Here is a 57,407-nt window from a genome sequence, read left to right on the forward strand (position 1 = left end):
GCCTTCCTCGTGCCCGCCGGCCGGCCCGGCCTCACCGGCTCCGCCCTGGAGATGCTCTCCCCGCACCCCATCGGCAGCCTCGACTTCGACGCCGTCCCGGTGACCGAGTTCGACGTGCTCGGGGAGGTCGACCGCGGTTTCCGGGTCGCGATGGGCACGCTCAACCTGTTCCGGCCGAGCGTCGGCGCCTTCGCCGTCGGCATGGCCCAGGCGGCGCTCGATGCGACGCTTGCCCACACCGCCCGACGGGACGCCTTCGGCGGCAAGCTGATGGACCTTCAGTCCGTCGCCCACCAGGTCGCCGAGATGGCCCTGCGCACGGACGCGGCCCGCCTGATGGTGTACGCGGCGGCGACGGCGTACGACGAGAACGCCCCGGACGTGCCCAAGCGGGCCGCGATGGCGAAGCTGCTGGCCACCGAGACCGCGCAGTACGTCGTCGACGCGGCCGTCCAACTGCACGGAGCACGGGCGCTGGAGCGGGGCCATCTGCTCGAACACCTCTACCGCGAGGTGCGCGCCCCGCGGATCTACGAGGGCGCGAGCGAGGTCCAACGGGGCATCATCGCCAAGGAGTTGTATGCCACCGCCACCCGGGAGGAGCACCCGTGACGACCGAGCGCGTCAACCCGCCCGAGCTGTCCCCGCCCACGGGCTTCTCCCACGCCGTCGTCGCCGGCGGCTCCCGCGTGGTGTTCCTGGCCGGCCAGACCGCCCTCGACACCGCCGGCAAGGTCACCGGAGCCACACTCCCCGAGCAGTTCGAGAAGGCACTCACCAACCTCCTCACCGCCCTCGACGCGGCCGGCGGCACCCCCGCCGACCTCGCCCGCGTCACCGTCTACGCCACGGACGTCGCCGCCTACCGTGCCCACGCCCGTCAACTGGGCCGCATCTGGCAGCAGTTGGCGGGCCGGGAGTATCCGGCGATGGCGGTCGTGGAGGTCGTACGGCTGTGGGACGAGCAGGCGCTCGTGGAGCTGGACGGGTTCGCGGTGCTGTCGTAGGGGGTGTCTTCTGGATCAGGCCGCCACGGCGAGCCGGTCGGCGGGGACCCGGTGGGGCGGGACCACGCTGCCGTCCGGGAGCAGCTCCCCGCTGTCGTCGAAGCGGATCGAGCCGTCGCAGAGCAGGGCCCAGCCCTGTTCCGGATGGGCGGACACGGTGTGCGGGGTGCCGGTGCCGGACGCGGCGCACGAGATTTCACAGGAGCACATGGCGCACCTCCACATCGGATGTGAGGGGCGGGCCGGTTCGGCCTTCGCCCGCCATGCATAGACCATGCTCCCGCCGTGAACGCACCGGAACCGGCCGCAGTGAAGCGTGACAACATGCGGACAACTCCCGGACGCTTCCATGACGCGCCACCGAGACGCGCCACCGATGGGGTGACGATCACGCCCGGCGGCACGGCCACCCGGTACCAGTGGAAGCCCCCACCCCCATGGAACCGGGAGGTATCCCATGCCCGTACGCCCCGCCCTGGCCGCCGTCCTCGGCGCAGCCGCGCTGCTGTGCTCCGCCGTCGGCCCGGCCACCGCCGACGCGGGAGAGAGTGTCACCGTCGCCCTCACCGGCCGGATCGCCGCCGACGGCACCGTCACCCTCTCCGGCACCTACCGCTGCACCGGCAACACCGGACCGGTCTTCGTCAGCTCCTCGGTCAGCCAGGGCGACTTGCGGCTCAAGCACGGCATCGGCGGCAGCAGCGCCCAGTGCGACGGCGCCGAGCACCCCTGGCAGAACTACGGCAAGGTCTCGGCCGGCTCGCTCGTCCCCGGCACGGCCCATGTGGAGGCCACCGTCATGGAGCTGCGGCCCTCGGGCATTGTGCCGCTGCCCCACTTCCACGCGGTCCAGGAGCAGGACGTCACCCTCGTCCAGGACTGATGCCCACGCCGAGCGGCCCGGCACACGTACCTGGCGTGTGCCGGGCCGCTCGGCGTGGCGGCGCTCGTCAGGAGCGCTGCCAGCTGTGGGGGGCGTGGAAGGCGTGCGGGCGCCAGGACGTGGTGCCCGGGGAGGAGGGCTCGGCGCCGGACCCGGCCAGCGCGGTGCGGCTGAGCAGCAGCACCGCGAGGGCGGCCAGCTCCTCCTGCGTGGCCTCGCCCTTCTCGACGCGGATGGGGGCTGTGGGGGATACGGACATGGGGACCTCCGTCACTGAGGGGGGTTGCCGTGCTTGCGGGCGGGGCGCTCGGCGTGCTTGGTGCGCAGCATCGCCAGCGCGCCGATGAGGACGCGGCGGGTGTCGGCCGGGTCGATGACGTCGTCCACCAGGCCGCGCTCGGCCGCGTAGTACGGGTGCATCAGCTCGGCCTTGTACTCCTTGACCAGCTCGGCACGCTTGGCCTCGGGGTCGTCGGCCTCGGCGATCTGGCGGCGGAAGATGACGTTCGCGGCACCCTCCGCGCCCATCACCGCGATCTCGTTGGTGGGCCAGGCGTAGGTGAGGTCGGCGCCGATCGACTGGGAGTCCATGACGATGTAGGCACCTCCGTACGCCTTGCGCAGGATGAGCGAAATCCTCGGCACGGTCGCGTCGCAGTAGGCGTAGAGCAGCTTGGCGCCGTGGCGGATGATGCCGCCGTGCTCCTGGCCGACGCCCGGCAGGAAGCCGGGCACGTCGAGCAGGGTGACGATCGGGATGCTGAACGCGTCGCAGAGCTGCACGAAGCGCGCCGCCTTCTCGGACGCCTCGATGTCCAGGACGCCGGCCAGGCTCTGCGGCTGGTTGGCGACGATCCCGACGACCTGGCCGTCCAGCCGGGCCAGCGCGCAGATGATGTTCCGCGCCCAGCGCTGGTGGACCTCCAGGTACTCGCCGTCGTCGACGATCTCCTCGATGACCCTGGCCATGTCGTACGGCCGGTTGCCGTCGACCGGCACCAGGTCGGTGAGTGTCTCGCAGCGCCGTTCGGCCGGGTCGTCGCAGGGCACGGCGGGCGGGTTCTCGCGGTTGTTGCGGGGGAGGAGGGTCAGCAGATAGCGGACCTCCTCCAGGCAGCTCTCCTCGTCGTCGTAGGCGAAGTGGCACACCCCGCTGGTCTCCGCGTGGACGTCGGCGCCGCCGAGGCCGTTCTGGGTGATCTCCTCGCCGGTGACCGCCTTGACGACGTCCGGTCCGGTGATGAACATCTGGGACGTCTCGCGGACCATGAACACGAAGTCGGTGAGCGCGGGACTGTAGGCGGCACCTCCGGCGCACGGGCCGAGCATCACGCTGATCTGCGGGATGACACCGGACGCCGCCGTGTTGCGCCGGAAGATGCCGCCGTAGCCCGCGAGGGCGGTGACGCCCTCCTGGATGCGGGCGCCCGCGCCGTCGTTCAGGGAGACCAGGGGCGCGCCCGCCGCGATGGCCATGTCCATGATCTTGTGGATCTTGGCGGCGTGGGCCTCGCCCAGCGCACCGCCGAAGATCCGGAAGTCATGGGCGTAGACGAAGACGGTCCGGCCCTCGACCGTGCCCCAGCCGGTGACGACACCGTCGGTGTACGGCTTCTTCGCCTCCAGGCCGAACCCGGTCGCCCGGTGCCGGCGCAGCGGTTCGACCTCCTGGAAGGAGCCCTCGTCGAGGAGCAGGCCGATCCGTTCGCGCACGGTGAGCTTGCCCTTGGCCTTCTGGGCGGCGGTCGCCTTCTCACCGGGGCCGGCGAGGACGCTCTCGCGTATGCCGGCCAGTTCCTCGACGTGGGACCTCATGTCTCCCCCTGCTTCACTGAAGTGACGGAACGTCAGTTGCCGAGCCGGCGCAGCCCGCTCGACTGGAGCGCGGCGAACGCCCCCACGACCGCTGCCTGCAGCACGGTCCACACCGTGCCGACGGTGTTCGGGCCGAACCATCCGAACAGCGCGGTGGCGACGGACGCGACCGCCCACAGCGCGTTGGCCTCGATGACCGCCTTGGTGGCGGCCGTGCTCGGCACCGGACGGCTCGCCAGCAGCGCCACGAGGCCGCCGTACACCGTGAGGAACACGCCGATGCCCCGCAGGAACCCGGCGTCGAGGCCGAGCAGATCGCCCACCGGGCCCGCGGCGAGCAGGTAGATCAGGCCGTTGGCGGCGGTCACGGCGGCGTCCAGCGCGAGGAAGGTCCGTAACGGGCGCGCCGCGGCGGCACGGGTCGGCGTATGCGTCGCCGCGTGTGCCGGGGTCTGGCTCGTGGTCATGGGGCCTCCAAAGGTAGGGGGTCTGATTCCACTTGCCCGTCGAGCGTGCCAAGGCGGACTGACCGGTGACTGACGGACCGCTTACGCGGTCCGGCTCGCGCCTCCCTCAAGTCCACCGATCCTCAGGCCGGTTGCAGGCGCAGGTCGCCGGTCAGCGCGGGGTCGTGGGAGAGGATCGCGCTCTCCACCCGGCGCAGGGCGGGGGAGGGCTGGATGCCCAGCTCGTCGTCGAGGTGGCGGCGCATCCGGCGGTAGACGTCGAGGGCGTCGGCCTGCCGTCCCGAGCCGTAGAGGGCGATCATCAGCTGCTCGCAGAAGCGTTCCCGCAAGGGGTGGTTGGTGTGCGCCTCGGTCAGCTCGGCGAGGACCGCCGCGTGCCGGCCGAGCCGCAGCTCGGCGTCGAAGCGCAGCTCCATGGCCCGCATCCGGTACTCCTCGTAGCGGGCACCGGCCAGCTGGCACAGCGTCCCGCCGGTGAACCCGCCGAAGACGGGGCCGCGCCACATCCCGAGCGCGTCGCCCAGCAGCCGTGCGGTGCGGGCCGCGTCGTCCGGCGCCGCGGACTCGGCCAGCCGCACCGCCCGGATGAACTCGGCCGCGTCCAGTTCGCCCTCCCCGATGCCGAGCCGGTAGCCGGAGGGGTGCATGGTCACCCGGGAGGCCGGCCGGTCCGGTTCCAGATCGCGGAGCCTGCGGCGTAACCGGCTGACATGGGCCTGGAGGGCGTTGGCCTGGTTGTCGGGGACGGCGTCGCCCCACATCTCCTCGGCCAGGCTCTCCCCGGACACCGGCTGGCCCTCGCTGACCAGCAGCGTCTGCACGAGGGTGCGCTGCAGATCGCCGGAGATGTCCGCCGGTCCGAATGCGGTGAGTATCTGCAGTGCGCCGAGAATGGAGAACCTCAGCATGTCTTCCCCCCTTGGTGAAAATTCCTGGCGAAGGTGTTTCTGTACGGGGTCGTGCTGCGGTGAAAGACAGGGTGGCCGAACGCGCCACGCCCCGGCGGGCGTCTGCTTCCTGGACGGCCCGCCGGGGCGGTTGCTCCGCCGGGACGGGGGGCGGCCGGCGGTCCTGGGGGACCGGTGCCGAGCCGCCATTGGCGCAGCACCGGGTGGGAAAAGTTCGTTCCGCGCGTCGACTGGTGAATTCGTGGTCACCGCGTACGGAATTCCGGTCTGGAGCCACAGTGGCACCGCTCGCTGACGGAATGCTGACACGCTTCTGACACCGGTAATGAATTCCTTGTGGCCCTTTTCCCCGGCATCCTCTCGGTGCTGTACTCCCTTCGATGGAAAACGCTCCCGAAAGGGGTACGGGAATGACCGCGACCACCACCGAAACCAGCACGGACAACCCGATTCTCGAGGCGATACGCGCCCACACGGCAAGCGAGAACCCGAGTTCGTTCCTGGCGCTCAACAGCGGAAACAGTGTCTTCACCGTCCCGGACGCGGACGGTGTCGTCGTCTACCGCCGCACCGGCCGCCACGCCGTGCAGTTCGGCGGCCCCTTCGCCGCCGAGCAGGACTACGGCACCCTCCTGGAGGCCTTCCGGAAGTACGTCCGCGACGAGGGCCTCACCCTCGTCGGCGTCCAGCTCCAGCGCACCGACGCCGAGCGCTACGCCGCGCTCGGCTTCACCGTCAACCAGGTCGGCGCCTCCTGGGCGGTGAGCCTGGCCGAGTTCACCCTGCGCGGCACCAAGTTCATGCAGCTGCGCAACAAGATCTCCCGCGCCCACCGCAACGGCCTGCAGATCCAGGAGGTCGACGCGGCCGACGTGCAGGACGCCATCGCCGCGATCGACCAGGCCTGGCTCGGCTCCAAGGGCGGCGCCCAGCAACTGGAGTTCCTCGTCGGCCAGATCGGCGGCGCGGCCCAGGCGCACCGCCGGCTCTTCACCGGCACCATCGACGGCGCCCCGGTCGCCTACATCTCGTACTCGCCGGTCTACGGCAGCCGGGCCGGCTGGATGCACGACCTCAGCCGCCGTGTCCCCGAGGGCTCCCCGGGCCTGATGGAGGCCATCAACGCGCACGCCATCGAGGTGTTCCGGGCCGAGGGCGTCGAGTGGCTGCACTTCGGGTTCACGCCGTTCACCGGCCTGGACGCGGGCCACGAACTCGACGGCCACAGCCCCGCGTTCCAGTGGCTGATGCACGCCCTGTGGGCCGAGGGCGCGGCGCTGTACCCGGCGCAGACGCAGCTGTCGTACAAGCAGAAGTGGGCCCCGGACGTGCTGATTCCCGAGTACGTCGCCTTCGACGGGCCGCAGGCCTCGCTGCCCGGATTCGCGCACATCTTCCGTGCCTGCAAAGCCTTCTGACCCACCCTCACCCGAAGGAGACGACGACATGAGCCAGTCCACCGAAGAACTCCAGCACGCCATGGTCGAGCAGCTGATGGCCGTCATCGGGGCCCCCGACGACCAGGCGGTGGCCGAGGCCGCCGACGCGGTCGTCCGCGCCCTGGACGAGCGGATGAGCACCGGGGCGGCTGCCTGAACCGGCACGGCACGTCCGATCAGAGGGACATCAGTGCCACATCAGCGCTCCACGGAACGCTGGACACACGTTCGCCCGGCGGTCCGGGCCCGGGAGCACCGCACTGTGCCCCCGTCTCCTCGGTCCGCCGGGCGGATCTCAGGTCCTGTCGTCGGACTCCCGCCTGTCGTGCGACGCCTGGCACGCACGCTCGCCGCGTTGCCGGACCGCCCACGTGGCTCCGCCACGAGGACGCCCCGGCGCCTTGCGATCGCCCGCACCAGGCGCCGCACGACCCGCCCTCCGGGCGGACGACGGGAGTCCGACGACAGGACCTGACCCGCGACGGTGACCGCACGCGGGAGCCTTGTCGACTCGCGGCGCCCGCAGGTCCGCGGGGCAGCGGCGCCGCCGCCCGATCCGGGCACTTCTCCCAAGGAGAGCTACGCATGCAGCGTCCGCACATACAAGAAGCCGGGGCACTCGCCACCGGTGGAGGCGCCGGCGCCGGGCAGCGCACCGGCGCCTCGGCGACCTTCGCCGAGCTGCTCAAACGGGTCAAGGCCGAGGGCCTCCTCGACCTCGACCCCCGGTACTACGTGGGCAAGCTGGCCCTCAACACCACTCTGCTGCTGATCGGGTTCGCCGCCTTCTTCGAGCTGGGCGACTCCTGGTGGCAGCTGGTCACGGCCCTGTGGATGGGCCTGTGCGGCGGCCAGTCGGCGTTCATGTGGCACGACGCCGGCCACAAGGCGATGTTCCGCAGCAAGAAGGCCGCCTCCGCGGTCGGCTACGTCCACGCCAACCTGGTCAACGGGGTCAGCTACGGCTGGTGGGTCAACCACCACAACCGGCACCACAGCAACCCCAACCACCTGGACATGGACCCGGACATCGGCCGGCGCACCGCCATCTTCGACATCAAGCAGTACCCGAGCCGCAAGGGCACGCAGAAGTTCGTCGTGCGCTACCAGAGCGTGCTGTTCTTCGTGCTGCTGGTGCTAGAAGGCTTCAAGATGCTGAAGACCGCGGTCCTGTCGATCGTCCAGGGCAAGACCAAGCGGCCCGCCCTGGAGACCTTCCTGATCCTGCTGCGCGCCGCCGTCTACCTCGGTCTCGTCTTCACCGTCCTGTCCCCGGGCCTCGCGGTCGCCTTCATCGTGGTCCAGCACGCAGCGCTCGGCGTCTACTTCGGGATGATCTTCGCCCCGAACCACAAGGGCATGGACGTCCGCGACGGCGCGGAGGAGACCCTCGACTGGCTGGAGCGCCAGGTCCTCACCTCCCGCAACATCCGCCCCAACCGGCTGGTCGACTTCCTCTACGGCGGCCTCAACTACCAGGTCGAGCACCACCTGTTCCCGGCCATGCCGCAGAAGAACCTCGGCCGCGCCCGGGAACTGACCATGGAGTACTGCGCCGAGCGCGGGGTGCCGTACCACGAGGTCGGGTTCTGGGCCTCGTACCGCGAGGTCGCCTCCTATCTGCACGAGGTCAGCGCGCCCGTGCGGCGCGGCGACGTGGAGGAGCAGCTCCGGCGCCGCGCCATGGAAGAAGCGGCCTGACATCCCCGTCTCCCTTACTCACACCGCCACTTCCTCCACACCCCACACCCCCCACACCCCGGCCCCCGGGCCGCACGCCCGGGCCCGCCGGTGGCCCGGGCGGTTCCTTCCCAGGAGCGACGGGGGCGTTCGCAAGGAGTCCCCAAAGGAGCCAGTCCCATGTCCCAGACCACCGCCGCGGCGGGCGGTGTCACCGCTCCCGCCCCGATCGGGGTCCGCCTGGACCGCATGCCGATCACTCCCCTGCACCGCAGACTCACCGCGGTCATCGGCGTCGGCCTGTTCTTCGACACCTTCGAGAACAACCTGTCGGGCACCATCGGCAAGGTGCTGCAGAGCGACTTCGCCTTCGGCGCCACCTCGCTCAAGCTCGTCCTGGCCTCCGTGTTCGTCGGCCAGTTCATCGGCTCGCTGACGCTCGGCCGGATCGCCGACCGGTTCGGCCGGCGCCGGGCCTTCCTCGTCAACCTCGCCATCTACTCGGTGTTCTCGCTGCTCGGCGCCTTCTCCCCGAACGCCACATGGCTGATCGTCACCCGCTTCCTCGCGGGGATCGGCATCGGCGCCGAACAGGCCCTGTCCGACTGCTACCTGGCCGACGTGCTGCCCGCGAAGAAACGCGGCCGGTTCATCGCCGGGGCCTACACCCTCGCCTTCTGCGGAGTGCCCGCGGTGGGCTTCGCCGCGCTGTGGCTGGTGCCGCTGACCCCGCTGGGCGTGGCCGGCTGGCGCTGGCTGTTCGTGCTCGGCGCGCTGGGCTCGGCCGTGGTGTGGGTGCTGCGCCGGCAGCTGATCGAGTCCCCGCGCTGGCTGGCCGCGACCGGCCGGACCGCGGAGGCCGAGCGGCTGGTGGCCCGCATGGAGGCGGAGGCGGCGGGCCGCGGTCTGCCGCTGGAGACGCCCGGGCCGCAGACCGAGGAGGCTGTGGACCACTCCCGGCTGCGGGACGTCCTGCGCCCCGGCATGCTGCGCCGCACCCTCGTCCTCTGGCTGTTCTGTGTGCTGTCGGTCGTCGGTTACTACGGCTTCGGCACGCTCGCCCCGCAGATCGTCGCCGCCAAGGGCTACGGCGTCGTCGCCGGCCTCGGCTTCACGGCGCTGTCCTTCCTCGGCTACCCGGTGGGCTCCGCGCTCGCCCTGCCCGTCGTGGACCGCGTCGAGCGGCGCACCCTGATCGCGCTGTCGGCGGCCGCGATGGTCCTGGCCGGACTCGGGTTCGCCTACGCCGACTCGGCCGCACTGATCGTCACCTGCGGCTTCGCCTACACCCTGTGCAGCAACGTCTTCTCCAGCGTCTCGCACGTATACCTGTCCGAGCAGTACCCCACCGCGATCCGGGCCACCGCCTCCGGAGCCGCCTACTCGCTGTCCAAACTCAGCGCCGCCGCACTGCCGTTCGCGCTGCTGCCGGTCCTGGAGGCGCACGGCCCGGGTGCCCTGTTCGGCGTCATCGCCGCCGCCATGGCCGTGCTCGCCGGCACCGTACTGACCCTCGGCGAGCGCACCACCGGCCGCCCCGTCCGGTGAACTCATCGACCCTCGGAAGGAGTTGAGCATGGCCTACGTCATCGGACTGCCCTGCGTCGACGTCAAGGACCGCTCCTGCATCGACGAATGCCCCGTGGACTGCATCTACGAGGGGCAGCGCGCCCTGTACATCCATCCGGACGAATGCGTGGACTGCGGCGCCTGCGAACCGGTGTGCCCGGTCGACGCCATCTACTTCCAGGACGACCTTCCCGAGGAGTGGGGCGACGACCACGCGGCCTCCAACGCCGCGTTCTTCGACGGCCTCGGTGAACCCGGCGGCGGCAGCGCCCTCGGCCCCCAGGACCATGACTCCCCGCTGGTCAGCGCCCTGCCGAAGGGGGTGTCGGTGGCATGAGCGGCATCCTCGCCGGCAAGCGGATCCTGGTGACCGGGGTGGTCACGGACGCCTCCATCGCCTTCCACGTGGCCCGGATCGCCCAGGAGGAGGGCGCCGAGGTCCTGCTGACCGGCTTCGGCCGGCTGACCCTCATCGAGCGCTTCGCCTCGCGCCTGCCCAAGCCCGCCCCCGTCATCGAGCTGGACGTCACCGACCAGGGCCACCTGGACACCCTCGCCGACCGCGTCGGCGAGCACGTCGACTCCCTCGACGGCATCGTCCACTCCATCGCCTACGGCCCCCAGGGCGCCTTCTCCTTCCTGGACGGCACCTGGGACGACGTGTCGACGGCCGTGCACGTGTCGGCGTACTCCCTGAAGTCCCTCACCACGGCCTGCCTGCCGCTCCTGGAACGGCGCGGCGGCTCGGTCGTGGGTCTCACCTTCGACGCGACGGTCGCCTGGCCGCACTACGACTGGATGGGCGTGGCCAAGGCCGCCCTGGAGTCCACCAGCCGCTACCTCGCCCGCGACCTCGGCCCCCGCGGCATCCGCAGCAACCTCGTCGCGGCCGGTCCGCTGCGCTCCATGGCCGCCAAGTCCATCCCCGGCTTCTCGCAGCTGGCCGACGTCTGGGAGACCGAGCGGGCCCCGGCCGGCTGGAACCTCACCGACCCGGACCCGGCCGCCCGCGCGGTCGTGGCCCTGCTGTCGGACTTCTTCCCGCGCACCACGGGCGAGGTCGTCCATGTGGACGGCGGGGTGCACATGATGGGCGCGTGAACGACGGACCGGTGTGGACCGGCAGATGACCGGACGCCCCGGGACCCGGGGCGTCCGGTTCCGCAACCGGTCTCGGGGATGCTGCGTCTCCTGAGTGCGAGGACACCCAGGGTGTCGTGGTCGGCCACACGCGGGACGACTCTTCCGACGGCTTCAACCCGGTGCCGGTCATCGCCTTTACCGACCAGCAGGGACACCGCGTGGAGTTCTCGCCCGAGATGCGCGGGACCGGGATGAACCTGGCGGCCGGGCTCGAGGTTTCAGGTGGTGTACGAGCGCGGGAACCCCCGGACGGCACGGGTGGTCAGGTGGAAGCACATGAGGGGACCGGCGGTGTACATGCTGCTGAGCGCAGTGGCCTTCGCCGGGGCCGGCGTACTGATCGCCCTGAAGAACTGAGTTTCCGGGGACGTCTTGAGCTAGCGCGCCACGCGATAGCGGAGGTAGACGAATTTCGAGCTGAAGGTGCGGGTCTCGACGAGTTCGAGATCCACCCGGCGCTCGCGCCGGGGAAAGAACGGAATGCCACCGCCGACCAGCACCGGGTGGACCACGGTCCGGTACTCGTCGATCAGACCCGACGCGGCCGCCTCGGCGGCGAGAGTCGCGCCGCCGATCGCGATGTCGCCCTCCCCCGGCTCGGCCCGCAACCGCTCGATCTCCTCCGCCAGGCCGCCGGAGGCCAGGCGGGCATTGCCCTGCACCGCCGACAGCGTGGTGGAGAACACCACCTTCGGGAGCGGCTTCCAGAGCGCGGCCCACTCCCGCTCTGAGTCGTCGAGCGATGGATCCTGGTCGGCGGTCTCCCAGTACAGCATCGTCTCGTACAGCCGTCGTCCCAACAGGTGAACGCCGACCTCGCGGATCTCGTCGATCCAGAAGCGAAAGACCTCCTCGTCGGGTGCCGTCCAGTCGAAGTTGCCGTCCGGCCCGACGATGTAGCCGTCAAGCGAGACGTTCATGGAATAGGTCACGCTGCGCATCAGAAGTCCTCCTCGGTAGCGGCTTCGACAGTACGACCGCCGGACGCCGCAGGACTCATCGCGGCTCGCGGGTCAGGATCGCAACCCAGAACGCCCCTCCCGTCCCGGCCCGGAAGCCGCGATGGGAGGGGCCCAGACTGCTGTTCCGGCCTTCCCAACCCTGGACAGGGTTACTCGGTGACCCCGTCCGGCAGGATGCGCCGGAAGCCCGTGTACGGGACCAGCGCCTCGGGCAGGGCCACCGACCCGTCCTCCTGGACGCCCTGCTCCAGCAGCGCGGCGACCGTGCGGCCGATCGGGAGGGCCGAGCCGTTCAGGGTGGCCGCCGGGGTCTTGCGGCCGTCGGCGCGCTTGACCCGGATGTCGGCGCGGCGGGCCTGGAAGGTGCCGCAGTCGGAGACCGAGGAGATCTCCCGGTAGGAGCCGCCGCCCGGCAGCCAGACCTCGATGTCGTACGTCATCCGGGCGGAGAAGCCCATGTCGCCCGCGGGCAACAGGACCGTACGGAAGGAGAGTTCGAGGCGGCGCAGGCACTCCTCGGCCTGCGAGACCATCAGCTCCAGCTGCTCCTGGGCCTCCTCCGGGGCACAGACGCGCACCAGCTCCACCTTCTCGAACTGGTGCAGACGCAGGACGCCCCGGGTGTCACGGCCGTACGCGCCCGCCTCGGCGCGGAAGCAGGGGGTGCGGGCGGTGAACGCGTACGGCAGCGTCCGGGCGTCCAGGAGCTGTCCGGCCACCAGGTTGGTCAGCGGGACCTCGGCGGTCGGGATCAGGAACAGTTCGCGGTCGCCGACCTGGGTGCGGAACAGGTCCTCCTCGAACTTGGGCAGTTGCCCGGTGCCGGTCATCGTGTCGCGGCTGACCAGGAACGGCACCGACTGCTCGGTGTAGCCGTGCTCGCGGGTGTGCAGGTCGAGGAAGAAGTCGCCGAGGGCCCGCTCCAGCCGGGCTCCGGCGCCGTGCGAGACGCTGAAGCGGGCACCGGAGAGCTTGGCAGCCGCGGGGGAGTCGAGGATGCCGAGGGCCTCGCCGATCTCCGCGTGGTGGCGGGCACCGGCCGAGGGACGCGGGTCCGGACCCCCGCGCCGTATCTCCACGGCCTCCTTCTCCGAGTCGCCGTCCGGGACCGTGTCCAGCGGGAGGTTGGGGATGCCCAGCAGCAGCTCCGTCAGTTCGCCGGCGGCCGCGCGGGCGGCGCCCTCGGCCTGCTGCACCTCGGTGCGCAGCGCCCGCGCGGCCTCCTTCTCCGCCTCGGTGGGCGGGCCGGAGCGGCGGGCCTTGGCGGTGCGGTTCAGCTCCGTGCGCAGCCGGGTCACCTCGGCCTGCGTGGCCGAGCGGGCGTGCAGCGCGGTGCCCAGGGCGTCCAGGTCGAGCTCGTAGCGGCGGCGGGCCAGGCGCCGTACGGCGTCCGGACCGGCCTCGATCAGCTCGTGGGGATCATGCATGGCGGTCTCCTGACAGGGCGGGGGAGGACGCGGGGGACTGCTCCGCAGCGGCGGTCGCGGTGTGCCGGGTGCCGAGGAGGCGATAGCGGAGCGGGTGGGCCGAGCGCAGGCGGGCCGCGTACAGCAGGCCGCCCAGGGCGACCAGCGGCAGCAGCCAGGGCAGCGCGGCGATGACCTTGGACGGGGAGCCGGTGAGCATGTCGAAGTTGCCGACCACCAGCCACACCGAGGCGGCGAGGCCGGCGAAGCCCAGCAGCGGGGCGAGCAGCTCCCGCCACCAGTGCCCGCCGCCGCCCCGCAGCCGCAGCCCCAGCACGGACAGCGCGGCCAGCGCTTGGAGGGCGACGATGCCCAGGGTGCCGAGGCCCAGCATGCTGGTGGTCAGGTCTGCGTACGGGTCGAGGCCGGCGACGGCGAAGCCGGCCACGACCAGCGTGGTCAGCGCGCTCTGGGCGAGGCTGGCCCGGTGCGGGGAGCGGTGCCGCGGGTGCTCGGCGGCCAGGCCTCGCGGCAGCAGACCGTCCTCGGCGAGCACCTGGGCGTAGCGATTGGCGGCGCTGTGCAGAGCCAGCGTCGCCGCGAACAGGCTGGTGCAGAGCAGGACCTGGAGCCCGGTGCTGCCCGCCTTGCCGAGGAAGTCGTCGCCGAGGACGAAGAACAGGTCGCCCATCTGCTTGCCCGCGACCTCGCGCACCTTGTCGCTGCCGACCGCGCCCACCGCCAGCCAGCTGGTGAGGGCGTAGAAGCCGGCGATCAGGACGACGGCCGCGTAGGTGGCCCGGGGCACGCTGCGCCGCGGGTCCTTCGCCTCCTTGCCGTACAGGGCGGCCGACTCGAAGCCGATGAAGGAGACGAACGCGAACATCAGGGAGACACCGACGCCGTGCCCGGCCGCGACGTGCGGGGAGAACGAGGCGGTGGGCAGCGCGTGCAGTCCGTGCCGGGCCAGGATCGCCACGTCCAGGGCGGCCAGCACACCGATCTCGCCGAGCATCAGCAGGGCCAGCACCCGGGCGCTGAGCGCGATCTCCCGGTAGCCGAGCACGGCCGTCAGCACCAGCCCGACGGCCGCGCACCACTCCCAGGACACCGTCATCCCGTGGGCGGCGAACACCAGGTGGGTGAAGTAGCCGAGCGCGCCGGCGAGGCCGATGGTCGCGCAGTTGTAGGAGAGCAGGGCGACATAGCCCGCGGCGACCGCGGGCGGCCGGCCGAGCCCGTCGGCCACGGAGGCGTAGAAGCCACCGGAGCCTCCGGTGCGGCGGGCGCTCACCGCGTAGCCGACCGAGAAGCACAGCAGGGTGACCCCGGCGAAGAGGAACGCCGCGGGCACACCGGCTCCGTCACCGAAGGCGAACGCGAGCGGAACGGTGCCGACCATGGCGGAGAGCGGGGCCGCGGCGGCGACGATGAGGAAGAGGATGTGACCGGTACCGAGCCGACCGGCCTGGGGTGGGGAACCGCTGGTGGACATGGAGAACTCCTGGGCTGCTCAAAGAGGTTGGGGAGGAGGACGTGCAACAGCCGCCCGCGGAGGACCGACGGACGGCTGTCTGGCGCTGGCGTCGTACCGCGTCAGGCGGGAGCGATCGCCAGTGCCGTGTTCTGCCCACCGAATCCGAGCGAGTTGCTCAGTGCCAGGTCGATCGGCATCTCGGTAGCGGTCTGGGCCAACTTGACCTCGATCCGGGGATCGGGCATGACCAGGTTGGCGGTCGGTGGAATCAACTCGTGCTCCACGCTGAGCACGGCGAACGCGGCCTCGACCGCGCCGGCGGCACCCAGCAGATGACCGGTGACTCCCTTCGTGGAGGTGACCAACGGATCCCCACGCAGGGTCCGCCGGATCATCCGGGCCTCGGACAGATCGTTGAGCGGCGTCGACGTACCGTGCGCGTTGACGTGCTGAACCTCGTCCGGATCGGCACCCGCATCGGCGAGAGCCGCCCGCACCGCGGCCTCGATCCCCGCACCGTCAGGATGCGGCGACGTCATGTGGTGCGCGTCGGCCGTCGCGCCGTACCCGACGATCCGGCCGTGGATGTGCGCACCGCGGGCGCGGGCGTCCGCGACACGCTCCATCACGAGGATCCCCGCGCCCTCACCGGCGACGAAGCCGTCGCGGTCCACGTCGAACGGGCGGGACGCGGCCGCCGGATCGTCGTGCCGCTTGGACAGCGCGCCCATCTGGGCGAACCCGGCCATGACCAGTGGGGTGATCATGGCCTCGCTGCCGCCCGCCAGCACGATGTCGCACCGGCCGAGCGCCAGCAGGTCCCGGGCGGTCCCGATGGCGGTCGCGCCCGAGGCGCAGGCGGTGGCCACCACCAGATTGGGTCCGGTCGCCCCGAACTCGATGGCCGTCTGACCGGCCAGCATGTTCGGCAGCTGCATGGGCAGCAGGAGCGGTGACACCCGGTCGGCGCCGTGCTCGCGCAGCACATGGTGCTGTTCCTCGACCGTGCCCGGCCCGCCGTCGGCGCAGCCCAGCACGACGCCCACGCGTGCGCCGTCCCAGGTCTGCGGGTCGAGGCCCGCGTCGGCCACCGCCTCGTGCGCGGCGACCAGCGCGAACTGCACGAACCGGTCCAGGCGGTGGGCCCGCCGGGCGCTCAGCAGGGTCTCGGGGTCGAAGTCGGGTACTCGGCAGGAAATCTGTACGGGGTTGTCCGCCAGCACCGGATCGAGGGCGGCGGCCGGCCTGCCGTCGCAGACCGCCGCCCAGCTCGGCCCGACCCCGATACCGCCCGGGGTGACCAGGCCGAGCCCGGTGACGGCGATGTCCATCCCGGCCATCAGACCTTCGCGCTCCGCTCCTCCATGAGCCGGACCATGTCGCCCACGGTCTCGGCCTCCAGGAGGTCGTCGTCGCTGATGTCCAGGTCCAGCTCGGACTTCAGCAGCAGCGACAGCTCCACCACGGCCAGCGAGTCCAGCTCGATGTCCTCCCGGGTGGCCTCCGGAGTGATCGACTCGGGCGACACCTTGAGCTTGTTGGACAGGATTTCCTTGAGCTGCTCCAGCATGTCGGTTCCTTTCGAAGGTGTACGCACCCCGCGTACCGCTGAATCGATATGAATGACTGACGATCGGTCAGATGGTTTGCAGCTCCGGCCAGATGACGGTGCCGGCACCCCAGGACAGGCCCCCGCCGAACGCGGTGAGCAGCACCCGGTGGCCCGCGGCGAGCCGGCCCTCGGCGGTGGCCTCGGCGAGCAGCAGCGGAATCGAGGCGGCGCCGGTGTTGCCGACCCGCGCGATGTTGCTCAGCTGCCGCTCGGCGGGGATGCCGAGCCGGTCCGAAACCGCCTCCAGGATCCGGGCGTTGGCCTGGTGCGCCACGAACCGGTCGACGTCGTCCAGCCGCCAGCCGGCCCGCTCGGCCGCCTCCGTGGACGCGGCGGTCATGTGCTCCACCGCGTGCCGGTAGGTGTCCCGGCCGAGCATCTGGAAGTAGTGGTCCTCCGGGGCGACCGGCCGGTCGGTGGACCGCTGCCGGGAACCCCCCGCCGGGACCTCGATCAGATGGCTCAGCTCGCCGTCGCTGCCGAGCACCAGCGGGCCGATCGCACCGGGTTCACCGGCCGAGCCCGCGCGCAGCACCACCGCGCCCGCGCCGTCCGCGAAGATCACCGCGGTGGTGCGGTCCTCGGGGTTGATGATCGTGGTGAAGGCGTCCGCCGCGATCATGAGCACCCGGTCCGCGATCCCGGCCGCGATGAGCCCCGCGGCCGAGGCCAGGCCGTACAGGAACCCGGAGCAGACGGCCGCCACGTCGAAGGCTGGCACCTGCCCGAGCCCCAGCCGCGCGGCCACCTGCGGTGCGGTGGCCGGGCAGGGCTGGTCCGGGGTGGTGGTGGCCAGCACCACCGCCCCCACCTCCTCGTCACCCGCCGACTTCAGCGCCCTCAGACCGGCCTCCACCGCCAGATCGCCGGTGGAGGTGCCAGGGGAGATGAAGTTCCGCTCGGCGATCCCGGTGCGCGACCGGATCCAGGCGTCGGAGGTGTCGAGGCGGGCGGCCAGGTCGTCGTTGGTCACCACGTTGGGCGGGACGTACGCCCCGATGCCGGTGACGACCGCGGCCCGCCCGGTGCTCATGCGCCGGCCTCCGAGGCGAGGACGCCGACGGGCAGGCCCATGTAGGCCATACGGACCTCGGCCATCTCGTCGGTCCACTGCTCGGCCATGTCGTAGCGCTGTTCGGCGGTGGTGTCGAGCAGCCGGACGCCCGGCCAGATCTCGTAGTCCCCGATCTTGTCGGCGTGCTGGAACATGCCCTCCTGGAACAGTTCCTCGCGGTGGATGACGAACTCCCGGTCCGGGATCTCGTCCCACAGCTTCACGCCCGCGCGCAGGATCTCCAGCAGCCGCGGCTTGTACTCCGGGTGCTCGATCACATGGTCGCGCAGGATGGTGCTGGCCACGGTGAGGTGGCGGATCTCGTCGATGGCGGTGCCGCGCGAGATCTCGCCGGTCGCCGGGGACAGCGGGGTCCACTTGCGCTCGCTCAGCTCGGCCGCCGGGGCGAGCACACCCTCGATGATGATGGCGAACACGGCGACCCCGCCGGGGAAGTCGGCCTGGTCGCGGACGATGTCCAGGGTGAAGTCCACCACCGGGTCCAGGACCCGCCCCCGGTAGTCCCGGGCCATCTCGTCGATGTCCTTGAGCAGCGTGGTCGCCGGGATGCCCAGCTCCACCAGGTGCTGGCGGAAGACCCGGGCGTGCCGGGCCTCGTCGATCAGCTGGGTGGCGTAGAACTCCATCTGCGGGATGCCGGGCGCGACGCAGACGTAGTGGCCGAGCAGCCGGGTGGCCAGCTCCTCCGCCAGTGCCCGGAAGCCGAACTCCAGGATCAGCGCCTCGCGTAACGGGCCGGGCGCCTTGAGGAAGTCCGGGGTGATCGCGTTCTCGTGGTGGCCGGTCACCCCGCGCTCGCGCAGCGTGCCCTGGGCCACCGAGGTGATCCAGTAGGCGAGGTCGCACTCCTCGGGGCCGAGGGTGAGTTCCTTCGCGCCGTCCAGCAGACCGGGTGCCTTCTCCCAGTCGGCTTCGGGGGCTACGAGTACCGGATATTCAGTCATGATGCGGCGGCCTCCTTCGCCGGGCGCAGGGAGCCGGCGAACAGCCCGCCGGCGTAACTGAACAGGGGGAGCCGCCCGTTGTCGGCGGTGGCGCGGACGACGTACCCGAGCAGCAGCTCGCTGTCGCCCGCCTCGTGGGCGGAGTGGAACCGGCAGACGTAGTGGGCGAGCGCGCCCGCGATCAGCGGGGCGTGCGCGTACCGGTCCGCCGTCCAGGCCAGGCCCGCGAAGGCCGCGTCGCCGTCGGGCCGGCCGCTGTCGGCGAACCGCCGGGCCACGTCGGCCTGGTCGCCGCCGAGCACGTTGACCGCGAACCGGCCCTCGGCGGCGGCCAGCCGGGCGAAGGACGAGCCCGCCCGCAGCACCACACCGACCAGCAGGGGGGAGCGCGAGACCAGGGTGACCGTGCTCGCGGTGGTGCCGTGCATCCGGTCCTCGGGCCCGGTGGTCAGCACCGACACCGGGGACGCCAGGTGGTACAGGGCCCGGCGACGCTCGGCCGGGTCCTGCCGGACCGTGCGCCGGACGCCGGTCGCGGTGGTCATCGCACGGCCTCCGTCTCCCGTACGACCGGCCGCGCCGGGACGTGCCCGACCGGTACCGGGTCCATGGCGTGCCCGACCGGCTTCGGGTGGGGCAGGCCCAGGTCGTCCAGCAGCCGCAGATAGCCCTCCTGGCGCACCGGCTCGAAGGGCAGCGCGAAGGACTTCATGAAGTTGCCGAACAGACCGCGGTCGCCGAACAGATGGAACGGCAGCACCAGCAGCGCCCACTCGGGCTTGACCAGCCAGCACCACAGCGCGGCCACCGCGCCCTGCGTGATGAGGCTGTGCATGACGTTGTACAGGACGTAGTACGCCTTGTGGATCGGCCGGCCGCCGCTCTTCTTGAACGCGATGGCGCCGGGGATGTAGCCGATCAGGTCGATGTAGAGGAACAGTCCGAGCGCCGGCAGCCAGCGGATGTCGCCGAAGTGGTAGACGATCAGGCCGGTGGTGACGGCGAGGCCCACCAGGTACTCGGCGCGGTGCAGCGAGTACGTGCGTGGTGTCTCGAAGGGGTTCGCCTGGTCCATGTCAGCTCCTCGGCACTTCCTAGGCGCCGACCGCGGCGGGCTCGGTGAGTTGGATGCCGCCCTGGATCCGCACGGCCGGGTACAGCCCGGTCAGCGCCCAGGCGACGGTCTCCTTGATGACCCGCTCGGCGATCGGGTCGAGGATGCCCTCCAGGCTCGGGATGCCGAAGTCGAAGTCGGCGTCGAAGCGCACGGTGACGTCGGCGCCGTCCTGCTGCACCGACCAGGTCCCGGAGAAGGAGTCGAAGTCGCCGTCGGACTGCTCGAAGCGGATCTCGCCGCACTCCGGCAGCACGGTGTCGTCCTCGGTCCAGCGCAGCAGGCCGCTGCGGAAGTGCAGCTCCCAGCTGGAGGAGGCCTTCGGGTCGGGGTAGGAGGCGTGCACGGTGGTCGCGTTGACGTGGGGCGCGAGATCCGGGTACTTCTCCCAGCGCCGTACGGCGTGCAGGACCGTTTCGGCCTGCTCCGCGGGTATCAGGGCATCGAGTTCGACGTGCCGCACGATCAGTTACCGCCTTCCGGCATCTTGGCCGCGCCCCGGATGAGGTCGCGGGTGGCCAGGTCGAAGGAGTTGACGAGGAAGTCCACGTCGGTGTCGTCCAGCACGGCGGGCGGCGTGAACCGCACCACCGAGCTGCCGTTCATGGAGTGGTTGGCGACCACGCCGTGGTTGAACAGCTCGATCAGCAGCTCGCCGGCCAGACCGGCCTCCACGAGCTCCACGCCGATGAGCAGACCCCGGCCGCGCACGTCCACCACCAGCTCGGGGATGTTGCGGTGGGCGACCTCCGCGATCCGCGGCAGCAGCCGGGCACCGAGGTCCATGGCCCGGGTGACCAGGCGCTCCTCCTTGACGGCCCGGATCGCGCCCTGCACCGCGGCCATCAGCACCGGCTGGCCGGAGAAGGTGGCGGTGTGGACGTAGGGGTCCTTGTCGAAGGGGCGGAACGCCTTGCGGGTGGCGACGGCCGCCGACACCGGCATCACCCCGCCGCCGAGCGCCTTGCCGGTGAGCAGGACATCCGGGACGACGCCCTCGATGTCGGCGCCCCACCACTCGCCGAGCCGCCCGAAGCCGGACTGCACCTCGTCGAGGATGAGGAAGCCCTCGTACTCGCGGACCAGCTCCTCGACCCGCTTGAGGTAGCCCTTCGGCGGGATGATGACCCCGCCCTCGCCCTGCACCGGCTCCAGGATCACGCACACCTCGCCCGGGTGCGCCCGCAGTTCCGCCTCCAGGGCGTCGGCGTCACCGAACGGCAGGTGCTGGAAGTCGGGCACGAGCGGGCGGAACGGCGCCTGGTAGACGTCCTTCGCGGTCGCCGACAGGGCGCCCAGCGTCTTGCCGTGGTAGCCGCCGCGCATCGAGATGGTGCGCTTGAAGCCGTTCGCGCGGGCCAGCTTCAGACCGGTCTCCACCGCCTCCGCGCCGGACAGCGCGAAGTGCACGCGGTCGAGTCCGGGCGGCAGCACCGAGACCAGGGCCTCGGCGGCGCGGGCCACCGTCGGCTCCAGCAGGATGCGGGTCGCGGTGGGGTGGGTGCGCAGCTGGCGCTCCACCTCCTCCATGACGATCGGGTGCCGGGCGCCCATGATGAACACGCCGTAGCCGCCCGCGTTCAGGAAGCGCTCACCGTCGCTGGTGGTGAGCCAGGCGCCCTCCGACGCCACCTCCATGTGACTGCCGAACAACTCGGCAAGCGTGGCCCGGCCCTTGCTGAGGTGGGCCCGGTACAGATTGAGGATCTCCGCCTCGTCGACGGCGGTCGCCGGCGCCGGTGATTCCTGGATGACGGTCACGTGTCGCTCACTCCAAAAGGTTGGGTGGGGGGAGCGCCCCAAAGGGGCGCGGGGCCGTATCGATATGCGGCTCCGCCGCGCGGGCGCGACCAGCCACATACGGCCCGCAGTCGCCCACGAAGCTCTGCCTGCCGAGCTCTACGCCAGGACCAGCGGCCCCCCGCCGAAGTACGCGAGCAACGGCTCCGACGCGGCGATACGGGACGGCGGATGAAACGCCAGCGCCCGAGTAGCGGCAGCGACCTGCGCACTGGCAGCGCTGCTGATGAAGTCCAGCCCCCCGAGCAGCTCCAGCGCACGGGCCACGACGCCCGGCAGCGCGTTCTGCACGGCGTAACGGGCAACAAGCACCCGCGCCACCGACTCCTCGTCACCGGGCTCGGGACCGGTCCCGCGGGCCACGCCCTCCAACAGAGCGAGGGCGGCCTCCATGTCGACGGCGAGAGCCGCTCGCTCCTCGGCGCTGCCCCGCTGCCGCTCCAGCACCTGCTCCACCAGCGCGGCGGCGGAGCCTGCGTACCCGGCGGAGATCAGCATCTCGAACCAGACGAATCCGGCCGACTGCAGGTCGTCGAGGCGGGTGGGGTCGTCGGCGCCGGCCCGGACGACCATCTCGGCCGGGACGAACACGTCCTCCAGGCGCACCTCGTCGCTCTCCGCGCCGGCCAGCAGGTCGTTGCCCCAGAACGGGTGCACGGACATGCCGGGCGCGTCGGCCGGCACCAGCGCGAGCGCCAGCTCCGGCTCGCCGCCCTCCTCGCCGTGGATGGCGGTGGACGCGGTGAGCAGGCTCATCGAACGGGACAGGCTGCACGGCTTCTTCGAACCGGACAGCAGGAACCCGCCCTCGACCGGGCGCGCGGTCACGGCCGGCTTCAGGATGTTCTGCGCGGTACGGCCCTCGGACCAGCCGGAGGCCAGCACCTGCTGGTCCGGCACGATCCGGTGCAGCAGCTCGGTCTGCGCGGCGGTGAGCCGGCCCGACTTGACCGCCAGCGAGTACAGCATGGCGGCGGTGAAGTGGTGCATGGACACGGCCGCGACCAGCGACGGGGAGACCGCGCCGAGGGCGAGCTGGACCCGCAGCGCCTCCAGCGGGGCGGCGCCGTGGCCGCCGTAGGCCTCGGGTATCAGCAGACCGACCCCGCCGTGGATGCGGAACAGGTCGATCACCGGGCTGCCGGGCCGCTCCCGCTCGGCATACGGAATCTGCTCCAGCTCCTTGAGCAGACCGGGGTGGAACCGCTCGCAGACGGTCCGGGCAGCATCGAGGGAACGCACGGGAAACCTCCGCAGGACTGGGTGTGGTCAGGCGCCGAAGACCGCGTCGTACGGGCTCACGTCGCGGGCGATGCTGACTCCCTGGACGTGGGAGGTCTTGAGCATCGGGTAGTTGGCCTCGCCGAAGGCGCCGCCGGTGCGGCCGGTGCCGCCGTGGCTCGGCAGGTACGGCAGGAAGCCGATGTGGGAGTCGTTGACCTTGAGCAGGCCGCCGTTGACCACGCGGCGCACGAAGGTCTCGATGACGTGGTCCGAGCGCGACCACAGGGAGTTGCGCAGCCCGTAGGCGTTGCTGTTGACGAACTGCAGGAAAGCCTCGAGCAGGGCGTCGTCGTTGTCGCGTTCGGCGACCACGATCGGGATCAGCGGGAAGAACGTCTCCTCGCGGACCACGTCGTAGGTCCGGGCCCGGTCCAGGCCGTCCACCCGCACCACCGTCGGCTGCAGGAAGACACCCGTGTCGGAGACCGTGCCGTCGACCTCGGTGCGGTGGCCGCCGGTGACCAGCTCGGCGCCGTTGTCCATCGCCTGCCGCAGCAGCCGGAAGAAGCGCTCGCTGCGCCGCACCGGCGACAGCAGCACGTCCTCCTCCTCGGGCAGGCCCGGCCTGATGCCCTTGACCTGCTCCTTGACCTCCGCGATCAGCGCCTCGGCGATCTCGGGGTGGACCAGCACGTAGTTGGGCACCATGCAGATCTGCCCGGAGCCGTAGAACGACTCGGTGATGGCCTCGGCCGCCCACTTCACGTCGGCGTCCTTCCACACCACGATGCCGTCGTTGCCGGCGAGTTCGAGGATCGGCTTCTTGCCGTGGGCCACGCAACTCTGCTCGAAGCGCAGGCCCTCCTGGCTGCCGCCGATGTAGAAGATGTCGTTGATCAGCGGGTCGGCGATCCAGCGGTCCATGGTCTGCTTCGGGTTGGAGCACACCGCGTTGAGCACACCGGCCGGCGCGTCGATCTCCTCCAGCAGCGGGGCGACGATGTCGCGCAGCAGCCACATGGTGGACAGCGCGATGCTGCGGGGCGCCCGCACCACCACGGCGTTGCCGGCCATGAGCGCCAGTACGCACAGGGCGGTGCTCGGCAGCGGGGCGTTCTGCGGCGGGTTGAAGGCGACCACGCCGTCCGGCTGGCGGTGCAGGATCAGCTTGCGGCCGTTGTACTCCTTCTCGACCCGCATCTGCTTCAGGTACCAGCGCAGGGAGCCCGGGGCGTAGATCTGCAGCAGGCAGCTCAGCTCCCAGCGGGCCAGCTTCACGGGGTGGGACTCGGCGACCAGCATGCGCAGGAACTCGTCCTGGTGCTTGATCAGTTCCTCGCGGAAGCGGGTGCCCAGCTGCATCCGCCGCTCCAGTGGTACGGCCGCCCAGTCGGGGGCGGCCGCGGCGGCCGCCTGGGTGGCCAGGTCGATGGCGGAGTCGTCCGCGATCGCGCAGCGCCCGACGACATAGGGGTGCTTGGCCGCGTCGGATTCGGGGTCCTGTTCGAGCGAGCGCTTCAGGCTGACGCTCGTGAAAACGTCTTCCAGCAGGGAGCGCCCGCTGACGGTGTAGACCCACCCGTCCCCGGCGACGTCCTTGCCCGCGATGTAGAGGTCGTAACTCTTCAATCCGGAAGGTGCCTCAGCACTCTCCTCCTGCGCGGCTTCGCGAAGCATCTTCAGCCTTTCGGATATGGCGTGTGGATTTCTTGAAGCAATGCGAGCCTGACAGCGGAATCTGACCCCGCGCTGACACGTGACTGACCGCGCCGATCAAGCCACGGGGAGCGCTCTCCGGGCTGTCAGCGGGGCGTCAGCCGGCCTTGCTTGCATGGCCGCATGCCACCTGTCGACAGCACGATCCAGCGGTTGCGCGATCTGCCGCGCAGTGAACTCGCCGAAGAAATCGAGTCAATCGTCCTGGTGAAATTCAAGGCAGTACTTCTCATGGACGATTCCGAGGATCTCCCCCTCGACGTCAGCTATTTCGATCTCGGCCTCACCTCGCTGCGGCTGACCGAGATACGACAGAGCCTGGAGCAGCTCCTGGACCTGTCGATCAACGTCAACGTGCTCTTCAACGAGCCGACGATCGCCCACCTCGTGGACCACCTGACCCAGGCCATCCAGGAAGCTTGAGGAGTCGCTCCATGCCGCGTACGGAATCAGAGCAGGCGCCCGAGCCGGTCGCGATCGTCGGAATCGGTCTGCGGTTCCCCGGCGGCAGCGGCTCGCCCGACGAGTTCGACGCCTTCCTGCGGGAGGGCCGCAGCGGAATCGGCCCGATCCCCCGGGACCGCTGGGACGTCGACGCGTTCACGCCCGAGGGCCCCGACGACAAGGGCAAGATCCGCGCCTCGGCCGGCGGGTTCCTGGACCGCATCGACCTGTTCGACGCCGGCTTCTTCAACATCTCCCCGAAGGAGGCCCGGTACATGGACCCCCAGCAGCGGCTGCTGCTGGAGACCGCCTGGCAGGCCCTGGAGCACGCGGGCATCGACCCGGCGCCGCTGCGCCGCGGCAACGGCGGCGTGTACATCGGGGCCAGCTCCATCGACTACGCACTCGAACTGGACTCGCTGCCCTACGAGGAGCTGGACGGCCATCTGGCGTCCGGCATCACCATGTTCCCGCTGTCCGGCCGCCTCTCCTACTTCCTCGGCTGGCGCGGCCCGAGCATGAGCGTCGACACCGCCTGCTCGTCCTCCCTGGTCGCGCTGCACCTCGCGGTGCAGGCACTGCGCGCCGGCGAGAGCGACATCGCGCTGTGCGGCGGCGTCAACGCCCTGCACCACCCGCGCATCCCGGTGATGTTCTCCAACGCGCAGATGCTCTCCCCGGACGGGCAGTGCAAGACTTTCGACGAGGCCGCCGACGGCTACGCGCGCGCCGAGGGCTGCGGCATCGTCGTCCTCAAGCGGCTGGCCGACGCCGAGCGTGACGGCGACCGGATCCTCGCCCTGGTGCGCGGCACCGCCGTCGGCCAGGACGGCGACAGCGCCGGTCTGACCGTGCCCAACGGCCCCGCCCAGGAGAAGGTCATCCGCAGCGCGCTGGCCGCCGCCCACCTCGCGCCCGAGGACATCCAGTACGTCGAGGCGCACGGCACCGGCACCCCGCTCGGCGACCCCATCGAGTTCGGCGCCATCGGCGACGTGTTCGTCGACTCCCACACCAAGGACCGGCCGGTGCTGGTCGGTTCGGTGAAGACCAACTTCGGTCACATGGAGCCCGCCTCCGGCATCGTCGGCGTCATCAAGACCGTCCTGCAGCTGCGCGCGGGCACGATCTACCCGCACATCAACCTCAACACCCCCTCGGGACGCATCCCCTGGGACCTCTACCCGGTCCGCGTCCCGACGGCCTGCGAGCCCTGGGAAGCCGAGGTCCGGCGCGCGGTCGTCAACAGCTTCGGCTTCGCCGGGACCATCGGCGCGGTCGTGCTGGAGCAGGCCCCCGAGCCGACCGAGCAGCTGTGCGAGGGCGGGGCCGCACCGGTGTTCACCCTGTCCGCGAAGAACGCCGGCGCCCTGCGCGAACTCGCCGCTGAATACCGGAAGTTGGTCGAGGAGCAGCCCCTGTCGGCGCTCTGCCACAGCGCCAACACCACCCGTACCCACCACCCCTACCGCGTCGCCGCCCCCGTCGCCGACCGCGCCGCGCTCGCCCGGCTCCTGGACGAGGCCGCCGAGGCCGAGCACGAGGGGCCCTCCGGCATCCGCAAGACCGCGTTCATGTTCACCGGCCAGGGCTCCCAGTACGCCGGCATGGGCGCCGCCCTCTACGCGGCCCTCCCCGTCTTCCGCGCCCAGGTCGACGCGTGCGACCGGCTGTTCGCCGAGCACCTCGGCCGCTCGGTGCGCGAGCTGCTGCTCGGCACCGCCGCCGACCCCGAGGCGATCGACCGCACCGAGTACACCCAGCCCGCCCTGTTCACCCTGGAGTACGCCCTCGCCCAGCAGTGGATGGCCTGGGGCGTGCGCCCGAACGTACTCATCGGGCACAGTATCGGCGAGGTCGTCGCCGCCGCCGTGGCCGGCCTGTTCAGCCTGGCCGACGCGGTCACGCTGGTCGCCGCCCGGGCCCGGCTGATGCAGGCCGTGCGCACCGAGGGCGGCATGGCCGCCGTCGCCGCCCCCGTCGAGGAGGTCGCCCCCCTGCTGGAGGGCCGCGCCGACCTGGCCCTGGCCGGGGTCAACGCCCCCGACCAGACGGTGATCTCCGGTGCCACCGCCGCGCTGGACGAGGTCGTGGGCATCCTGAAGGACAGGGGCGTCCGCGTCGACCGCCTCAAGGTCTCGCACGCCTTCCACTCCCCGCTGATGGCCGAGGTCTACGACGACTTCCGCGCCGCCCTCGACGGCATCACCTTCCACGAGCCGAAGATCAGCCTCATCTCCAACGTCACCGGACGCCTCGCCCGGTTCCGCGAGATCGGCGACCCCGACTACTGGGTGCGGCACATCGGCGAACCCGTTCGCTTCCTCGACGGCATCCGGGCCGTCGCCAAGCGCGGCCGGCACGCCCTGATCGAGGTCGGCCCGCAGGCCGGGCTCACCGCGCTCGCCCGGCGCGGGATCACCGTCGAGGACCACCTGTGGCTGGCCAGCCTGCGCCGCCGCGACACCACCACCACGACCACCCTCACCGCACTCGCCGACTACTACGCGGCAGGCCTCGGCGTCTCCTGGACCGACTACCACGCCGGTCACCCCGCGCCCGCACGCGTGGACCTGCCGACGTACGCCTTCCAGCGCAAGCGCTACTGGCTGCCCACCGCCACGCCCCGCAGGGCGGCCGCGAACGGCACCGCCCGGCACCTGCTGCTCGGCGTCGAGGAGCGGTTCGCCAGCGGAGTGCGGGAGTTCAACGCGGAGTTCACCACCGAGGAACTCGGCGCACTCGCCGACCTCGCCGACGGCGGCCGTACCGTTCTGCCCGCCGGCGCCTACGTCGACCTGCTGCTCGCCGTGCAGGACGCGGTCCAGGGCCACGCCCGCTCCGCCGTCCGCGACCTGAGGCTGCTCGCGCCGCTGGAGCTGCCCGCCGAGACCGTGACCGCGCTGACCACCCGCTGGCGGCCGCGCCCGGACGGCGGCGCCGAGGTCGAGGTGTTCACGGTCGTCGGCGGCGAGGAGAACCTGCACGCCACCGCCGTCGTCGCCGCCGAACGCGAACCCCTGGTCCCCGTCTCCGAGCTGGCCGAGCTGGACGCCACGCTGGCCCCGGCCGGACAGCAGATCGACGACGAGGACATCTACACCGACCTCGCCTCCGTCGGCCGCCCGCAGGGCCCGAGGATGCGCCTGCTGCTGCGCGCCGCCCGGCACGGCGACGGCCTGGTCACCGGCGAGCTCACGGGCCGCGACGCCACCGCCGTCGAGCACGTCCCGGCGGAACTGCTGGAGGCCGCCGTACAGGCCCTGGTCGTCCTCGACCCCGAGGGCCCGGTGTTCGTGCCGCGCGAGATCGCCTCCGTACGGCACTTCCGCAAGCCGCGCGGCGAGAACCTGCGCGTCCTCGCCCGGGTCCGCGGTGAGCAGGACCGGCGCCTGGCCGACGTGCTGCTGCTGGAGAACGGCGATCCGGTCGCCGAACTGCTCGGCGTCCGCATGGCCCGGCCCGAGGGCCGCGGTGGCCGCCGTCAGTTCCTGCACCGCCCCGACTGGGTGCGCCGGGCGCTGCCCGCCAAGGAGCACGCACCGGCCCGGCACGTCGTCCTGCTCGACCCGTCCGCGGTCCGCGCCGCCGAACTCGCCGCCGAGCCCGGTCTGAAGGTCACCTGGCTGCCCGACCTCACCGACCTCAAGGCTGCCCTGGAGGACCCCACCGTCACCGACGTCTGCCGGCTCTGGCGGCAGCGCCCGGCGCCGATGTCCGACGGCCGGCTGCGCGTGGAGTGCGAGGACAACTACCGCGAACTCCTCACCCTCGTCGGCGCGTTGGACGCCTCCGGCGCCGCGCGGCCGCCCCGGCTGTGGCTGGTCACCGAGGGCGCCCAGTGGCTGCCCGGAGACCCGGCCGGCGACGGCGGGCACCTCGGCGCCGCAACTCTGTGGGGCTTCGGCCGGGTGCTGCTGACCGAATACCCGCAGTACCGGACGACCCTGGTGGACCTCGCACCGGGCAGCGGCCTCGCCCCCCTCGCGGACGAGTGGCGCAGCGAGCCGCCCGGCGAGTACCAGATCGCCCACCGCCCCGGCCGCCGCTATGTGCGCCGGCTGCTCGCCGGTGACTCGACCCTCACCTGGACCGGAGGCTTCGAACTGCGCGCCCCCGACTCCGGTGACCTGTCCGACCTGGCCCTGGCCTCGGTCACCGAGCGGGCGCCCGAGGCCGAGGAGGTCCAGGTCCGCGTGCACGCCGTCGGCCTGACCGCCGAGGACGCCCGCACCGCCCTGGACACCGGACGCGCCGAACGCGCGGAGGAAGACGCAGGCGTGGAGGAACCGCCGCCGCTGCTCGGCCAGTTGGCCCGCGGCACGGTCCTCGCCGCCGCCGACGGCACCGGCTTCGCGGCCGGCGACGAGGTCCTCGTGCGGCACGACGGCACCTTCCGCTCCACGCTCACCGTGCCCGCGTCGGCCGTCGTCCACGCCACCGGCTCCGACGACAGCGCGCCCCGCTTCCGGCTGGACGAGACCGGCGAGGCCCTGCGCACCGCCCTGTCCGACCCTGCCGGACGCGCCTGGGTGACGCTCCCCGAGGACCCGGCCGAGGAGCAGACCGACCAGGTCGACGAGGGCCCGGCCGGACTCCGCGCCGACCGCACCTACCTGGTCACCGGCGGCCTCGGCGGCCTCGGCCTGGTCACCGCCCGCAAGCTGGTCGCGCTCGGCGCCCGGCACCTGACCCTGGTCAGCCGCAGCGGCCGGGCCACCGAGGAGGCCTCACCGGTCCTCGCGGACCTGGCCGCCGACGCCGAGATCGATGTCGTACGCGCCGACATCTCCCGCTCGGAGGACGTCCAGCGCCTGGTGCGGCACCTCGCGGCGGGCCCGTACCCGCTCGGCGGGATCGTGCACGCGGCCGGCTCCTACGACAAGAAGCTGATCTCCGAGCTGACCTGGGAGTCGATCGACGCCCAGCTGGCGGCGAAGGCGTACGGCGGCTGGCTGCTGCACGAGGCGGCCGAGGAGTCCTTCCCCGAGCTGGAGTTCTTCGTCACCTACTCCTCCATCGCCTCCGTCCTCGGAGGCGCGACCCAGGGCCACTACGCCGCCGCCAGCGCCGGGCTCGACGCACTCGCCGAGTGGCGCAGCCGGCGCGGGGTGCCGGGGCTCTCGGTCAACTGGGGCGCCTGGGCCCGGGTCGGCATGTCGGCCCGCCTGGAGGAGCACCTCAGCCAGGAGATCGAACGCAGCGGCGTCCGCTTCTTCTCCCCGACCCGGGCCCTGGACACCCTGGCCCGGCTGTGGGGGCGGCCGCGCACCCAGCGGATCGTCGGCGAGTTCGACTGGGACCGCTATGTGGCGGGCAGCGTCACCGGCGACCTGTTCTACGACCGGCTCGCCCGGCAGACCTCCGACGACGACGGCACCGGCCTCGACCTCACGGCACTGACCGCGCTGCCCGGGGCCGAACGCCTGGCCGCCGTCACCGGCGTGGTCCGCGAGAAGGTCGGCGCCGCCTTGCACCTGGAGGAGGGCGACGAGCTGGACGTGTCCACCGAGTTCGTGTCGCTGGGCCTGGACTCCCTGATGGCCCAGCAGGTCAAGGCCGCACTGGAGCAGACGTTCCGGCTGCCCCTGCCGGCCTCCCTCACCCACGACCACCCCACGGTCCGTGCGCTGGCCCAGTTCGTCGACGGTCAGCTCGCTCCGGTACCGGCAGCGTGACAGAGCTGGGGGGCGTCCTCGACAGGGACGCCCCCCAGGGACGGGAACCCACCATGACTGACATACCGAGGGAGCGCTGGACGCTCCACCACTCCTCCCGGGCCCACGCCGGAAGCCGCCCGGACCACCCGGCCATCATCTGCGAGGGCCGCGTCACCACCTACGACAAGCTCCACCGCGACAGCAACCGCGCCGCGCACGCCCTGCACACCAGCGGGGTCAGGCGCGGCGACCGGGTCGCCTACCTGGGGCGCGAGTCGGCCAACTACTACCTGGTGATGATCGCCTGCGCCAAGGCCGGCGCGGTCCTGGTGCCGGTCAACTGGCGGCTCACCCCGCACGAGGTCGACCACATCCTGCGTGACTCCGGCGCGGCCCTGATCTTCGTCGACGACGAGTTCTGGGACACCGTCGCCACCGTCCGCCACCAGCTGCGCGGACTGCGCAGGGTGATCCGGGTCGACGGCACCGACGCCGACGGCGAACCCGCCCGCGGCGCGGGCCTGCCGGCCTGGGCCGCCGACCAGCCCGACACCGACCTCGCGCCCGGCACCGGCCCGGACGACGCGGTCATCCAGATCTACACCAGCGGCACCACCGGCCTGCCCAAGGGCGCGGTCCTCGCCCACCGCAGCTTCTTCACGCTGCCGCACGCGAGCCGCGAGCGGGGCGTGGACTGGATCGACTGGCTGCCCGAGGACGTCGCCCTGATCTCCCTGCCGGGCTTCGGTGTGGCCGGCATCGGCTGGTTCCTGCACACGTTCAACGCCGGCGGCACGAACGTGATCATGCCGCAGTTCGACCCGCAGGAAGCGGTACGGCTCATCCGCGCGCACGGGGTCACCACCACCTTCGCCGCCCCGGCCATGCTCCAGGCGATGGCGGCCGAACGCGGCGCGGACCCCGAGGCGTTCGCCTCCCTGCGCAAGATCGCCTACGGTGCCGCCCCCATGTCCGAGACACTGCTCAAGCAGTGCCTGGAGACCTACCGCTGCGAGTTCGCGCAGATCTACGCCAGCACCGAGACCGGCAGCGTCGCGGTCTGTCTCCCGCCCGAGGCGCACCACCCCGGCAGCACGGTCCTCACCTCGGTCGGCAGGCCCTGCCCCGGCAACGAGGTCAAGGTGATCGGCCCCGACGGCGAGACCCTCCCCGTCGGCGCCATCGGCCAGATCTGCGTCCGCGCACCCTCCCGGATGCTCGGCTACTGGAACCTGCCCGAGGCCACCGCCCGCACCCTGGTGGGGGAGTGGCTGCACATGGGCGACGCCGGCTACCTCGACGCGGACGGCTATCTCCACCTGTGCGACCGCATCAACGACACGATCATCGTCGCCGGGCAGAACATCTACCCGGCCGAGGTCGAGAAGGCGCTCGCCGCGCACCCGGCCGTCGCCGACGCGGCCGTCGTCGGCCTCCCCGACGACCGCTGGGGCGAGAGCGTGCACGCGGTGGTCGTACTCCGCCCCGGCTCGACAGCCACCCCACGCGAACTCCTGCTGTCCCTACGGGGCCGCATAGCCGACTACAAGATCCCGGGCACGTACCACTTCGCCGAGTCCCTCCCGCGTAACCCGTCGGGCAAGATCCTGCGCCGCGCGGTGAGGGAGAAGCTGACAGCGTCGGCCAGGGACGCACTGAAGGCAACGGTCGTCTGACAACACCCACAGCGGAGAAAGGAAATCGACGTATGCCTTCCAACGCCGGAGAGAGCAACTCCCAAGGGGCGCGGGGCTCTGCTGATTTGCGGCTCCGCCGCGGGGCGCGACCAGCCCCCACCGGCCCGCAGACCGCAGACGACGGCCGGCCCCCTCTCCAGATCGGCATCCTGCTCCCCACCCGTGAGCAAGCCATCAACGGCACCTACGCAGCAGCCCCGTTGCTCGACTTCGCCAAAACCGCGGAAGCGCTCGGCTTCGACTCCCTGTGGGCCGGAGACTCCCTCACCGCGCGCCCCCGCCTGGACCCCCTCGTCGTACTCTCGGCCGCAGCGGCAGCGACTACGCGCATCGCGGTCGGCACCGCGGCCCTCACCCCGGCCCTGCGCCACCCCCTCATCGGCGCCAACATGATCGCGAGCCTCAGCCATGTCGCCGCCGACCGGCTGATCCTCGGCCTCGGTTCGGGCTTCCCCATGCCGGAGACCGAGGAGGAGTTCGCCTCGGTCGGCGCCTCCTTCCAGGGCCGCGTCGGCCGCCTGGACGAGATCACCGCCCTGTGGCGGACGGCGTGGCGGTCGGGCGAGGAGGGCGAACCGGCCGAGTTCCAGGGGAAGTTCTGGCAGGCGGAGAACCTGGACCGGCTCCCCTCGCCCGCGGTCCCGGGCGGCCCGCCGCTCTGGCTGGCCGGCAGCGACACCCCCAAGGTCCTGGCCCGCGTGGCGACCCGCTACGACGGCTGGCTGCCCTTCCTCCCGGACGTCGACGCCTACGCACGCGCCCGCCGTCGTATCGCCGAACTCGCCGAGGAGGCGGGCCGGGGAGCCGACGCGGTCGTCCCCGCGCTGTACGCCACCGTCACGGTCAACGCCAGCGAGAGCGCGGCCAAGGCCGAACTGGAGCACTACATCAGCCACTACTACGGCCGCTCCCTGGAGCAGATGAGCAGCATCCAGGCCTACGCCTGGGGCAGCGCCGAGAAGTGCGCCGAGTGGCTCGGCGGCTACGTCCGCGCCGGTGCCCGGCACCTGGTCGTACGGATCGGATCCCTGGACCCCGAGCCGCAGTTGAAGGAGATCGCCGAGGTGCTGCTGCCCGCAGTACGCGCCCTCGGCCCGTCCACCACCGTTGGGAGTACGCAGTCGTGACCACCGCCATCGGCACCGTCGGCAGCCAGATGTCCACCGAGGGGCACTGGTTCCACCCCGTGGAGCCCTCGCCCGACGCCTCCATCCGGCTGTTCCTGCTGCCCCACGCGGGCAGCGGCGCCATCATCTACCGCGACTGGGAGAGCCTGCTGCCCCCGGACATCGCGCCGCAGGCGGTGACCCTGCCCGGCCGCCACAACCGCCGGGAGGAGACGACCTACGAGAACTTCTGGCCGCTGCTCGACGCCCTGCACGAGGCGGTCCTGAACGACCTGGACGAGCGGCCGTTCGCCTTCTTCGGCCACTGCCTCGGCGCGCAGCTGGCGTTCCGGCTGGCGATCAAGATGGAGGCGGAGGGCGGGCCGGCTCCGGTGATGGTCGGCATGTCCGGCTGGTCGCCCGTCGGCTTCTTCCAGCCGACTCAGGAGCAGAGCCGGATGCCGGAGCCCGAACTGGTCGAGTGGATCAAGAAGTTGGGCTCGTTCCCGGCCGAGATCTACGACAACCCCGAGATGCTCGCGCTCGTCGTGCCCGCCCTCCGCGCCGACCTCAGGGTCGCCGGGGACTACGAGGACGACGGCGCCGGCGTCACCTGCCCGCTCGCCTCCTACGGCGGCCGCAGCGACCCGCTGCAGGAGGCCCCGGACGCCATGACCCACTGGGCCGGACGCACCCCCGCCTACCTCGGCCACAACGAGTACGAGGGCGGCCACTTCTACATCGACACGCACGCCCAGGCCGTCACCGCGCACTTCGCGCACCGACTGCAGCGGACCGTGGCCAAGGCCGCGGGCTAGTACCGGCCCTGAGCCCGGACACCGCGTCAGCGCCGTGTCAGCGGGGCGCGGGACAGTGACCCGATGACTGTGTTCCGGGTGCTGTCCCGCGCCCCGCAGTGCGTCGCGGACCTGCGCGGCCCGCAATCGACCAGCACTAAACGACCTAGGGAGGGTCGTCCATGACCACCGAAGCGGAACTGACCGGCAGCGCGGCCTCGGCCGCACCGCCACCGGACATCGAGGAGGCCGCCGGAGCACCCGCCTGGGGCGCGCTTCTGGTCGTGCTGGCCGGCCTGTTCATCACCAACCTCGACTTCTTCATCGTCAACGTGGCCATCCCCTCGCTGCAACAGGGGATGCACGCCACCTCGGCCGAGATCCAGCTGGTCGCCGCCACGTTCAACATCGGTCTGTCGGCCATGCTGATCACCGGCGGCCGGCTCGGCGACCTCTACGGCCGCCGGCGGATCTTCTCCATCGGCCTGGCCCTGTTCACGCTGGCCTCACTGGCCTGCGGCATCGCGCCGAACATGGGCGAGCTGATCGCGGCGCGCGCGGTGCAGGGCGCCGCGGCGGCGCTGGTGATCCCGCAGGTCCTCGGCATCCTGACCACGACGTACACGGGCAAGGCCCGGGTCGCCGCGTTCAACGCCTACGGCCTCACCCTCGGCGCCTCGGCCGTCTTCGGGCAGCTGATCGGCGGCCTGCTGATCAAGGCGGACGTGTTCGGCTGGGACTGGCGGACCATCTTCCTGATCAACGTGCCGATCGGCGCCGTCGTCCTGCTGCTGACCCCGAAGCTGGTGCCCGAGTCCCGCGCCGACGGCCACACGGGCCTCGACCTGACCGGTGTGGTCCTGGTGACCGCCGGGCTCACCGCCGTCGTGCTGCCGCTGGTCGAGGGCCGCGAGCAGGGCTGGCCCACCTGGACCTGGGAGTGCCTGGTGGCCGCCGTACCGCTGCTGGCCGCCTTCTGGTACACCCAGCGCCGCAAGGCGGCCCGTGGCAGGTCGCCGCTGGTCAACCCGAGCCTCTTCGAGGACCGCGCGTTCGGTGTGGGCGTGGTCTCCCTGCTGGTGTTCTTCGCCGCGATGGCCTCCTTCTTCCTGGTCCTCGCGCTGTATCTGCAGGAGGGCCGCGGCCAGTCCGCGCTGCGGTCCGGGCTGCTGTTCATCCCGCTCGGCCTCGGCTTCTTCGTCGGCTCGGTGCAGGCGCCGAAGGCCGCGGCCAAGCTGGGCAAGCAGGTGCTGGCCCTGGGCGCCCTGCTGCTGGCGGCGGGTGACCTGGCGCTGGCCGAGACGGTGTGGCACCTGGACAGCAGCGGTTCCGTGGCCTGGTGCATCCCGGCCATGGTGCTCGGCGGGTTCGGCATGGGCTTCGTCGTCGCCCCGCTCACCTCGCTGGTCCTGGAAGGGGTGGCCCCGCACCACGCGGCCGCCGCGTCGGGTGTCTTCTCCACCGCCCAGGAGATGGGCAACGCCATCGGCATCGCGGTGATCGGCGTGGTCTTCTTCAGCGCGGCCGGGCACCGGATCGACGCCCACTCCTACGCCCACGCCTTCGGCACCAGCCTGCTGGTCCAGGCCGGGTTCTGCGTCCTGGTGGCGGCACTGGTGCAGCTGCTGCCGCGGGCGCGGCAGGCGGGTGCCGCCAGCGCCCCCGAGGCCGCCTGACCGACGGCTCAATACAGTCCCCCGACGGGGGCCGGCGAGTTCTCGCCGGCCCCCGTTTCCGTGTTCCCGGAAGGCTCTCAGCTGCGAATGTTCAGAACGCAACCTTCCCTTTTTGCCAATAGAAAACCAGTCATTTACTGGCTGAAAACACGTCAGTAATCCATCAGATCCCTGTCAGGGCCGCTCATCAGGATGTCTCCAACGCTGGACACCTAATGGAAACCAGCCAACGGAGGGAACCCCCATGTCCGAATGCGAGCAGCAGCTCCCCGAGTGGCCGATGGCCCGTTCCTGCCCCTACGCGCCACCGGACGCCTACGCGGGCCTGCGCAAGGAGCCACCTGTGCGCGTGCGCATACGCGGCGGCGAGGCCTGGCTGGTCACCCGGCACGCGGACGTCCGCCAGGTGCTCAACGACAACCGCTTCAGCGCCGACGACCAGCAGCCCGGCTTTCCGATCCGGATCCAGCTGCCGCCGGAGCCCGGTGTGATGTCGTTCAACCGCATGGACGACCCCGAGCACGGCCGGCTGCGCCGGATGGCGATGACCGAGTTCACCGCCCGCCGCACCCGCGCCCTGCGCCCCGAGGTCGAACTCCTCGTCGGGCAGCTGCTGGACGAGCTGGAGCAGGGTCCGAACCCGGTCGACCTGGTGGAGAACTTCGCCGTCCGGCTGCCGTCGCTGGTGATCGCCCGCATGCTCGGCGTCCCGGAGGAGGACGAGGCGACGTTCACCGAGCAGAGCCGGGTCATCCTCTCCCAGGACGCGACGCCCGAGGAGACGTACGGCGCGTTCGTGGAGATGACCCGGTTCCTGGACCGGCTGGCCGTCCAGCGCACCACGGAGCCGCAGGACGACCTGATCAGCCGGCTGGCCACCCGCTATGTGGCGACCGGCGAGCTGAGCCACCAGGAACTCGTCGCCATGGCCCGGTTCTTCCTGGTCGCCGGGCACGAGACCTCGGCCCACCAGATCAGCCTGAGCATCCTCAGCCTGCTGCGCGACCCGGGCCAGCTGGCCGAACTCCGCGCCGATCCCGTCCTGTTCAAGCCGGCGGTCGAGGAACTCCTGCGCTACTGGTCCATCTCGCAGGACAACCAGGTGCGGGCCGCGGTGGCCGACGTCGAGCTGGGCGGGGCGCGGATCCACAAGGGCGAGGGCGTGATCGTGGCGATCCCCGGCGCCAACCACGACGAATCGGTCTACCCCGACCCGGGCCGCCTCGACATCCACCGCAACGCCGCCGGCCACCTCGCCTTCGGCTTCGGCGCGCACCTGTGCCCCGGCGCCTCGCTGGCCCGCATGGAGCTGGAGGTCTGCCTGAGCCTCCTCTTCGCCCGCTTCCCCGGGCTCCGCCTGGCCGTCCCCGTCGACGACGTGCGCTTCCGCGAGAACACCCTCGTGTACGGCCTGGAGGAACTCCCCGTCACCTGGTGACGGCCGCTCACCCCCCGGGTGACAGGAGGGCCGTGCCCCACCACGGCCCCGCCCCCCACGCTGCCGGCCGCTCGCCCGCGGCCCACCCCCGTCAGCTCCTGATCAGCTTCGGGTCAGTCCTCCTTGGCAAAGTCATTACTCACCACCGACTCACACGGGCCCTTGCGGGGACCCGTGTCAGCGCTGTGTCAGCGCCGCGTCAGGGCACTGCGCGAAGGTGGCGTTCGGCGTCCGCGCACAACTCGGAGGTAAAGATTCCTCTTCCGTGCGCCGCCCGGGCCCCCTTCACCGTGCCCCCGCGCAGAAAGAGAGTCGGTGCCGAGGATCACCTTTGCCCCCCGATCACGGAGGACGAACATGTCACTCGCGGACCACACCGACATCCTGGACTGGCCCTTCGCCCGCACCGAGGACGGCAACCCGCCACCCGTGCTGGCCGAGTTGCGCCAGGCACCCCCTTGCGTGGTGCGCATCCCGGCGGGAGCAGCTCAGTCACGACTGGCCTGGCTGGTGACCAGGTACCACGATGTGCGCCAGGCCCTGTCCGACCCGCGGCTGAGCGCCGACGAGACGTTACCCGGCGCCCCTGTGCGCATCCAGGTGCCGCCCGGGGGCAATCCCAGCTCGTTCCTTCGCCTGGACGACCCCGAGCACGCGCGGCTGCGCGGCATGATCCAGACCGAGTTCACCTACCGCCGCGTCAAGCGGCTGCGCGAGCCGGTCCAGCGGCTGGTGGACGAGCTGCTGGACGAACTGGCCGCCCAGCCCCAGCCGGCCGATCTGCACGCCGTCTTCTCCCGGGCGCTGCCGACCCTCGTCATCGCGCGATTACTGGGCGTCCCGGAGGAGGACTCCCCGTTCTTCATCGAGAAGACCCGCGAAGTCATCTCCCAGGAGGACCCGGCCGTCTCCGAGGCCGCGTTCGTCGAGATGTCCGAGTACCTCGCCAAGCTGGCGCTGCGCAAGCTCACCGACCCCGGGGACGACCTGATCAGCAGGCTCGCCGTCAACCACCACGCGACCGGCGCCCTCACCCTGGACGAACTCGTCGGCATCGCCCGCCTCGTACTGGTCGCGGGCCACGAGACCACCACCAACCAGATCGCCCTGAACGTCCTCGCCCTGCTGCGCGACGACGAGCTGCGGGCTCAGGTCGCCGCCGACGACGGCGCGCTGATCGGCAATTTCATCGAGGAATCTCTTCGCTACTGGTCGATCTCCCAGGACGCCATGGTCCGCCTGGCGATCGAGGACATGGAGCTGGGCGGCGTGGCGGTCGAGAAGGGCGACGCCGTCGTCATCTCGGTGCCCGCCGGCAACCACGACGAGTCCGTCTTCGCCTGCCCGCACCGTATCGACCCGCACCGCGACACCAGCGGCCATCTGCAGTGGGGCTTCGGACCGCACTACTGCCAGGGCGCCCCGCTGGCCCGGCTGGAGATGGAGCTGGCCCTGCGCTCCCTGCTGCGCCGCTTCCCGAACCTCCGCCTCGCGGCCGACCCGCGCACGCTGTTCCGCCGCGGCACCGTCTTCCACGGGGTGACCCATCTGCCCGTGACCTGGTGACCGGAGACATCCCCCGGTGCACCGCAGAACCCACAACGCACGATCAAGGAAACGGAGTCGTCATGACTTCTGATTTAACCCCCGACATCGCGGTGGAGGGGCGCGAGCGCACGACCCCCGTGGGCGCACCGGCCGCCGCCCCCTCCGCCGGAGCCCTCCTGGTGGTCCTCGTCGGCACGTTCATCACCGTGCTGGACTTCTTCATCGCCAACGTGGCCGTCCCCGCCATCAAGGCCGACCTCGACGCCACCGCCGCACAGGCCCAGATGATCGTCGTCGGCTACGGCGTGGCCTTCACCTCGGGCCTGATCACCGGCGGCCGGCTCGGCGACCTCTACGGCCGCCGGCGGATGTTCGCCCTCGGCATGGTGCTGTTCATGGTGGCCTCGGCCGCGTGCAGCTTCGCGCCCTCGGTGACCGTGCTCGTGGTGGCCCGGATCGCCCAGGGCGCGTCCGCCGCGCTGATGGTGCCGCAGGTGCTGGGGATCATCGGCACGGTGTACACGGGCGAGGCCCGCGACCGCGCCTTCAACGTCTACGGCCTGGTCATCGGACTCGCCGGAGTCTTCGGCCAGTTCATCGGCGGCGCGCTGATCTCGGTCGACGTGGCCGGTCTGAGCTGGCGCACGATCTTCCTGATCAACGTCCCGCTGTGCCTGCTCTCCCTCGCCTTCGTCCGCCGTACGATCCCCGAGTCCCGCGGCCAGGGCGGCACCCGGCTCGACCTGGCCGGCGCCCTGCTGGTCACGGTCACCCTGGGCCTGCTGGTGTTCGCGCTGCTCGAAGGGCAGGAGCGGGACTGGCCGGTGTGGGTGTGGGAGTCGCTCGCCGGGGCGGCCGTGCTGCTGGCCGTGACCGTCTGGCACCTGCGCCGCAGGTCCGCCGCCGGGCGCGGTCCGCTGATCGAGCCGGGGATGTTCCGCTCCCGGCTGTTCTCGGTCGGCCTGGTCGCGACGGTCGTCTACTTCCTTGCCATGGGCTCCTTCTTCTTCACCCTCGCCCTCTACCTGCAACTGGGCCGCGGCCTGACCCCGTTGCAGTCCGGGCTGATGTTCCTGGCACTGGGCGCGGGCTACTTCGGCGCCTCCATCGTCTCGGCCCGGTTCGCCGCCTCGGTGACCGCCCGCCGGGTCGCCGTCGGCCCGCTCGTACTGGCCGTCGGCTACACCGCGATCGCGCTGACGGCACGCGGCCTGGACCTGAGCGGCCATGTGCTGTGGCTGCTGCCCGTCCTGCTGGTCGCCGGCCTCGGCATGGGCCTGACCACCGGCCCGCTGACCAACCTGGTGCTGGGCGGCGCGGTTCCCGAGCACGCGGCCGCCGCCTCGGGGCTGCTCAACACCGCTCAGGAGGGCGGGGCCGCCGTCGGCGTGGCGATCGCCGGCACGGTCTTCTTCCCCGCGCTCGCGGACGCCGGCGGCAAGGCCGACGCCTACCCGCACGCGTTCGCCGTCACCCTGATCCCGCTCGTCTGCCTGGGCGTCCTCGCCTCCCTGCTGGTGCTCGCGGCCCCGGGCCGCGCCGCCCGGAAGTGATCGCCCGGCACCGCGACCGTACGAAGGAAGGAGGCAAGAAGGGATGCCGTACCTCACCACCCGGGACGGGACCCGGCTGCACTACAGCGACTGGGGCGACGGACGGCCCGTCGTCCTGCTCGGCGCGGCCATGGCGGACTCGCGCATGTGGGAGTTCCAGGCGCCGTTCCTGGCCGGGAACGGACTGCGCTGCATCACCTACGACCGGCGCGGCAGCGGCCGTTCGGACATCCCCTGGACCGGATACGACTACGACACCCTGGCCGGCGACCTCGCCGACCTGCTCGACCACCTCGACCTGAAGGACGCCGTGCTGGTCGGCTACGCGGTGGGCGGCGGGGAATGCGTGCGCTACCTGTCCCGGTACGGCACCGCCCGGGTGGCCGGGCTCGCTCTGGTCGCCTCGACGACGCCGTTCCTGCTGCGCGCCCCGGACAACCCCGACGGACTGGAACCCGCTCTCTTCGACCAGGTGGAACAGGCCATCCGGACCGACCGGGCCGCCTGGCTGGACGCGCTCACCTGGCCGTTCTTCGCGGGCCCGGAGCCGGACCCGGACAACCTGCCGCTCTCCGGGCAGCTCGCCCGCTGGCTGATCGGCATGTGTCTGAACACCTCGCCGAGAGCCGGGATCGAGATCTACCGCACGCTGTTCACCACCGACCAGCGCGCGGAGACGGCCGCGGTCCCGGTGCCCACCCTGGTGATCCACGGAACCGCCGACCTGGCGGCGCCGTACCCGCTGTGCGGCCCGCGGACCGCCGAGCTGATACCCGGCAGCAGGCTGATCACCTACGAGGGCGCGGCGCACGGCATGTTCGCGACCCACGCGGACCGGCTCAACGCCGACCTGCTGGCGTTCGTCAAGGAGTGACACCCGTCGCGCCCACCACGTCCGGCCCCTGTGACCGACAGGACCCAGGGGCCGGACGTTCGCGTTCCCGCCGCTGCGTGCCGTGTCAGCGTCGTGTCAGCCCCGTGACAGCGCCCCTCGGCAGAGTGGAGATCGCCGCGACGCCGGGCGCACAGTCGGCCCGGTCCGCGGGTGCCGTCCGACGAAGGAGTACGCCCCTCATGGCAGACACCGCAGCCCCGGCTCCCACCCGGGCCCTCGTCCTGGGCAACCCCGCTTCCGGCAGCCACTCGCCCGAACTGGTCGAGGAGGTACGCCAGTTGTGTGCGTCCTGCCTGGAGCGCGCCGAGGTGCACCTCACCACCGGACCGGGCGACGCCACCGTCGCCGTGCGCCGGGCACTGCAGCGGCCCACCGGGGCGCCCGACCTGATCGTCGTCATCGGCGGCGACGGCACCGTCCGAGAGGCCGTACAGGGCCTTGTGCCCGTCACCGGCAACGCCACCCTCGCGGTGGTGCCCGGCGGCACCGGCAACTCCGGCTACAAGATGCTCTGGGGCGAGCGGCCCTGGAGCGAGTCCCTGAAGGCGGTCCTGACCGACAACGGCATCGGCGGCAGCGCCCGGCTTCGCCGGCTGGACCTGGCCCGCCTCGCCCAGACCCGCAACTACGTCTATCTGGGCGCCTGTTCGGGCGTGATCGCCGATGCGCTGATCACCGCCCGGGAGCTGCCCCTGACCGGACGGGAGCGCTACGCCCGCGCCTTCGCGGACACGGCCGACGGCTACCCGCCGTACCCGGGCCGGGTCACTGTCGACGGCCGGGTCGTGCACGAGGGCCCCACGGTCCTCGCCAACGTCGGCGGCGGCCGGTACCGCGGCGGCCGGTTCCAGGTGCTGCCGGGCTCGCTGCTCGACGACGGACTGCTCGACGTCTGTGTCATCGGCGGCGGGATCGCCGCGGCCGACGTGCCCGAACTGACCCTGAACGCCGCGCACATGGACCACCCGGCGACCGTGTACGCGCGCGGCCGCAGGATCACCGTCGAGCGCACCGACGGCCTCCGGCTGCCGCTGGAGCACGACGGCGAGTACCAGCACGGCATCGGCGCCTCGGCCACCTTCGAGGTGCTCCCGGGAGCCCTCCCGGTCTGGGCGCCGGCCACCCCCTGAAGCCCGTACGAAGCCACCTGTCAGAAGAACAAGTCAAGCAAGTCACAGAGGAGAACGCCCGCATGAGCGACCTGACCACCACCGTCTCCCGTTACCTCGACATCTGGAACGAGGCGGACGCCGACAAGCGCGCCGCGGCCATCGCCGAGCTGTTCACCACCGACGCCCCGTACATCGACCCGCTCGCGGCGGTCGAGGGCCACGAGGGCTTCGGGGCCGTGGTGGCCGGTGCCCGCGACCAGTTCAAGGGCCTCGCCTTCGAGCTGCACGGCGCCGTCGACGCCCACCACGGCCAGGCCCGCTTCCAGTGGGGCCTGGTGACCGAGCCGGGTGCCGAGCCGATCGCGATCGGCTTCGACGTGATCGTCACCGACGCCGAGGGCAAGATCAAGGCGGTCTACGGCTTCCTCGACAAGGTCCCGGCCGCCTGAGCCACACCCCCAACACCGCGGGAGCACCGGGGCGACGGTGCTCCCCTTAGGCCCTGTCGTCGAATTCCCGCCTGCCCCGCGGCGTCTGGCACGCACGCTCGCCGCGTTGCCGGAGCGCCCACGTGGCTCCGCCACGAGGGCGCTCCGGCGCCTTGCGATCGCACGCACCAGACGCCGCGGGGCCCGCCCTCCGGGCGGACGACGGGAATTTGACGACAGGGCCTAGTCGCGTTCCCACCCGTGACGCACGCACGTCTTGGAAGGTAGCCGCCTCATGACCGCTGTCCTCGGGGAGAGCGTCGCCCGGGCACTGTGCGCCGACTGGGCCGAGCAGGCACACACCCTGCCCCGGGCCGGCCGCCGCGCGCCCGCCGACACCCCGTTGCGCGAACTCTCGCACTGGGCCGCGACCCTGCGCCCGCAGCACATCCCGTGCCGGGTGCTGAAGCTCGCCGCGAGCCAGGTGCTGTCGCAGATCGCCTCCATCCGGGCCGGTCTCCAGCACCCCCTCGGCAGAAAGCTGGTGGCCGCCTTCGGGCACCCCATGCAGCGCGACCCGCGGCAGGCCGCCGGCGTCTTCGCCGCGCTCGGCTCCTGGCTGAACCTGGACGACACCGCGTACGCCGGGCACCTGTCCAACTCCACGGTCGCCGTCCCGCTCGCCTTCGCCTACGCCCGCCGGCTGGACGGGCTCTCGCTGCTCACCGCGGTGGTCGTGGCCAACGAGTGCGCGGCCCGCATCACCGCCTCCGCGACCCTCGGCCCGCTGCGCGGCCAGAGCGCCGTGCACACCCATCTGGCCGGCGCGGTCGCGGGCCGCCTGCACTGCGACCGGGCTTCCGCCTCCCTCTTCGAGAACTCCTTCGGGCTGGCCTTCGCGATGCCCAACTGGCCGCTGATGCGCGCCTTCCTCGCCAGTGACGCCCGGCTGTTCAACACCTTCACGCCGGTGCGCACCGCGATGGACGCCTGCGACGCGGCGTACGCGGGGCTGCGCGGGGCGCCCGACATCATGGAGCACAGCGACGGCTTCCTGGCCCGGTTCGCGACCGTGCCGCTGCCGCAGGCCGTGGCGAAGGGGCTGGGCCGCCGCTGGCACACCGACACGCTGTCGTTCAAGATGCACCCCGGCGGGCCCGGCATCGACGCCGCGGTGGACTGCGCCGCCGAGATCCACCGGGAACTCGGCCCGGTCAGGCCGCAGGACGTGGCCGAAGTGGTCGTCGAGGCCTCCCTGTACACGCTGTTCGCGGGGGAGCGGGCCGCCCAGTACGTCACCGGGCCCGGCTCACCGCTGGGCGCGCTGGTCCTTGACGTGCCCTACCCCGTGGCCACCACCCTGCTCACCGGCGAGTTCTCGGTGGACGACTTCTCCGCGCCGTATCTGGACGACCCCGACCGGTGGGCGCTGGCGAAGCGGATCCGGCTGGAGCACGACACGGAGATGACCCGCGAACTGTTCCTGTCCGACGCGCCGTTCGGCGAGGCCGTGCGGGAGGCGGGGGAGCTGGCCGTGCCGTGGCTGCGCGGCTTCGGCGGCGACGAACTCGTCGACCTGATCGGCGCGTTGCAGGCCGACGACCGGGACTTCTCCCGGTCCACCAAGGCCACCGGCGCGCGGGTCACCGTACGGCTGACGGACGGCCGTACGGTCTCCCGCACCCGGCTGATCCCGGTGGGCGCCGCCGGTCCGGAGACCCGGGCGGGCCATGCCGACCTGGTGCGGGAGAAGTTCCTGTCGCTCGGCGGCTCCCAGCAGGTGGCCGACACGGTCGACCGCCTGCACCGGATGCGCCCGCGGGCGGTACGCCGCTGGATCGAGACGGCGTTCCTGGACTGACAGCGCCGCCGCACGGTGCGTCAGGCGCCGTGCGACATCGTCTCGTCGGTGCACACGAGGTGGATCGTCAGGTCGGCCGGGCCGGCCTCCTGCCCCAGCACGCCGTAGGCGAGGTACCGCCGCGTCGTCTTGCGCACGGCGAGGATCCAGCCGGTGGCGTGGTCGTTCGGCCGGTTCTCGATGACGTCGGCCGGTACCTCGGAGAGCTTGGTGCCGGACTTGGCGGTGAGGACGTACCCACCGCTCTCGACGTGCTGCATCCCGGGGCAGAACACCTCGTGACGGCTGCCGTCGGCACCGCCGTGGATGACGGGCGCGGCCGTGTGCTGCGGGGGCTGCGGTTCTGCGGCGGTCGGTGCGGCGGCACAGCAGAGCAGGGTCAGGGCGCCAGCGGTCACGGCGAGGGGCGTGCGTGTTCCCGGCATGGTGAGACTCCTCGGAAGAGCGAAGGGGATGGGTTCGGCTCATTGGAGCCCGCTGCCTTTCACCGGGCCGTGCTAAACACGCAGCGTTACGGCCCAACGGGGTAAAACGGTCAATCTTTCGAGCAGACGGCACCAAATCGCTACGGTGTGTGATTGGGTAAGCGCATTCCGTCACTCTACGTGGTCGCCCCATGCTGCCTCATGCCGCCCGCGGCGCCGCGTGTTCCCACGAGGAGTCCCATGTTCCGCAGAGGGATCCCCCGCAAGGGGAGGTGGACGTTCGCGGTCGGCTGTGCCGCGCTCGTTCTGTCCGTCACCGCGCCCGCAGCGCTCGGCTCCACCCCGTCCGCCACGCACGACTTCGACCACGGGCCGGGGCCCGTGCGCATCTCCCGCGAACAGATCGCGAAGGAAGTCCGCCCCGAGGAGGTCAAGGCCCTCGGCCGGGCCCGCGCCGAGAACCTGGCCCGGGACCGCATCGGCCTGCGCGCCGTCGACCGCGGCTACCCGCAGCCGATGCGCAACCGCAGCCTGAAGGAGCACACCGACTCGCAGACGGCGACCAACGCGGCGTTCGACGCGTCGACGTCCGGGAAGTTCGCCCAGTACATCGACAGCCCGGACTACGGCGACCACGTCGCACTGCTCCCCACCGGCAAGGTCCTGCTGTTCTCCTTCGAGGCAGTCGAGGACAGCCCTAACAAGGAGACAGCGCCCACCGAGGTCATCGGCCGTGACAACGCAGGCCGCGCCTACGTCTGGACCCCACCCGAGAACGGGGAGGGCACCGGCACCTTCAAGGCCGTACCACCGCCGGTCCTGAACATGGACGACGGCACGGACGAACCGCGCCCCGCCCCGATCTTCTGCGCCGGACACTCCTACCTGCCCAACGGCATGGTCGGCATCTTCGGCGGCAACCTCGGCGGCAACCACGGCACCGGCGCCCACCTCGCCCTGGTCTTCGACCCCTGGACCGAGACCTGGCACCAGCAGAAGGACATGGCCGAGGGCCGCTGGTACCCGTCGGTCGTCACCGGCGCCGACGGCCGGCAGTTCATCACCTCCGGCCACGGCGACATCGGCTGGGGCAAGCTCTCCCAGACGATCGAGCGCTTCCCGGCCAAGAACACCGCGGTGTCGTACGACCCGTCGACCACCCCGAACGACCAGGCACTCGACAAGTGGCCGGTCAAGGCCGAGTACTCGACCGACTACCCGCACCTGTTCTCGCTGCGGGACGGCAAGATCTACGGCTTCGGGCGCACCTACAACGAGCAGTACGCCTTCGACCCGCAGACCGAGACCGAGCAGCCGCTGCGCGCCCGCCCCGGCGGCGGCATGCGCAACTACGGCTCCGCGGTGGCCCTGCCGAGCGACACCCCCGGCAACGGGCCGGACTCCGTCCTGATCCTCGGCGGTGACCGCAACGACCCGATGACGTACAAGTTCTCCGGCGGCCGCTGGACCGAGGACAGCGCCCGCGCCTTCGGCCGCACCCAGGACGACACGCTGATCTTCCCCGACGGCCGGCTGTTCACCGTCAACGGCGGCTACGACATCCGCAACTACGGCAACGGCGACTACAACCCCAACGCCGACGACAAGTGGCGGCAGACCGAGATCCGCGGCTTCGACGGCAAGTGGCGGGTCGGCCCCAGCCAGCGACTGCCGCGCGGCTACCACTCCAACGCCGTCATCCTGCCCGACGGCCGCATCATGATCACCGGCGACGAGCTGCAGGAGATCGCCAACAACAAGGACATCAAGTCCGGGATGAACGGCACCATCGAGATCTACGAGCCGCCGTATCTCCACCAGGGCGGCCAACGGCCGACCCTGACGGACGTGACGAACCCCACCGTGGACTACGGCAGCAGCCTGCGGATCAGCACCGGCACGCCCGAACTGGCCGAGAAGGCCGTCCTGATGGCGCCCATCACCTCCACCCACTCGGTGGACACCAGCCAGCGCCGCATCGAACTGCCCATCACCAGCAGTGCCGGCAACAAGCTCGTGCTGAAGACCCCGCCGTCGGTCAAGGATGCGCCGCCCGGCTACTACCTGCTGTTCCTGCTCGACGAGCGCGGGGTGCCCAGCATCGCCAAGTGGGTGCAGCTGCGGCCCGGCGCCTGACGCCCCCGTACCCCCTGTCACGTTCCCTGCCTCCGCAGGCCCGGGCGGCGCCGTCCACGCACCGCCCGGGAACCCGGACCGTCCCCACCGTCCCCATCCAGCAAGGGAGTTCCATGACCACCCCGCTACCGCTGCGCGACAGCACCGAGATCCAGGGCGACATCCTCGCCGGGTTCAAGAAGGACTACATGACCCTGCTCTTCCTCCAGTTCGGCGACATGACCGCCGCCCGGAACTGGCTGGCAGAGCTGATCCCCTCCATCGCCACCACCGAGCAGGTCGCCCAGTTCAACCAGAAGTTCCACGACGCCCGCGTCAACTCCCAGGGCGACGACCCGAAGAATCTCAAGGCCACCTGGGTGGGCCTCAGCCTCACCTATCCGGGCATCCAGTTCCTCACCGGCAACGACAAGGTGTTCGACAAGGTGTCCACGGGCACCACCGTCCAGGCGTTCGTCCAGGGGTCCGCCGTCCGTGCCGAGGCGCTCGGCGACACGGGGTGCAACGATCCGAAGAGATGGATCTTCGGCTCCGAACAGAAGCCCCCCATCCACGCCGTGCTGACCATCGCGGCCGACCTCAAGGACGACCACGACACCGAGGTCACCCGCCAGACGGAGGCCGCCTCTCGCGCCGGAGTCCTGATCGTCCACCCGCAGTCCGGCGCCACGCTGCCCGGCAAGCGCAAGGGCAAGGAGCACTTCGGCTTCAAGGACGGCGTCAGCGAACCGTTCGTGGTGGGCTTCGACAGCCCGGAGGAGGCCGAGGGCGCCCGGATGATCCCGGCCGGCCAGTTCGTCCTCGGCGCCGACCAGGACACACCCCTGCCCAAGGGCGTGCCCGACTGGATGAAGTACGGCTCCTTCCAGGTCGTACGGCGGCTCGGCCAGGACGTCCCCGGCTGGTGGGCGCAGGTCAACTCCGAGCTGGCGAAGCTGCGGGAAGCCAAGGTGGTGGACGAGAACACCAAGAGCGAGTGGCTCGCCGCCCGCCTGGTGGGCCGCTGGCGCTGCGGAGCCTCGATCGCGAAGTACCCCGACGCCGCGCCCCCGCCGGGCACCAAACCCGACAACGACCTCAGCTTCAAGGACGACCCCCACGGCATCACCACCCCGCTCTTCTCCCACCTGCGCAAGACCGCTCCGCGCGACGGTCTGGTCGACGAGGGCGAGCTGGTCGAAGAGAAGTTCATGGACCTTCGGCGCATCATCCGGCGCGGCATCCCCTACGGTGCGCCCTTCGACCCGGCCAACGAGGACGGCGGCGGCCCGGACGAGTCCCGCGGCCTGCTCTTCGTCTGCTACCAGTCCGACCTGCGCCAGCAGTTCGAGTTCATCCAGACCGACTGGATCAACGACCCGAACTTCCCGCACGAGCGCGACCCCAAGCCCGGCCCGGACCCGATGGTCAGCGGCACGCTCCCCGGAGTCACCACCGGCGAGATCGCCTTCGAGAGCCACTCGAACATCAACGGCGACCGGAAGACCACCATCCTGAGCTTCAAGCCGTTCGTGACCACGGAGGGCTCGGTCTACGCCTTCAGCCCCTCCCTCACCACCCTGCGCGGACTCAGCCGGGGCCGCCTGGAGGGCGCGACCTCCGCCGGCGGCAACCAGACGAAGCCCGGCCCCGGCGGACAGCCCGGTCCGATGGACGAGATCCTGCCCTGGCCGGACGTCGAGGGCCGCTACTGGACCTTCTCCGGACGCACCGTCCGTGTCGCCGGCACCGGCGGCCCCGAGGTGGAACAGCTGACCACGGGAAAGGACGACCGTACCGGGACGGTCATGGACTCGGGCATCGACCTGTCCTCCTGGCCCGCCCTGGCCGGCGTGGACCGGGTCGACGCGATCCTGCCCGTCCCGGACGAGCAGGGCCTCAACGGCGAGAGCAGCTACTGGCTGTTCCACACCAAGGACGGCACCCAGGTCTACCGCCGCATCAACATCGCCCACGACGCCCGTCACACCAACCGCAGGATCGGCGACGACCAGCGACTGTCCCTCTGGAACTCCTTCGGCGGGGTCACCCGGGTCGACGCGGTGCTGCCGGTGCCCGACCAGCGCCGGACCGACGGGACCGACGGCAAGTCCTGGTACTGGCTCTTCCACACCACCCCGCAGGGCCAGCGCTACCGGCTGATCTCCATCGCCGACGGCGGCAGGCACACCGACGTCATGGAGCGCACCGACCGCGAGCTGACCAAGTGGGTCTCGCTGCAGGGCGTCGGGAAGGCCGAGGGATTCCTGTTCGTCCCGGGCAGGTTCCGGGTGGGCGGCCAGACGTGGTGCTGGGTCTTCCACGAGCAGCAGTACCGGACGATCTCCATCTCGGACGGTGCCGGCCACCCCGACACAGTGGTCCGCGAGTCCCGCCCGAACACCCCGTGGTTCCGTAGAGGCTGAGCCGCTACAGGCAGTGCAGGTGCCGTTCCCGCGGCAGTACGGCGCCGCGCGCCACATACAGGCGTACGGCGTCGTACACGCGGTAGCGGATCTGCCCGTTCCGGTCCGGCTCGCCGGCCTGGACCAGTTGGCGGTGCAGCAGCTCCTCCAGCAGGTCCACGGCGAGCCGCCGGGACGGTGTCACCCGGGTTGTCATCTCCTGAGTGTCGAAGTCCCCCTGGATGTCGGCCAGTTGGCGAAGGGCGGTGCGTAACGGGGGTGGCAGCGACCGGTAGTACGCGGTCACGCTCGTGTGCAGGGACAGGTCCCCGACATGCAGCCGGTGCAGCCGTTCGCGCTCGTCCGCCAGCCGGTCCGCGAGGTCGCCGAGGGAGCGGTGCGGGCGCGCCGTGAGCCACAGGCCGGCGATGTGCAGGGCCAGCGGCAGCCCCGCGCAGGACTCCACGATGCTCCGCGCCGCCGGCCGCTCGGCGCGGATGCGGGCAGTGCCCACCAGGTCCGCCAGCATCCGGTGGGCGCCTTGCCGGTCCAGGGCGCCGATCCGGCGGTGGAACCCGTCGGACAGCGCGGACAGTTCGCGCCGCGCGGCCACCAGGACCGCGCTCCTGCCCCCGTCCACGAGCAGCGGCCGTACCTGCGCCTCGCTGTCGACGTTGTCGAGGACCACGAGCACCCGCCGTCTGCTGAGCGCGTCCCGCAGCCGGGCGCGCGCCTCCTCCGGGTTCTCGGGGGCGGGGGCGCCGCCGAGGGAGCGCAGGATCCGGCGGACGAGCACGTCCGAGGTGTTGGGGAGGGAGGAGGCGCGGTGCAGGTCGACGAAGACCTGTCCGTCCGGGAAGAGGCCGCGCACCTCGTGGGCGGCCCGCAGGGCCAGCGAGGTTTTCCCGGCTCCGGGCGGTCCGACGACCACGGCGGGGCGGCCGTGACCGGGCTCGGTCCGGGCGAGCAGGGCCGTCAGTTCCGCCGTCAGAGCATCCCGCCCGACGAGCCGGTGGCGGGGGGCGGCGGGCAGTTCCGCCGGTACGGCCGCATCCGGGGGAGGGGGCGGGGACCCGGCGCGGGGCAGCCGGAGTAACCGCCCCGCCTCGCGGGACGGGAGCCCGAGCGCCTCGGCGAGGAGCAGCAGCGACTGCCTGCGGGGACGGGCGGTGTGGCCGGTCTCCAGATTGCGGATGGCCCGCACGCTCAGCCCCGACCGCTCGGCCAGCTCCCCCTGGGTGAGGAGGGCCGCCTCACGGGCCTGGACCAGCGCGGCGCCCAGGCTGTCCGGGGCGGCCGCGGCGGGCAGCGGGCTCATCAGCGTGCCGGCCGGCGCAGCGCCGCGACGAACTTGTAGCGGGAGCCCCGGTACACCGAGCGCACCCACTCCACCGGTCTGCCCTCGGCGTCCCGGGAGTGCCGGGACAGCAGCAGCATCGGCAGGCCCACGTCGGTGGCGAGCAACTGGGCCTCGCGCGGGGTCGACAGCGAGGTCTCGATCGTCTCGTCGGCCTCGGCGAGATGGACACCGAACACCTCGGCGAGGGCCGTGTACAGCGACGGGTACGTGGCCAGCGACTGCCGCAGCCCGGGAAAGCGCCGCGCCGACAGATGGGTCGTCTCGATCGCCATGGGGTCGCCGCTGGCGAGCCGCAGCCGCTCGATGCGCAGGACGCGCTCGCCGACCTCGATGCCGAGAAGACCGGACAGCTTGGTGTCCGCCGCGACCTCGCCGATGTCCAGCATGTGCGAGGCGGGCTCCAGACCCTGGGCGCGCATGTCCTCGGTGTGCGAGGTGAGCTGGAGGGTCCGGTACAGCTTGGGCTGGGCGACGAAGGTGCCCTTGCCCTGGATGCGGTCGAGCCGGCCCTCCCAGACCAGTTCCTGCAGCGCCTGCCGGACGGTGGTGCGCGAGGTGCCGAGCCGGACGGCGAGCAGGCGCTCCGCGGGCATGGCGGAGCCGGGCTCCAGCGCCTGCGTCATCTCCAGCACCTGCTGCTTGATCCGGTAGTACTTCGGCACGCGCGCGGCGCGGCCGGGCGCCCCCGTGGGGTGCTGGGCGCTGCTGACGTCGGTGGCCATGCCTGCCTTCCCGGCTGTGTGGATGGGCTCCCGTTATAGCGACCAACTGCCCTATGGTCTAGTCCAACCGGTGCGGGAGGTCTAGTCCAGCAGGCGCGCCGTTGCCGGTCCCCGTAAAAGGGGACGGACGCGCTCCGGTGACTTTCTCGTAACGGCCGGATCGCCTTACTGAACCACCCTTGACACCTCAAAAGGTCTAGGCCAAGCTCCACCGTACTGGTCTACACCATTAGTGGCCAGGTCCCGAGCCCTACGTGCAACAGCGTCGTACGCAGGTCACCGCCGAGGGCGTGGGGGGATTAGTGGCATCCCTGAGGAGGGTGGCGTGAAGCGCAAGCTTGCTGCCGCGATCGTGATCGCGGGCATGATGGTCTCCGTCTCGGCGTGCGGCGGCGACGACGGGAAGGACACGGGCAAGAACGCGGGTCCTGACAGCTTCAAGGGCCAGACCCTGACGGTCTGGACGATGGACGGCTCGGCTCCGCCGCAGTGGTCCAAGGACGTGCAGGCCGCCTTCGAGAAGAAGACCGGCGCCAAGCTGAAGTTCGAGATCCAGAAGTGGGACGGGATCCAGCAGAAGATCACCACCGCCCTCTCCGAGTCCAACCCGCCGGACGTCATCGAGGTCGGCAACACCCAGACCCCGGCCTACGCCGCCACCGGCGGCCTCGCCGAACTGGGCGACCTCAAGCAGGAGATCGGCTCGGAGTGGACCCCGTCGGTCTCCGCGTCCTCCGTGTACGACGGCAAGCAGTACGCCGCCCCGTGGTACTTCGCGAACCGCGTCGTCATCTACAACAAGAAGATCTGGGCCAAGGCCGGCATCAAGGGCACCCCGAAGACCCGGGACGAGTTCTTCAAGGACCTGGACACCATCGGCAAGAAGACCGACGCAGAGCCGCTCTACATGCCGGGCCAGAACTGGTACTTCTTCGACGGCCTGACCATCGGCCAGGGCGCCGACCTGGTGAAGAAGGACGGCGACAAGTACGTCTCCAACCTGGGCGACCCGAAGGTCGCCGCGGCCATGGAGACCTACAAGAAGTACGCCTCCTACTCCAAGGCCCCCAAGGACAAGGACGAGGCCACCCCGCAGCAGGCCCAGGTGTTCGCCAAGGGCAAGACCGGCGCCTTCATCGGCATGGGCTGGGAGGCCGGCACCGCGGTCCAGGCCAACAAGGCCATCGAGAAGGACCTCGGCTACTTCACCATCCCGGGCGCCACGGCCGACAAGCCCGAGGGCGTCTTCCTCGGCGGCTCCAACCTCGCCGTCGCCGAGGGCAGCAAGAAGCAGGCCCTGGCCAAGGAGTTCCTGAAGGTCGCCCTGTCCGACGAGTTCGAGGGCGAGCTGGCCAAGCTCAACGGCGTCATCCCGAACAAGCAGTCCCTGGAGACCAACCTCAAGGGCAACGCCGTCGCCGAGGCCGCCGCGCCCGGTGCCTCGGTCGGTGGCACCACCCCGCTGATCCCCGAGTGGGCCGCGGTGGAGAACACCCCGAACCCGATCAAGTCCTACATGACCGCGGTGCTGAACGGTAAGTCCCCGGCGGACGCCGCGGGGCAGGTCGAGGGCGAGATCAACAAGCGCCTGGCCCAGCAGAACTGATGACCCGCGCCGGGGGCGTCGGCGGACGCCCCCGGCTCAGTCGTTCGTACGGCCGGCAAGGCCGGTACCGCCACGGAAGAGATGGCAACTCATGTCAGTGCAGACCGAAGGCACGGACACGGCCGGGGAGCCCGCTGTCCGCAAGGCCCGGACACCAGGGCCGCCGAGGAGCGAGGACCACGGCCCCGGGTCCCCGTCCCGCCGCGGTGCCGCCGCCCCCTATCTGCTCCTGCTGCCCGCGCTGCTGGCCACACTGATCCTGCTCGGCTGGCCCCTGGTGAAGAACGGCATGCTGTCGTTCCAGAACCTCAACCCGCGGCAGCTCATCCAGCACCTCACCGAGTGGAACGGCGGCGACAACTACAAAGAGGTCCTGAGCGGTTCGGACTTCTGGCACGTCGTCGAGCGGTCGGTGGTCTTCACCGCGGTCAACGTCGTCCTGATCATGCTGGCCGGCACCCTGGTCGGGCTCCTGCTCGCCCGCCTCGGCAAGAAGATGCGGCTGCTGCTCATGCTGGGCCTCGTCCTCGCCTGGGCGATGCCCGTCATCGCGGCCACCACCGTCTACCAGTGGCTGTTCGCCCAGCGCTTCGGCGTCGTCAACTGGGTCCTGGACAAGCTCGGCTGGCACTCCATGGCCGACTACAACTGGTTCGGCTCCCAGTTCTCCACCTTCTCCGTGATCACGCTGCTCATCGTCTGGCAGTCGATCCCGTTCGTGGCGATCAACCTGTACGCCGCCACCACCACGATCCCCAGGGAGCTGTACGAGGCCGCGTCCCTGGACGGCGCCGGAGCCTGGAAGAGCTTCACCTCGGTGACCTTCCCGTTCCTGCGGCCCTTCCTGTACGCCACGACGTTCCTCGAAGTCATCTGGGTCTTCAAGGCGTTCCCGCAGATCTTCGCCATCAACGAGGGCGGCCCCGACCACCTCACCGAGACCCTGCCGATCTACGCCTTCGTGGAGGGCGTCGGCAACCAGCACTTCGGCGTCGGCGCGGCGATCTCCTTCCTGACCGTCCTGGTGCTGCTCGTCATCACCTCGTACTACCTGCGCATGGTGCTCAAGCAAGAGGAGGACGAGCTGTGAAGCGCTCGGTCTTCGGCCGTATCTGGCCCAACGCGACCGCCGTCATCCTCTTCGTCGGCTTCGTGTTCCCCGTCTACTGGATGTTCGCGACGGCCTTCAAGCCGACCGGCGACATCATCTCCGAGAACCCGGTGTGGTTCCCGACGAACCTCACGGTCGGTCACTTCGGCAAGGCCGTGGACGCCGACCACTTCTGGACCCTGGTCCTCAACTCCGTGACCGTCACGGTCAGCGCGGTGCTCCTGTCGCTCGTCATCGCGTTGTTCGCGGCCTTCGCGCTCGCCCGGATGCGGTTCAAGGGCCGGCGCGGCTTCATCGTGACCTTCATGCTGGCGCAGATGGCGCCCTGGGAGGTCATGGTCATCGCCATCTACATGCTGGTCCGCGACAACGACATGCTCGACAGCCTGGTCCCTCTCACCGTCTTCTACGCGATCATGGTGCTGCCGCTGACCATCCTGACGCTGCGCGGATACGTATCCGCTGTGCCGAAGGATCTTGAGGAGTCGGCGATGGTCGACGGCTGCACCCGGACCCAGGCCTTCGTCAAGGTCATCTTCCCGCTGCTGGCACCCGGCCTCATGGCCACCTCGCTGTTCGGCTTCATCACCGCCTGGAACGAGTTCCCGCTGGTCCTGATCCTCAACAAGGACATCGAGAAGCAGACCCTGCCGCTCTGGCTCTCCCAGTTCCAGACCGCCTTCGGCGACGACTGGGGCGCCACGATGGCCGCCTCGTCCCTGTTCGCGCTGCCCATCCTGATCCTCTTCATCTTCCTGCAACGCAAGGCCGTCAGCGGTCTGACCGACGGCGCCGTGAAGGGATGACACCGCCGATGACAACGCTCTCCACTTCTGCATCCGACAGCGGCTCCGCCGCGGGTGACACCCTGACCCGCGACGCCCTCGCGGTGCTGCAGCCGGGATTCGACGGCACCACCGCGCCGGACTGGGTGCGCCGCCGCCTCGGCGAAGGCCTCGCCTCCGTCGCCCTGTTCGGCCGCAACGTCGTCACCGAGGAGCAGGTCACCGCACTGACCGCCGAGCTGCGCGCCGAGCGGGACGACCTGCTGGTGGCCATCGACGAGGAGAGCGGCGACGTCACCCGCCTGGACGTGCGCACCGGCTCCTCCTTCCCCGGCAACCACGCCCTCGGCGCCGTCGACGACCCCGCCCTCACCCGGGGCGTGGCCCGCGAGCTGGGCCGGCGGCTGGCCGCCTGCGGCGTCAACTTCGACTGGGCGCCCTCCGCCGACGTCAACGCCAACCCCGACAACCCCGTCATCGGCGTGCGCTCCTTCGGCGCGGACACCGCGCTGGTGGCCCGGCACACCGCCGCCTGGGTCGAGGGCCTGCAGTCCACCGGCGTCGCCGCGTGCACCAAGCACTTCCCCGGGCACGGCGACACCAACGTCGACTCCCATCACGCCGTCCCGCGGATCGACGTGGACGCGGAGACGCTGTACGCGCGTGAACTGCCGCCCTTCCGCGCCGCCATCGCGGCCGGCACCCGGGCCGTGATGAGCGCGCACATCCTCGTCCCCGCCCTCGACCCGGAGCGCCCCGGCACCCTCTCCCGGCGCATCCTCACCGAGTTGCTGCGCGGTGAACTCGGCTACCAGGGCCTGATCGTCACGGACGGCATGGAGATGCGCGCCATCTCCGGGACGTACGGCCTGGAGCACGGCGTGGTCCTCGCGATCGCGGCGGGCGCGGACGCGATCTGCGTCGGCGGCGGCCTGTGCGACGAGGCGACCGTGCTGAAGCTGCGGGACGCGCTCGTGGCCGCCGTACGCTCCGGCGAGCTGCCCGAGGAGCGCCTGGCCGACGCGGCCGCCCGGGTGCGGGCACTGGCGCGGTGGACGGCCGAGACCAGGAAGGACGCCGAAACCGTCGTACCCGAACCGGAGATCGGGCTCGTCGCCGCCCGCCGAGCCCTCACGGTGACCCGTCACGGCTCGGCCGCGCCGCTCACCGAGCCGGTCCACGTCGCCCAGTTCAACCCGGCCCCGAACATCGCCGTCGGCGACGAGACCCCCTGGGGTGTGGCCGCCGAGCTGCTGCGGCTGCTGCCGGGCAGCACGGCCGGCTCCTTCAGCGGGCCCGACGCGGGCCGCGAGGCCCTCGCGGCCGCGGCCGGCCGCCGGGTCGTCGCCGTGCTCCGTGACGAGCACCGGCACACCTGGATGGGCTCCGCCCTCGACGCGCTGCTCGCCGCCCGGCCGGACACCGTCGTGGTCGAGATGGGCGTACCGCAGGCCCCGCCGCGCGGCGCCCTGCACATCGCCACCCACGGCGCGTCCCGCGTCTGCGGGATCGCCGCGGCCGAGGCGGTCGTCGCGGGCTGAACCCCACCGTCACCCGCTCGGGCCGACACCGGAAACCTGTCCGGTGTCGGCCTTTGCTTTGCTCAACCGGCGGCAGATGTGCGGCAGTTGGGCGGCACTTTGACGGGGGTACCGACCGGTAATCGTTGACACCCCCAATTGGTCTAGTCCAGCTTGGGGGGCGCTTCAGTTCGATCACCACGGAGGGACGGCATGCACAAGCCCACCCCCTATCTCCACCGAGCGGCGTCCGGCCGCCCCTACTTCAGCGCGGACGGCGAGACGTACCTCGCCCCGACACCCCTGCGCGACCTGGAGAAGTCCCGGCCCCTGCGGGTGCTGTCCGAGGAGGACTTCGCCTTCTGGCAGACGTACGGCTATGTCGTCGTCCGGGAGGCCATCACCCCCGGCGAGGCGAAGAGCCTGCTCGAATTCGCCTGGGACTTCCAGGGCCTCGACCCCGACCGTCCCGAAACCTGGTACGAGGAACCGGAGTTCCGCTCCGAACTCGACCAGCACCTGTTCATCTACGGCTTCGTGGAGGCGTACCAGCACCAGCTGCTCTGGGACAGCCGCCAGGCACAGCGCGTCTACGACGCCTTCGTGGACGTGTGGGACTGCGAGGAGCTGTGGGTCACCCTGGACCGGCTCAACCTCAACCCGCCCAACATCCGCACCCGTTCCCGCTCCCTGATCGAGCCGACCGACGAGGGCTTCGACATCGAGCTGCACTGGGACGTCGACACCACCCTCGCCGTGTTGCCGCAGCGGGTCCAGGGCATCATCGCCCTCAACGACACCCGTGCCGAACTCGGCGGCTTCCAGTGCGCACCGGAGTTGTTCCGCCGCTTCGAGGAGTGGCGCGTCGCCCAGCCGGCCGGCCGCGACCCGATCCGGCCTGC

50 protein-coding genes (2 of these 50 cut by a window edge) are annotated in these 57,407 nt (G+C 71.4%); 29 read left to right on the plus strand and 21 right to left on the minus strand.

The window, feature by feature from the left end:
• Both ACFY3C_RS24495 and ACFY3C_RS24500 read left to right on the plus strand, forming a co-directional pair.
• Positions 1-612: the 3' portion of an acyl-CoA dehydrogenase family protein gene (locus ACFY3C_RS24495; RefSeq protein ID WP_390772236.1), read on the plus strand. The gene continues 525 nt to the left of window position 1, outside the view; 612 of the gene's 1,137 nt are visible here — the last part of the coding sequence; its start codon lies beyond the left edge, outside the window; the stop codon is at positions 610-612.
• Complete coding sequence (locus ACFY3C_RS24500; RefSeq protein WP_390772237.1) at positions 609-1,007, plus strand: RidA family protein; 399 nt, start codon at positions 609-611, stop codon at positions 1,005-1,007. The genes ACFY3C_RS24495 and ACFY3C_RS24500 overlap by 4 nt, the downstream gene beginning before the upstream one ends.
• A 15-nt stretch (positions 1,008-1,022) precedes the next feature.
• Here ACFY3C_RS24500 and ACFY3C_RS24505 read toward each other — a convergent pair whose 3' ends face one another.
• Positions 1,023-1,217 carry a DUF5999 family protein gene (locus ACFY3C_RS24505; RefSeq protein WP_386575767.1) on the minus strand — a complete coding sequence of 65 codons (195 nt, stop codon included), beginning with the start codon at positions 1,215-1,217 and terminating at the stop codon, positions 1,023-1,025.
• Between the two features lie 247 nt (positions 1,218-1,464).
• Here ACFY3C_RS24505 and ACFY3C_RS24510 point away from each other — a divergent pair, with 247 nt between their 5' ends.
• Positions 1,465-1,890, plus strand: a complete 426-nt coding sequence (locus tag ACFY3C_RS24510; protein WP_386575765.1) for a DUF6299 family protein — start codon at positions 1,465-1,467, stop codon at positions 1,888-1,890.
• 67 nt (positions 1,891-1,957) lie between these two features.
• Here the strand turns inward: ACFY3C_RS24510 and ACFY3C_RS24515 are convergent, their stop codons facing one another.
• From ACFY3C_RS24515 to ACFY3C_RS24530, 4 genes are all read right to left on the minus strand, one after another.
• Positions 1,958-2,149 carry an acyl-CoA carboxylase epsilon subunit gene (locus tag ACFY3C_RS24515; RefSeq protein WP_386575764.1) on the minus strand — a complete coding sequence of 64 codons (192 nt, stop codon included), beginning with the start codon at positions 2,147-2,149 and terminating at the stop codon, positions 1,958-1,960.
• Positions 2,150-2,160: 11 nt separating this feature from the next.
• Positions 2,161-3,705 (minus strand): acyl-CoA carboxylase subunit beta, encoded by a 1,545-nt coding sequence (locus tag ACFY3C_RS24520; RefSeq protein WP_390772238.1) that lies wholly within the window; start codon positions 3,703-3,705, stop codon positions 2,161-2,163.
• A gap of 32 nt (positions 3,706-3,737) precedes the next feature.
• Positions 3,738-4,172, minus strand: coding sequence for a hypothetical protein (locus ACFY3C_RS24525; protein WP_390772239.1), 435 nt, complete (start codon positions 4,170-4,172; stop codon positions 3,738-3,740).
• Between the two features lie 122 nt (positions 4,173-4,294).
• Positions 4,295-5,080, minus strand: a complete 786-nt coding sequence (locus tag ACFY3C_RS24530) for a BTAD domain-containing putative transcriptional regulator (protein ID WP_390772240.1) — start codon at positions 5,078-5,080, stop codon at positions 4,295-4,297.
• Between the two features lie 410 nt (positions 5,081-5,490).
• Between ACFY3C_RS24530 and ACFY3C_RS24535 the strand changes: the two genes are divergently transcribed.
• The 6 genes from ACFY3C_RS24535 to fabI all read left to right on the plus strand — a co-directional run bounded on the left by ACFY3C_RS24535 (position 5,491) and on the right by fabI (position 10,869).
• Positions 5,491-6,498 carry a DUF2156 domain-containing protein gene (locus tag ACFY3C_RS24535; protein WP_386575760.1) on the plus strand — a complete coding sequence of 336 codons (1,008 nt, stop codon included), beginning with the start codon at positions 5,491-5,493 and terminating at the stop codon, positions 6,496-6,498.
• A 28-nt stretch (positions 6,499-6,526) separates the two neighbouring features.
• The gene (locus ACFY3C_RS24540; protein ID WP_386575759.1) at positions 6,527-6,676 is read left to right on the plus strand and encodes a hypothetical protein; all 150 of its coding nucleotides are present in this window, start codon (positions 6,527-6,529) and stop codon (positions 6,674-6,676) included.
• Positions 6,677-7,104: 428 nt separating this feature from the next.
• On the plus strand, positions 7,105-8,220 hold the full coding sequence (locus ACFY3C_RS24545; protein ID WP_386575757.1) for a fatty acid desaturase family protein: 1,116 nt from the start codon (positions 7,105-7,107) through the stop codon (positions 8,218-8,220).
• A gap of 159 nt (positions 8,221-8,379) precedes the next feature.
• Complete coding sequence (locus ACFY3C_RS24550; protein WP_386575756.1) at positions 8,380-9,747, plus strand: MFS transporter; 1,368 nt, start codon at positions 8,380-8,382, stop codon at positions 9,745-9,747.
• 28 nt (positions 9,748-9,775) lie between these two features.
• Positions 9,776-10,105: a ferredoxin gene (fdxA, locus tag ACFY3C_RS24555; RefSeq protein ID WP_386575755.1), complete on the plus strand. Its 330-nt coding sequence runs from the start codon at positions 9,776-9,778 to the stop codon at positions 10,103-10,105.
• Positions 10,102-10,869 carry an enoyl-ACP reductase FabI gene (gene fabI / locus ACFY3C_RS24560; RefSeq protein WP_386575754.1) on the plus strand — a complete coding sequence of 256 codons (768 nt, stop codon included), beginning with the start codon at positions 10,102-10,104 and terminating at the stop codon, positions 10,867-10,869. The genes fdxA and fabI overlap by 4 nt, the downstream gene beginning before the upstream one ends.
• Before the next feature lie 419 nt (positions 10,870-11,288).
• Here fabI and ACFY3C_RS24565 read toward each other — a convergent pair whose 3' ends face one another.
• The 13 genes from ACFY3C_RS24565 to ACFY3C_RS24625 all read right to left on the minus strand — a co-directional run bounded on the left by ACFY3C_RS24565 (position 11,289) and on the right by ACFY3C_RS24625 (position 24,202).
• Positions 11,289-11,852: a dihydrofolate reductase family protein gene (locus ACFY3C_RS24565; protein WP_390772241.1), complete on the minus strand. Its 564-nt coding sequence runs from the start codon at positions 11,850-11,852 to the stop codon at positions 11,289-11,291.
• 170 nt (positions 11,853-12,022) lie between these two features.
• On the minus strand, positions 12,023-13,300 hold the full coding sequence (serS, locus tag ACFY3C_RS24570; RefSeq protein ID WP_390772242.1) for a serine--tRNA ligase: 1,278 nt from the start codon (positions 13,298-13,300) through the stop codon (positions 12,023-12,025).
• On the minus strand, positions 13,293-14,774 hold the full coding sequence (locus ACFY3C_RS24575; RefSeq protein ID WP_390772243.1) for an APC family permease: 1,482 nt from the start codon (positions 14,772-14,774) through the stop codon (positions 13,293-13,295). Before ACFY3C_RS24575 ends, serS begins: the two co-directional genes overlap by 8 nt.
• A gap of 101 nt (positions 14,775-14,875) precedes the next feature.
• Entirely contained in the window at positions 14,876-16,096 is a 1,221-nt protein-coding gene (locus tag ACFY3C_RS24580) for a beta-ketoacyl-[acyl-carrier-protein] synthase family protein (RefSeq protein ID WP_386575748.1), read from the minus strand.
• On the minus strand, positions 16,096-16,326 hold the full coding sequence (locus ACFY3C_RS24585; RefSeq protein WP_020942802.1) for a phosphopantetheine-binding protein: 231 nt from the start codon (positions 16,324-16,326) through the stop codon (positions 16,096-16,098). Before ACFY3C_RS24585 ends, ACFY3C_RS24580 begins: the two co-directional genes overlap by 1 nt.
• 67 nt (positions 16,327-16,393) lie before the next feature.
• On the minus strand, positions 16,394-17,401 hold the full coding sequence (locus tag ACFY3C_RS24590) for a beta-ketoacyl-ACP synthase III (RefSeq protein ID WP_386575746.1): 1,008 nt from the start codon (positions 17,399-17,401) through the stop codon (positions 16,394-16,396).
• A complete protein-coding gene (locus ACFY3C_RS24595) occupies positions 17,398-18,387 on the minus strand; it encodes a VlmB-like protein (RefSeq protein ID WP_386575745.1) in 990 nt (329 codons plus the stop codon). Before ACFY3C_RS24595 ends, ACFY3C_RS24590 begins: the two co-directional genes overlap by 4 nt.
• Positions 18,384-18,932: a flavin reductase family protein gene (locus ACFY3C_RS24600; RefSeq protein ID WP_386575744.1), complete on the minus strand. Its 549-nt coding sequence runs from the start codon at positions 18,930-18,932 to the stop codon at positions 18,384-18,386. Before ACFY3C_RS24600 ends, ACFY3C_RS24595 begins: the two co-directional genes overlap by 4 nt.
• Positions 18,929-19,462 carry a hypothetical protein gene (locus ACFY3C_RS24605; protein ID WP_386575742.1) on the minus strand — a complete coding sequence of 178 codons (534 nt, stop codon included), beginning with the start codon at positions 19,460-19,462 and terminating at the stop codon, positions 18,929-18,931. Before ACFY3C_RS24605 ends, ACFY3C_RS24600 begins: the two co-directional genes overlap by 4 nt.
• A gap of 19 nt (positions 19,463-19,481) precedes the next feature.
• A complete protein-coding gene (locus ACFY3C_RS24610) occupies positions 19,482-19,964 on the minus strand; it encodes a type II toxin-antitoxin system RatA family toxin (protein WP_386575740.1) in 483 nt (160 codons plus the stop codon).
• A gap of 2 nt (positions 19,965-19,966) precedes the next feature.
• Positions 19,967-21,262: an aspartate aminotransferase family protein gene (locus ACFY3C_RS24615; RefSeq protein WP_390772244.1), complete on the minus strand. Its 1,296-nt coding sequence runs from the start codon at positions 21,260-21,262 to the stop codon at positions 19,967-19,969.
• 138 nt (positions 21,263-21,400) lie between these two features.
• The gene (locus tag ACFY3C_RS24620) at positions 21,401-22,543 is read right to left on the minus strand and encodes an acyl-CoA dehydrogenase family protein (RefSeq protein WP_390772245.1); all 1,143 of its coding nucleotides are present in this window, start codon (positions 22,541-22,543) and stop codon (positions 21,401-21,403) included.
• A 27-nt stretch (positions 22,544-22,570) separates the two neighbouring features.
• Positions 22,571-24,202: an aldehyde dehydrogenase family protein gene (locus ACFY3C_RS24625; RefSeq protein ID WP_390772246.1), complete on the minus strand. Its 1,632-nt coding sequence runs from the start codon at positions 24,200-24,202 to the stop codon at positions 22,571-22,573.
• Positions 24,203-24,364: 162 nt separating this feature from the next.
• On the opposite strand from ACFY3C_RS24625, the gene ACFY3C_RS24630 reads away from it, so the two are divergent.
• From ACFY3C_RS24630 to ACFY3C_RS24690, 13 genes are all read left to right on the plus strand, one after another.
• A complete protein-coding gene (locus ACFY3C_RS24630; protein WP_145884114.1) occupies positions 24,365-24,664 on the plus strand; it encodes an acyl carrier protein in 300 nt (99 codons plus the stop codon).
• 11 nt (positions 24,665-24,675) lie between these two features.
• Positions 24,676-30,363 (plus strand): SDR family oxidoreductase, encoded by a 5,688-nt coding sequence (locus ACFY3C_RS24635; protein WP_390772247.1) that lies wholly within the window; start codon positions 24,676-24,678, stop codon positions 30,361-30,363.
• A gap of 53 nt (positions 30,364-30,416) precedes the next feature.
• Positions 30,417-32,021, plus strand: a complete 1,605-nt coding sequence (locus ACFY3C_RS24640; protein ID WP_390772248.1) for a long-chain-fatty-acid--CoA ligase — start codon at positions 30,417-30,419, stop codon at positions 32,019-32,021.
• A gap of 32 nt (positions 32,022-32,053) precedes the next feature.
• Positions 32,054-33,169 (plus strand): LLM class flavin-dependent oxidoreductase, encoded by a 1,116-nt coding sequence (locus tag ACFY3C_RS24645; protein WP_390772249.1) that lies wholly within the window; start codon positions 32,054-32,056, stop codon positions 33,167-33,169.
• 29 nt (positions 33,170-33,198) lie between these two features.
• Positions 33,199-33,966, plus strand: coding sequence for a thioesterase II family protein (locus ACFY3C_RS24650; protein WP_386575948.1), 768 nt, complete (start codon positions 33,199-33,201; stop codon positions 33,964-33,966).
• A 161-nt stretch (positions 33,967-34,127) separates the two neighbouring features.
• Positions 34,128-35,621, plus strand: a complete 1,494-nt coding sequence (locus ACFY3C_RS24655) for an MFS transporter (RefSeq protein WP_390772250.1) — start codon at positions 34,128-34,130, stop codon at positions 35,619-35,621.
• A gap of 244 nt (positions 35,622-35,865) precedes the next feature.
• Positions 35,866-37,059, plus strand: coding sequence for a cytochrome P450 (locus ACFY3C_RS24660; protein ID WP_390772251.1), 1,194 nt, complete (start codon positions 35,866-35,868; stop codon positions 37,057-37,059).
• 357 nt (positions 37,060-37,416) lie between these two features.
• Positions 37,417-38,625: a cytochrome P450 gene (locus ACFY3C_RS24665; RefSeq protein ID WP_390772252.1), complete on the plus strand. Its 1,209-nt coding sequence runs from the start codon at positions 37,417-37,419 to the stop codon at positions 38,623-38,625.
• Between the two features lie 62 nt (positions 38,626-38,687).
• The gene (locus ACFY3C_RS24670) at positions 38,688-40,160 is read left to right on the plus strand and encodes an MFS transporter (protein WP_390772253.1); all 1,473 of its coding nucleotides are present in this window, start codon (positions 38,688-38,690) and stop codon (positions 40,158-40,160) included.
• Between the two features lie 43 nt (positions 40,161-40,203).
• Positions 40,204-41,034, plus strand: coding sequence for an alpha/beta fold hydrolase (locus ACFY3C_RS24675; protein WP_386575727.1), 831 nt, complete (start codon positions 40,204-40,206; stop codon positions 41,032-41,034).
• 200 nt (positions 41,035-41,234) lie between these two features.
• Positions 41,235-42,185 carry a diacylglycerol/lipid kinase family protein gene (locus tag ACFY3C_RS24680; RefSeq protein ID WP_390772254.1) on the plus strand — a complete coding sequence of 317 codons (951 nt, stop codon included), beginning with the start codon at positions 41,235-41,237 and terminating at the stop codon, positions 42,183-42,185.
• A gap of 62 nt (positions 42,186-42,247) precedes the next feature.
• Complete coding sequence (locus ACFY3C_RS24685) at positions 42,248-42,616, plus strand: nuclear transport factor 2 family protein (RefSeq protein WP_386575725.1); 369 nt, start codon at positions 42,248-42,250, stop codon at positions 42,614-42,616.
• Positions 42,617-42,890: 274 nt separating this feature from the next.
• Entirely contained in the window at positions 42,891-44,456 is a 1,566-nt protein-coding gene (locus ACFY3C_RS24690) for an MmgE/PrpD family protein (RefSeq protein ID WP_390772255.1), read from the plus strand.
• A gap of 20 nt (positions 44,457-44,476) precedes the next feature.
• Here the strand turns inward: ACFY3C_RS24690 and ACFY3C_RS24695 are convergent, their stop codons facing one another.
• A complete protein-coding gene (locus ACFY3C_RS24695) occupies positions 44,477-44,881 on the minus strand; it encodes a hypothetical protein (protein WP_390772256.1) in 405 nt (134 codons plus the stop codon).
• A gap of 240 nt (positions 44,882-45,121) precedes the next feature.
• Here ACFY3C_RS24695 and ACFY3C_RS24700 point away from each other — a divergent pair, with 240 nt between their 5' ends.
• Both ACFY3C_RS24700 and ACFY3C_RS24705 read left to right on the plus strand, forming a co-directional pair.
• Positions 45,122-47,017, plus strand: coding sequence for a galactose oxidase-like domain-containing protein (locus ACFY3C_RS24700; RefSeq protein WP_390772257.1), 1,896 nt, complete (start codon positions 45,122-45,124; stop codon positions 47,015-47,017).
• Positions 47,018-47,130: 113 nt separating this feature from the next.
• Positions 47,131-49,422 (plus strand): Dyp-type peroxidase, encoded by a 2,292-nt coding sequence (locus tag ACFY3C_RS24705; RefSeq protein WP_390772258.1) that lies wholly within the window; start codon positions 47,131-47,133, stop codon positions 49,420-49,422.
• 4 nt (positions 49,423-49,426) lie between these two features.
• Here the strand turns inward: ACFY3C_RS24705 and ACFY3C_RS24710 are convergent, their stop codons facing one another.
• Complete coding sequence (locus ACFY3C_RS24710; RefSeq protein WP_390772259.1) at positions 49,427-50,719, minus strand: NB-ARC domain-containing protein; 1,293 nt, start codon at positions 50,717-50,719, stop codon at positions 49,427-49,429.
• Positions 50,719-51,483, minus strand: coding sequence for a GntR family transcriptional regulator (locus ACFY3C_RS24715; protein WP_390772260.1), 765 nt, complete (start codon positions 51,481-51,483; stop codon positions 50,719-50,721). Before ACFY3C_RS24715 ends, ACFY3C_RS24710 begins: the two co-directional genes overlap by 1 nt.
• 325 nt (positions 51,484-51,808) lie before the next feature.
• Between ACFY3C_RS24715 and ACFY3C_RS24720 the strand changes: the two genes are divergently transcribed.
• From ACFY3C_RS24720 to ACFY3C_RS24740, 5 genes are all read left to right on the plus strand, one after another.
• On the plus strand, positions 51,809-53,089 hold the full coding sequence (locus tag ACFY3C_RS24720; protein WP_390772261.1) for an extracellular solute-binding protein: 1,281 nt from the start codon (positions 51,809-51,811) through the stop codon (positions 53,087-53,089).
• A 91-nt stretch (positions 53,090-53,180) separates the two neighbouring features.
• Positions 53,181-54,179, plus strand: a complete 999-nt coding sequence (locus ACFY3C_RS24725) for a carbohydrate ABC transporter permease (protein ID WP_386575718.1) — start codon at positions 53,181-53,183, stop codon at positions 54,177-54,179.
• Positions 54,176-55,006, plus strand: a complete 831-nt coding sequence (locus ACFY3C_RS24730) for a carbohydrate ABC transporter permease (RefSeq protein ID WP_390772262.1) — start codon at positions 54,176-54,178, stop codon at positions 55,004-55,006. The genes ACFY3C_RS24725 and ACFY3C_RS24730 overlap by 4 nt, the downstream gene beginning before the upstream one ends.
• An 8-nt stretch (positions 55,007-55,014) precedes the next feature.
• Positions 55,015-56,526 carry a glycoside hydrolase family 3 protein gene (locus ACFY3C_RS24735; RefSeq protein WP_390772263.1) on the plus strand — a complete coding sequence of 504 codons (1,512 nt, stop codon included), beginning with the start codon at positions 55,015-55,017 and terminating at the stop codon, positions 56,524-56,526.
• A 192-nt stretch (positions 56,527-56,718) separates the two neighbouring features.
• Positions 56,719-57,407, plus strand: partial view of a phytanoyl-CoA dioxygenase family protein gene (locus ACFY3C_RS24740; protein ID WP_390772264.1) — the 5' portion only. The gene runs 331 nt beyond the window's last position; the window shows 689 of its 1,020 coding nt (coding positions 1-689); the start codon lies at positions 56,719-56,721; the stop codon falls past the right edge of the window.

This window comes from Streptomyces sp. NPDC001410, from assembly GCF_042895235.1.
GTDB lineage: Bacteria > Actinomycetota > Actinomycetes > Streptomycetales > Streptomycetaceae > Streptomyces.

Coding starts and splice junctions, on each gene's coding strand:
- ACFY3C_RS24695 (WP_390772256.1), bottom strand. CDS start 44,881: ATGCCGGGAACACGCACGCCCCTCGCCGTGACCGCTGGCGCCCTGACC.
- ACFY3C_RS24665 (WP_390772252.1), top strand. CDS start 37,417: ATGTCACTCGCGGACCACACCGACATCCTGGACTGGCCCTTCGCCCGC.
- serS (WP_390772242.1), bottom strand. CDS start 13,300: ATGCATGATCCCCACGAGCTGATCGAGGCCGGTCCGGACGCCGTACGG.
- ACFY3C_RS24515 (WP_386575764.1), bottom strand. CDS start 2,149: ATGTCCGTATCCCCCACAGCCCCCATCCGCGTCGAGAAGGGCGAGGCC.
- ACFY3C_RS24605 (WP_386575742.1), bottom strand. CDS start 19,462: ATGGACCAGGCGAACCCCTTCGAGACACCACGCACGTACTCGCTGCAC.
- ACFY3C_RS24650 (WP_386575948.1), top strand. CDS start 33,199: ATGTCCACCGAGGGGCACTGGTTCCACCCCGTGGAGCCCTCGCCCGAC.
- ACFY3C_RS24710 (WP_390772259.1), bottom strand. CDS start 50,719: ATGAGCCCGCTGCCCGCCGCGGCCGCCCCGGACAGCCTGGGCGCCGCG.
- ACFY3C_RS24565 (WP_390772241.1), bottom strand. CDS start 11,852: ATGCGCAGCGTGACCTATTCCATGAACGTCTCGCTTGACGGCTACATC.
- ACFY3C_RS24595 (WP_386575745.1), bottom strand. CDS start 18,387: ATGACTGAATATCCGGTACTCGTAGCCCCCGAAGCCGACTGGGAGAAG.
- ACFY3C_RS24690 (WP_390772255.1), top strand. CDS start 42,891: ATGACCGCTGTCCTCGGGGAGAGCGTCGCCCGGGCACTGTGCGCCGAC.
- ACFY3C_RS24660 (WP_390772251.1), top strand. CDS start 35,866: ATGTCCGAATGCGAGCAGCAGCTCCCCGAGTGGCCGATGGCCCGTTCC.
- ACFY3C_RS24735 (WP_390772263.1), top strand. CDS start 55,015: ATGACAACGCTCTCCACTTCTGCATCCGACAGCGGCTCCGCCGCGGGT.
- ACFY3C_RS24625 (WP_390772246.1), bottom strand. CDS start 24,202: ATGCTTCGCGAAGCCGCGCAGGAGGAGAGTGCTGAGGCACCTTCCGGA.
- ACFY3C_RS24580 (WP_386575748.1), bottom strand. CDS start 16,096: ATGGCCGGGATGGACATCGCCGTCACCGGGCTCGGCCTGGTCACCCCG.
- ACFY3C_RS24635 (WP_390772247.1), top strand. CDS start 24,676: ATGCCGCGTACGGAATCAGAGCAGGCGCCCGAGCCGGTCGCGATCGTC.
- ACFY3C_RS24675 (WP_386575727.1), top strand. CDS start 40,204: ATGCCGTACCTCACCACCCGGGACGGGACCCGGCTGCACTACAGCGAC.
- ACFY3C_RS24725 (WP_386575718.1), top strand. CDS start 53,181: ATGTCAGTGCAGACCGAAGGCACGGACACGGCCGGGGAGCCCGCTGTC.
- ACFY3C_RS24525 (WP_390772239.1), bottom strand. CDS start 4,172: ATGACCACGAGCCAGACCCCGGCACACGCGGCGACGCATACGCCGACC.
- ACFY3C_RS24585 (WP_020942802.1), bottom strand. CDS start 16,326: ATGCTGGAGCAGCTCAAGGAAATCCTGTCCAACAAGCTCAAGGTGTCG.
- ACFY3C_RS24505 (WP_386575767.1), bottom strand. CDS start 1,217: ATGTGCTCCTGTGAAATCTCGTGCGCCGCGTCCGGCACCGGCACCCCG.
- ACFY3C_RS24510 (WP_386575765.1), top strand. CDS start 1,465: ATGCCCGTACGCCCCGCCCTGGCCGCCGTCCTCGGCGCAGCCGCGCTG.
- fabI (WP_386575754.1), top strand. CDS start 10,102: ATGAGCGGCATCCTCGCCGGCAAGCGGATCCTGGTGACCGGGGTGGTC.
- ACFY3C_RS24630 (WP_145884114.1), top strand. CDS start 24,365: ATGCCACCTGTCGACAGCACGATCCAGCGGTTGCGCGATCTGCCGCGC.
- ACFY3C_RS24520 (WP_390772238.1), bottom strand. CDS start 3,705: ATGAGGTCCCACGTCGAGGAACTGGCCGGCATACGCGAGAGCGTCCTC.
- ACFY3C_RS24640 (WP_390772248.1), top strand. CDS start 30,417: ATGACTGACATACCGAGGGAGCGCTGGACGCTCCACCACTCCTCCCGG.
- ACFY3C_RS24540 (WP_386575759.1), top strand. CDS start 6,527: ATGAGCCAGTCCACCGAAGAACTCCAGCACGCCATGGTCGAGCAGCTG.
- ACFY3C_RS24700 (WP_390772257.1), top strand. CDS start 45,122: ATGTTCCGCAGAGGGATCCCCCGCAAGGGGAGGTGGACGTTCGCGGTC.
- ACFY3C_RS24680 (WP_390772254.1), top strand. CDS start 41,235: ATGGCAGACACCGCAGCCCCGGCTCCCACCCGGGCCCTCGTCCTGGGC.
- ACFY3C_RS24655 (WP_390772250.1), top strand. CDS start 34,128: ATGACCACCGAAGCGGAACTGACCGGCAGCGCGGCCTCGGCCGCACCG.
- fdxA (WP_386575755.1), top strand. CDS start 9,776: ATGGCCTACGTCATCGGACTGCCCTGCGTCGACGTCAAGGACCGCTCC.
- ACFY3C_RS24715 (WP_390772260.1), bottom strand. CDS start 51,483: ATGGCCACCGACGTCAGCAGCGCCCAGCACCCCACGGGGGCGCCCGGC.
- ACFY3C_RS24600 (WP_386575744.1), bottom strand. CDS start 18,932: ATGACCACCGCGACCGGCGTCCGGCGCACGGTCCGGCAGGACCCGGCC.
- ACFY3C_RS24575 (WP_390772243.1), bottom strand. CDS start 14,774: ATGTCCACCAGCGGTTCCCCACCCCAGGCCGGTCGGCTCGGTACCGGT.
- ACFY3C_RS24550 (WP_386575756.1), top strand. CDS start 8,380: ATGTCCCAGACCACCGCCGCGGCGGGCGGTGTCACCGCTCCCGCCCCG.
- ACFY3C_RS24685 (WP_386575725.1), top strand. CDS start 42,248: ATGAGCGACCTGACCACCACCGTCTCCCGTTACCTCGACATCTGGAAC.
- ACFY3C_RS24645 (WP_390772249.1), top strand. CDS start 32,054: ATGCCTTCCAACGCCGGAGAGAGCAACTCCCAAGGGGCGCGGGGCTCT.
- ACFY3C_RS24530 (WP_390772240.1), bottom strand. CDS start 5,080: ATGCTGAGGTTCTCCATTCTCGGCGCACTGCAGATACTCACCGCATTC.
- ACFY3C_RS24535 (WP_386575760.1), top strand. CDS start 5,491: ATGACCGCGACCACCACCGAAACCAGCACGGACAACCCGATTCTCGAG.
- ACFY3C_RS24545 (WP_386575757.1), top strand. CDS start 7,105: ATGCAGCGTCCGCACATACAAGAAGCCGGGGCACTCGCCACCGGTGGA.
- ACFY3C_RS24705 (WP_390772258.1), top strand. CDS start 47,131: ATGACCACCCCGCTACCGCTGCGCGACAGCACCGAGATCCAGGGCGAC.
- ACFY3C_RS24670 (WP_390772253.1), top strand. CDS start 38,688: ATGACTTCTGATTTAACCCCCGACATCGCGGTGGAGGGGCGCGAGCGC.
- ACFY3C_RS24590 (WP_386575746.1), bottom strand. CDS start 17,401: ATGAGCACCGGGCGGGCCGCGGTCGTCACCGGCATCGGGGCGTACGTC.